Here is a 42,488-nt window from a genome sequence, read left to right as displayed (position 1 = left end):
GGCCCCATTGCGGACGACAGGGGTCGCAATGTCCCAATTCGAGATCCAAATCTCGGCCAAATCGGCTGCCTCCAACCAAATCGGCCGTACAGCTCACCTACCGTGAAACATGCGGGCTAGCGGCGCATGCACGCCGCGCAGCCGGTCGACCACCTGCTTCGCCCAGTCGAAATAGGCCTGACGCCGTTGCAGTGGCCAATCGGCCGCCAGCGCCAGCGGATGGTTGATGTACGGCGACGCGTCGACATCCTTGCGCCGCTGGTTGCGGTGTTGTGCGCGGCGACGGCGGCGGCGCGCAGCACGGTCGCCAGGGCGGAGGCGGGCGGGTGGTCCATCGGGTATCCGATTCGGCAAATCGGTCGGAGTTGGCATGGTATCGACCATCTCCGGCGCCAGGGGCCCTGCCGGCCCCTCTAAGATGCCGCCCCGGGGAGGGAACCACCATGAAGACGACGGCCTCGCGCCTGGCGTTGCTGGGTGCGCTCGGCGTGTTGCCTGCGCTGCTGCAAGCCCAGGTCAGTACCTACGACGCCGCAACCGGCGTGCTGACGATTCCATCGGTCAGCGTCGGCGCGGCGAGCTACGAGAAGGTGACGCTCAAGAGCGATGCGCGGCTCGCGTTCACGCTGCAAGCGGCCACCCCCCAGTACCCGCCAGCGCCGGGCATCGCCACGTACGACGCCGCCACGCGTCTCCTGACCTTGCCGGCGGTGAAAGTCGGCGCGACCACCTATCTGAACGTGACGCTGCGCGACAACGGGCAGTACCGCTTTGCGCTGCAGTCCGCGACGCCGCTCAATGCGGACACGCTCGCCGGCGTCAAGGCGCTGCTGGCGGCGGTCGATGGCCAGTTTGCCCGGCAGGTACCTGCATCCGGGGTGGCAAGCCTGCAGTACGCCGACGCGTGTTACCTGCACGATGGACGCAGCCGCGACTGGTTGATCGCGGAGACCGATGCCGACCCGGCCGCCGTCCAGGCTCGCGATGCCTACCGCATCGGCCAGGAGACCACGAATGTCCAGGTGCTCGCCGAGCGCCGCGTCGTCAATGGCGACGGCAGCACACGCACCGAAGTCGACGTGCAGTACGAGCAGCGCTTCAAGGACGGCTCGACCGACAGGAACGTCCGGCAGACGCTGGTCACCGGCAGCACCTACGGGACGCCGCGTTGCACGACGCCGCAAAGCGATCCGTCCTGGCGCATGCTCGGCGACCAGCGCCTGGTGTCGGTCGCGGTACGCGCACGCAACCTGCGGACCGAGACCTACGACGGCACGCGCACGCCAGCGCAAACGTCGGTCAGCCATCGGCGCGAAGTGCGCTGGATGATCACCGATCCGATGGGCCATGCCAGCTATGTGATCGTCACCGGCCCCCGCGTCATCTTCGCCGGCGCGCCCACCCGGCAGACCTTCAAGTTCCTGTCGCCACGCATCCTGCGCAGCGCGCCTGAGTTGGCCGGCAAGCGCGGAAACTACCTGAACTGGCGCGACGAGGACACCTTCCGCTTCTGCGACGTCCCGACCGAGTCGACGCCCACGCCGGCGGCCACCGTGGATTGCGCAGCAACCGGTGCGTCGATCGACAACTGGGGCTGGACTACCGCGACGCCCGACGTGCAGGCGGACGCCAAGTTCGCGAATCTGGGCCTGGTGGCCGGAGCGACCTACCTCTTTGAGGTCTATGACGACGACGGTTGGAAGACAGTGAACGGCCACGCGGGTCGCGCGCCGATCGCCACCTACACTGCGGTGCTGGACAAGTTGCCGTACAAGTTCGTCGAGATGGTGAGCAGCGGACCGCAAGGCGACCGCTACCCACGCCTCGGCATCAGCGGATCGTCGCTGGCGCAGGCGCGCGCCAACGCGATGAGCGCGGCGCCAGCGCCGATCAACCTGGTCTGGACCATGCCGTCAAGCCCGGACAACGCGGTATTTCGCGTGGCGCGGCTTCATGAGTTCTTCGCCGGACCGAAGCGGGGCAATGCCGCGGGTGTCCTCTCCCCGGGCTACCGTTACCTGAAGGCCTCATACCCCGGCAGCATGGCGTCATCATTCAGCGGCCTGCCGGTCACGGCCCAACTGCCCGACATGGCCAGCAAATCGAACGTCGAGTTTGCGCTGCACTACATCGATCGCAACGACAACGAGATCTTCGACAACATCATTCTGCGCTGAAGCGCTCACCCAGCCACCTCGAACGCTTCGCCGGTGGCGAAGAACGCGCCGCCGGCGATGTAGTGCAGGCTCGGCGGCGCTTCGGCGCGCCAGTGGCCTTTCGTGAACGCACGGGGGTCGGCCCAGGCGGCGATCACTTCGCCGATGAAGAGGTCGTAGGCCTGCTGGTTGTGCGGCTCGGGGATCACGCGGCATTCCAGCCAGCCGAGGCAGCCGGCCAGCAGCGGCGCAGCGACCTTCGCCGCCGGCAGCGTCGGCAGGTCCAGCGCGTCGAACTTGTCGCCGTCGCGGCCTGAAACGCGGCCCATCGCCAGCACCTGCGCGGCCTGCGCCCGCGCCGGCACGTTGAGCACGAACTCGCCGGAGGCTTCGATCAGGCCGCGGCTGAAGGTGGTCTTGTCGATCACCACGCAGACCTTGGCGGGCGTGAAGTCGAGCGCCATGTTCCAGGCCGCGGCCATCACGTTGCGGCGGCCGCCGTGCGCGCTGCTGACGAGCACGGTCGGGCCGTGGTTGATCAGGCGGTAGGCTTTCGCGAGTTCAACCGGTTCCGGGGTCATGCTGACGTCCTCGGCTGACGCCCGGTGACCGGATACAGCGGGTCGGTGTAGCCGTGCGTCGACGCGTGGCCGGCCGGGACCAGGCCACTGATGAAGGCCTCGTCTTCATCACTCAAAGTGAGCGTCCGCGCGGCGAGGTAATCGTTCCACTGTTCGAGCGTGCGCGGCCCGCCGATCACGCCGTTGACCAGCCGGTTGTTCAGCACCCAGGCGATCGCCAGGTGGCTGGCGGCCACGCCGCGCTGCTCGGCGTAGGCGGCGAAGCGTTGCGACAAGGCCAGCGATTCGGCGCGGAACTCCGTCTGCATCAGGCGCTTGTCGGCACGCGCCGCGCGCGTGCCGGCGTCGGGCGCTGCATCGGGCTTGTACTTGCCGGTCAGCACGCCGCGCGCCAGCGGGCTGTAGGCGACGACGCCCAGCCCATAGTGGTTGCAGGCCGGCAGCAGCTCGGTCTCGATGCCGCGGCTCATCGCGTTGTACGGCGGCTGGCAGACGATCGGCGGCGGCACGCCCATCGCGCGCGCCAGCTCGGCGATGCGCACGATGCGCCAGGCGCGGAAGTTCGAGACGCCCCAGTGCAGGATCTTGCCGTCGGCGATCAGCTTCGCGAGCGCCGAGAGCGTCTCCTCCATCGGCGTCGACTCGTCGTCGCGGTGCAGGTAATAGACGTCGATCCTGTCGGTGCCCAGGCGCTTCAGGCTCGCTTCGCAGGCCTGCATCAACCAGCGCCGCGAGAGGCCGCGGTCGTTCGGCTCGGCGCTCATCGGATTCGCGAGCTTGCTCGCCAGCACCCAGCGCGAGCGGTCGGTCTTGATCAGCTCGCCGACGATCCGCTCCGATTGGCCGTTGGCATAGATGTCGGCGGTGTCGATCGCGTTCAGGCCGGCGTCGCGCGTGGCGCCGACGATGCGCGCGGCTTCGGTGTGATCGGTCTGGTCGCCGAACATCATCGTGCCGAGCCACAGCGGCGAAGTCTTCAGGCCCGAGCGGCCCAAGTTGCGGTAGGTCTCTTGCATCGCGGGATGCTAGCCGCTGTGCTCAAACCCCCGCCTTCGCAAGGACGACGACCGACACGCCGCGTGCGCGCTGCAGCGCATCGGCGTTCTGGTACGAATGCGGCAGGTTGCCGGGAAAGGCCAGCACCTCGCCGGGCGCCAGCTCGTAGCGGTCGCCGGCGACCATCAGGATCACGCGGCCGTCGAGGCAGGTGAAGAACTCGCGCGTGCCCGGCAGGTGCGGCGTGCCGCCCATCACCGCGCCGGGCTCGAAGTCCATCAGCTCCATCATCTCGTCGGGCACCGGCTCGGGCACCAGGTCGCGCACCTGCACGCCGCGGCCCTTGTGGCGCGGCGCGATCGCGTCCGCTGGCCAGTGCCGCACCAGCGCGCGCGGTGCAGCGAGCAGCTCGTCGATCGGTACCGACAGCGCGCCGGCCACCTTCACCAGCACGGCCAGCGACGGGTTGCCTTCACCCGATTCGAGGTTCGCGATCGTCGAGCGCGGCACCGCGGCGGCGCGCGCCAGCTCCTGCTGCGTCAAGGTCCGTGCATGGCGCAGCGCAGCGAGGTTGCGCGCCAGGTGCGAAGCCGTGCGGTCGGAGGACATCGGCGGCGATTGTCCAGCGGATCGATCTTCCGCCAACGCAGCGGACATCCGGCTCGCCGCGCGCGACGGCGCCGCCTACCTTTGCGCCACAGACATCAGGAGCATTCAATGACGACCCCGACTTCTCCCCTCACCGGTACCCGCGTCGTGCTGAGTGGCGGCACCTCGGGCCTCGGCCTGGCGCTGCTGCGCGGCCTGCGCCAGCGCGGCGCGCAGGTCGCCTTCATCGCCCGCAACGCCGAGCGCGTGCGCGCGGTCGCCGCCGCGCACCCGGGCAGCCATGGCATCGCTGGCGATGTCGCCGACAAGCGCCAGACGCATCCGCTCGCGCTGCAGCTGGCCGGCATCCTCGGCGGCGTCGACCTGGTGATCCACAACGCGTCGAGCCTGGGGCCCGTGCCGCTGGCGCCGCTGGCCGACACCGAGTGCGAGCAGTTCGAAGAAGCGCTGACGACCAATGTGCTCGGCCCGTTCCGGCTGACGCGCGCGCTGCTCGGCAGCCTGGCGGCGTCGGCGCGCGAAAGCCGGCCGGCGCGCGTGCTGTTCATCGGCAGCGATGCCGGTGTCAATGCCTACGCCGGCTGGGGCGCGTATGGCGCCAGCAAGGCCGCGGCGCGGCAGCTGGCGGCGGTGTGGGATGCGGAGCTGCAGCCGCTGGGCATCCGCGTGCTCGAACACGACCCGGGCGACATGGACACGCCGCTGCATGCGCTGGCGCTGCCCGATGCCGATCCGGCGACGCTGAAGCGGCCGCAGCAGGCGGCCGACGAAGTCATCGCGCGGCTCGAAGCATCGATCACCGGCGCGCTGCTGGCCGTCGATGAGGAGGCTGTGCGATGAAACCGGCGGCCCTTGCGGTGCAGCGACCGGCCGACGCGCGGCTGCTCACCGTCGATCCACAAGGACGGCTCGAGCACCATGCCCGCCACACGCTGCCCGCCCTGCTGCAACCCGGCGACCTGCTGGTGGCCAACGATGCCGCGACGCTGCCAGCCAGCCTGCACGGCGTGCACGGCCGCAGCGGCCGGCCGATTGAGATCCGCCTGGCCGGCCGGCCGACCCTGGCCGTCGATGCGGTGAAGGAATTCGCCGCCGTGGTCTTCGGCGAAGGTGACCATCGCCTGCGCACCGAAGACCGTCCGCTGCCGCCGCCGCTCGCGCCCGACGACCTGCTGCTGCTCGGCTGCGGCGATGGCGCGCTGCGCGCCGAGGATGACGAGCGGCCGCTGCGCGCCCGCGTGCGCCGGCTGCTCGGCCATCCGCGGCTGGTGCTGATCCGCTTCGAAGGCAGGCCCGAGGCGATCTGGCGCGGCCTGGCGCGCCATGGCAAGCCGGTGCAGTACGCCCACCTGCCCGACCCGCTCGCTTTGTGGGACAGCTGGACGCGCATCGCCGCGCTGCCGGTGGCCTTCGAGCCGCCCTCGGCCGGCTTCCTGCTCGACTGGTCGATGCTCGATTCACTGCGCGCGCGCGGCATCGGCTTCGCGACACTGACGCATGCCGCCGGCCTGTCGTCGACCGGCGACGCGGCGCTCGACGCGCGGCTGCCGCTGGACGAGCCCTACCACCTGCCGCCGTCGACGGTCGCGGCCATCGAACGCACGCGCCGCGCCGGCGGCCGCATCGTCGCGCTCGGCACGACAGTGACGCGCGCGCTCGAACACGCCGGGGCCCGCGGCGCCCTGCAGCCCGGCGAGGGCCTGGCCGACAACCGGCTCGGGGCGAGCAGCCCGCTGCGCATCGTCGACGCGCTGGTCAGCGGCGCGCACGAGCCGGGCACCAGCCACCACCGGCTGCTCGGCGCCTTCGCCGGCGCAGCAACGCTCGCCCGACTCGATGCGGCGCTCGACACCGGCGGCTACCGCGCGCACGAATTCGGCGACTCGGTGCTGCTGTGGCGAAGCCACGGTGCCGAAGGTCACACGGCCGATCTTCGACGGCTGCAAGAGTGCAAAACGCACAGCATTTCGGCGAGCGGCGAACTACAAACGAAACCAGGGGCGGACGCTGGCGTAGCGCCGCTGAAACCCCGTCCGGCCACAGTGGCCGACACCGCTTGAACAGGGAGTGCCACCATGATCCCGCACGTGCTGACCGACCTGCCGCCCGGCATGCTGGGCCAGCTTCACCACACCATCGTTTCCGAGCCCGGCACGCCGGCCGGCGGCATGCTGCCCGGCGAGCGCAGCCTGGTGTGGGCGGTCGTGCTGGTGGCCGCCTGCGCGGCGGTGGTGTTGTGCTTGCACGGCTGAATCGTCGGCCCCTGTTTGCCGCGCTGCTCGCGCTGTTCTGTGCCGGCACGGCGCAGGCGCAGGCAAGTGCGCCGCTGCTGTTCCCGATTCGCCACGGCGACCTGCATGGGCTGATCGACGCCGAAGGCCGCCAGGTGCTGGCGCCCGAGTACACCGAGGTGCGCATCGGCGCGCCGCTGGTGATGGTGCGCAAAGGCCACCGCACCGCCTACGTCGACCCGGCGGGCCGCTTCGTCATCGAGCCGCAGGACGAGTTGTCGCAACCCTTCGCCGAAGGCCTGGTGCCGAAACGCGGCAAGGATGCGCAGGGCAAGCCGCGCTGGGGGTACGTGGGTGCGCAGCGGCAATGGGTCATCGCGCCGGCCTTCGACGAGGCCCAGCCCTTTGCCGACGGGCTGGCGCTGGTCGGCATCGCCGACGCCTGGGGCCAGCTGAAGTACGGCGCGATCGACAAGCGCGGCCAGCTGGTGCTGGCGGCGGCGCACGACAAGCTGCTGCCGCCCGGCGGCGGCCTGGTGCGCGCCGAATCGCGCGAGCGCACGCACCGCGTCTTCGACGCGCAGGGCCGCGACATCACGCCGGCGGGCATCGACTTCGTCGGCCTCGCGAGCGACGGCATGGTGCGGGTCTGGTCCGGCCGGACGCAGGGCTTCATGACGACGGGCGGGCAGCTCGTGGTGCCGCCGCGCTTCCAGCAGGCGAGCGACTTCAAGGAAGGCTTCGCCCGCGTCTGGATCGACGGCAAGTACGGCTACATCGACAAGCGCGGCACGCTGGTGATCCCGGCGCGCTACGACACGGCGGAAGACTTCTCCGACGGCCTCGCGCTGGTCAAGGCCGACGGCAAGGCGCTGTACCTCGACGCTGCCGGCCGCACGGTGCTGCAGCCGGAGGCCGAGCGCGCCTGGCCGTTCTCGCAGGGGCTCGCGGTGGTCAAGGTCGGCGGCAAGCACGGCTACATCGACAAGCGCGGCCGGGTGGCGATCGAGCCGCAGTTCAGCTTCGCGCGCCCCTTCCACAGCGGCCTGGCCTATGTCGGCCAGGGGCGTACCAGCGGCTACATCCGCGCCGACGGCCGCTTCGTCTGGCAGAGCGAGCGCTGAGCGTTCACTTGTGCTTCGTCACGACGCGGTCGAACACGCCGCCGTCGGCGAAGTGGGTCTTCTGCGCCGCGGCCCAGCTGCCGAACACGCTGTCGAGCGTGAACAACGTCAGCTTCGGGAACTGCTTGTCGACCTTCGCCGCCGCCTTCGGATCGGCCGGCCGGTAGTAGTTCTGTCCCGCGATGTCCTGGCCCTCGGGGGAATACAGGAACTCGAGGTAGGCCTGCGCCACCGCGCGCGTGCCTTTCTTGTCGACCACCTTGTCGACCAGCGCGACCGGCGGCTCGGCCAGGATCGACACCGACGGCGCGACGATGTCGAACTTGCCCGGCCCGAGCTCCTTCAGCGCCAGCAGCGCCTCGTTCTCCCAGGCCAGCAGCACATCGCCGATGTTGCGTTCGACGAAGGTCACCGTCGAGCCCCGGGCGCCGGAATCGAGCACCGGCACGTTGGCGAACAGCTTCTGCACGAACTCCTGCGCCTTGTCGTCGCTGCCGAACTTCTTTTTCGCGTAGCCCCAGGCGGCCAGGTAGTTCCAGCGTGCGCCGCCGGAGGTCTTCGGGTTCGGCGTGATCACGCCGATGCCCGGCTTGGCCAGGTCGTCCCAGTCCTTGATGCCCTTCGGATTGCCCTTGCGCACCAGGAACACGATCGTCGACGTGTACGGCGCGCTGTTGTGCGGCAGGCGTTTCTGCCAGTCGGCCGGCAGCAGCTTGCCCAGGCGGGCGATCTCGTCGATGTCGTAGGCCAGCGCCAGCGTGACGACGTCGGCATCGAGCCCGTCGATCACCGTGCGGGCCTGCTTGCCCGAGCCGCCGTGCGACTGCTTGACCGCGACGTTGTCGCCGGTCTTGGCCTTCCAGTGCGCGGCGAAGGCCTTGTTGAAATCCTGGTACAGCTCGCGCGTCGGGTCGTAGGAGACGTTCAGCAGCGTCAGGTCCTTGGCCGCGGCGCCGAAGGCGGCCGCGGTCAACGCGAGCGCCAGCACCGAGCGGCGCAGCAATGCGAGAGAAGTCATCGTTGGGTGTCCGGGTCGTGAATGCTGGCGATGCTAGGAAGTGCCGCTCATTCGGAGAACGAAGCATTGCTTCGTTGTACATGCGAGAAACGAGTGAGCGCCCCGGAATCAGACGGCGAATGACCACTCCGCGCCGGCCCGCGCGGGCCGCTGCTCGCGCGCGAGGCGCTGCGCCATCGAGAGCACCCAGCGCCGCGCCAGCGGCAGCGGGCCGAATCCCGCCTCGGCGTTGATGTGGCCGGCGTCGCCCAGGTTGATCCACTGGCAGCCCCAGCGCTCGGCCCAGCGGCGGGCGCTGCCGGCGCTCATCCACGGGTCGTTCTGGCTGCCGATCAGCAGGCCCGGCCGCGGCAGCGCAGTCTGCGGCAGGGCCTCGGCGAGGCCGAATCGATCGGGTTCGGCCGGCGCCACCAGCAGCAACGAACGCAGCGGCGAGTCCGGCGTGCGGGCCAGGTGGTGCACCAGCGCCAGGCAGCCGAAGCTGTGCGCCGCGGCGATCCACGGGCCCGGCCCGGCGCGCTCCAGCGTCGCGCCGATGCGCGCGCTCCAGCGCTCGAGGTCGGGCGCCTGCCAGTCGCGCTGCACCACGCGCAGGCTGTGGCGGTAGTGCGACTGCAGCCAGCTCTGCCAGTGCGCCGGGCCGCTGTCGTGCAGGCCCGGCACGATCAGCAGGCGCGGCGCGCGCGCGTCAACGGTCATAGCGTCGCGATCGACACCTCGGTCGACTTGACCAGGGCGATCACCTCCTTGCCGACCTCCAGCCCCAGCTCCTTGACCGAGCGGGTCGTGATGACCGACGTGACGATCAGCCCGCCGGCGGTCTCGACGTCGACCTCGCTGACGACCGGTCCTTCGACGATCTCGCGGACCTGGCCGCGGAACTGGTTGCGAACGTTGATTGCGGTGATGCTCATGTCGGATGTCCTCTCTGGGTGGCGGTGAGGACAGTGTTGACCCGCAGCGGCGACAAGGAAAACGAATGCTTGCTTCGATGCACATGCGCCGAACGAGCAAGCCGCGCCTATCATCCGGCGAACCTCCACCGCCGCCGTCCCTGCAAATGACGCGTCCATCGACCCGCCCCCGCCGCATCGCGATCGTCGGCGCCGGTTTCAGCGGCGCGGTCACCGCGGTTCAGCTGTTGCGCCACGCACCGGCCGAGGGGCTGCAGGTGGTGCTGATCAACGAATCGGGCCGCATGGCACGCGGCCTGGCCTACGGCACATCCAGCCGCGAGCACGTGCTGAACGTGCCGGCCGCCAACATGAGTGCGCTGGCGCAGGATGCCGAGGATTTTCTGCGTTATTGCCGCTGGTCCGATCCGCAGGTCGAGCCGACCTCCTTCGTCTCGCGCCGCCTGTATGGCGCCTACCTCGATGCCCTGCTGTCGGCGGCCGAGCTGACCGCCGCGCCGGCGATCGCGCTGGAACGCATCGTCGGCCGCGTGATCGGGCTCGACATCGATGCCGACGCCGGCGTCGCGATCCGGCTGGCGCAGGGCGGCCTGATCGCGGCCGATCATGTCGTGCTGGCCTTCGGGCACTTCGCGCCGCTCGATCCGCTGCCGCCCGCGGCGATCGCGGCCGCCGGCGCACGCTACATCCGCGATCCGTGGGCCAGGGGCGCGCTGCAAGGCATCGGTGCGAACGACGACGTGCTGCTGGTCGGGGCCGGGTTGACGGCGGTCGACGTCGCGCTGGCGCTGGCGCGTGATGCGCGGCGCGGACGGCTGATCAGCATCTCGCGGCGTGGATTGGCGCCCAACCCGCACCGCCGCAGCGGCGCTGCGCCGGGTGCGCTGGATGCCGGCGCGCTGGTCGCGGCGATGGGCGATTCGCTGCGCCAGCAGTGGCGCGTGCTGCGGCGGGATATCGCGGCACGCATCGCGAACGGCGAGGACTGGCGCGACGTGATCGGCGCCCTGCGCGCGCACACGCCGGCGCTGTGGCAACGACTGTCGGCCGTTGACCGCGCACGCTTTCTGCGCCATGCGCGGCCGCACTGGGAAGTGCTGCGCCATCGCTGCGCGCCGGCGGCGCACGAGGCGTACCAAGGGCTCGTCGAGCAGGGCGCGCTCGATGTGCGGGCGGCGCGCATGGTCTCGGTCGAACCCGGCGACGCGGGTCTCGTCGTGCAGCTGCAGCGGCGTGGTGCGGCGGGCACCGAGCGGCTGACGGTCCAGCACATCGTCAACTGCACCGGTCCGAGCTCGGACCTGCGCCGCTGCCCATCGCCGCTGGTGCGCGACCTGCTCGAAGCCGGCTGGATCTGCCCGGACCCGCTCGGCCTGGGCCTGCAGGTCGATCCGCACTACGCCGTGGTCGGTCGCGACGGCGTGGCCTCGCCGCGGCTGTCGTACATCGGCCCGCTGCTGAAGGCGCGCGACTGGGAGGCCACTGCCGTGCCCGAGCTGCGCACGCATGCCTGGCAGCTGGCGCAGCGGCTGCTGGGGCTCTGAAAAGCAAAAGCCCCGCGATGCGGGGCTTTTCTGGGGAAGCGGAAGGCGCTGGTGGGTTCAGCCGCGCACGTCCCGCTTGCCGACGATCACGACCTGCTGCACCGGCGTGCTGTCGGCGCGCGCCATCTCGGTCGCCACGCTGTGGTTCGCCAACGCGCTCATGCTGCCCAGCGTGGCCAGCGTCACCAGCGCGGCGAGGCCGAAGGCGGTGGCTTGGGTGCTGATCTGCTTGAACATGTTGGGCTCCGTGTCTTTCAGGTGGCAACGCGTTGGTGCGTTGAGATGGACTGTAGGAACCCAGGGTCCGCGCGAACAGCGCATTGCGACGAAGTGCAGCGGTGCGAGCCTGGAGCGTTCGCGCGGCCGATGGGCCGTGCGAGCGCCGGGCGCTCGCAGGCAGCATCCGGCCTGCTGGCCTGGCTCGCGCCCCGGTCAGGACAGGCCCTTGTAGTCGGCCTCGACCTTCTCGACCTGCGTCTTCCCCTTGTTCCAGTCGCTCACCTTGTGCACCTTGTAGGCGAACGTCGTGCCGGACGAGAGCTGCACGGTCTGCGTGCCATGCTTGCCGCCGCTGACGACGACGCCCGCTGTGCTGCCGAAGGCCTTGACCGCCACGCCCGCCGCTCCGCTGGTGGCGAAGTGCTCGCCCAGCTCCGCATCGACGACGATCCAGACCTCGGAGACGATGCGTCCGTCGCTGCCCTCTTCGGCGAGGAAGTTACGCGCGATGTTGGCATCGTTGTTCAGCATGCGAATCAACGGGCTCTCGTCGATGCTGAGATTGACGAGTTCGAGCTTGGCGGACCTGGCCTTCGAGAGGTCGAAACTCAGCATGCCGCTCTTGCCGAGGCCCAGATAGTTGAGATCCGCCTCGGCCTCGAGGTCGCCCTTCGCGACCGTGTTCCAGTCGATCCTGACGCGCGTATTGAACTTCAGACGCCCGTCCAGGTGCTCGGGCTTGACCTTGCCGGCCGGTTCGAGCCAGGCCTTGATGCCAACGGGGTCGTTCATCTCGCCGTAGGTCGCGGGCTCGATGGCATGGGCGCTGCCGCGAAAGTACTTGTGCACGCCGAACTCGAAATAGTGCGTGGTGATCTTGGTAGCCATGGTGAGAGTGCTCCGTGTGACGGCAGCGGAACCATTCCGATGCCTTGTGGAGTAAGGACGCGATCCGCGGCACCGCGCGGACATGCCACGCCACCCTGAAGTTAGGGGCCTGGGGCGCCCAGAATGCAGAAAGCCCCGCGATGCGGGGCTTCGTGAGGGAGCGGGGGCGCTGGAGCTCAGCCGCGCACGTCCCGCTTGCCGACGATCACGACCTGCTGCACCGGCGTGCTGTCGGCACGCGCCATCTCGGTCGCCACGCTGTGGTTCGCCAGCGCGCTCATGCTGCCCAGCGTGGCCAGCGTCACCAGCGCGGCGAGGCCGAAGGCGGTGGCTTGGGTGCTGATCTGCTTGAACATGATGGGCTCCGGTCTTTCTCAGTGGCAACGCGTTGGTGCGTTGGAATGAACTGTAGAAAGCCGAGGGCCGCGCGAACAGCGCATTGCGACGAAGCGCAGCCGCACGCCGACGAATCGACTGCCGGCGGCGACGGACGGATCAGAAGATCGAGCGCCCGGTCAGCGTCGTGAAGGTCTCCAGCGCCAGCGAGCCGGCGAGTGAGTTGCCCGATGGCTCCAGCCCCGGCGACCAGACGCAGACGCCGCACTCCCCCGGCACCAGCGCCAGGATGCCGCCGCCGACGCCGCTCTTGGCCGGCAGGCCGACGCGGAACGCGAAGTCGCCCGCCGCGTCGTAGGTGCCGCAGGTCAGCATCAGCGCGTTCAGGCGCTTCGCGGCGCTGGCAGTCAGCAGGCGCTCGCCGCTGCGCGGCAGCACGCCGTGGTTGGCGAGGAAGGTCACCGCACGCGCCAGGTCGATGCAGCTCATCTCGATCGCGCAGTGGCGGCAGTAGGCATCGAGCACCTGGCCGACCGGGTTCTTCAGGTTGCCGAAGCTCTTCATGAAATAGGCCATCGCCGCGTTGCGATGCGCGGTGTCGCGCTCGGACTTGGCGACGCGGCGGTCGTAGTGGATGTTCTCGTGGCCGGCCAGCTTGCGCAGGAACTCGACGACCGCGGTCTCCGGCACCGCGTAGCGCGTGCACAGAATGTCCGACAGCACCAGCGCGCCGGCATTGATGAACGGATTGCGCGGCTTGCCGTGCTCGTGCTCCAGCTGCACCAGCGAGTTGAACGGGTTGCCCGAGGGTTCGCGGCCGATGCGCTGCCACAGCGCATCGCCCTCGCACTGCAGCGCCATCACCAGCGTGAACAGCTTGCTGATGCTCTGGATCGAGAACGGCACGTCGGCATCGCCGATCGAGTGCACCGTGCCGTCGATGCACACCACGGCCATGCCGAAGTGCTGCGGCGAGACCGTGGCCAGCTCGGGGATGTAGCTGGCCACGCGCCCCTGACCGATGACTGGCGCGAGGCGCTCGCGGATCTCGTGAAGGATGGCGGAATAGTCCATGCGGCGGGCACCCGTTGGCGTGACAGGCGCGAAGTGTGCCAAGACTCACCTGCCCGCGACGACCGACAATCGCGCGATGAACAGTCCCCAGCGCAGGCACTGATGACCGAGTTGATCGTGATCCGCCACGGCGAGACCGACTGGAATCGCCAGCACCGCTTCCAGGGCCAGATCGACGTGCCGCTGAACACGCTCGGCCTCGAACAGGCGACGCGGCTCGGCGAGCGGCTGACCGGCGAGCGCATCGACGTGCTGATCGCCAGCGACCTGCAGCGCGCGCAGGCCACCGCCGCGCCGATCGCCCGCAGCCATGGTCTGGCCGTGCACACCGAGCCGCTGTGGCGCGAACAGGCCTTCGGCATCCTCGAAGGCCTGGACGTGACGACGATCCGCCGCCAGCACCGCGACCTGTGGGAACGCTGGGTGCAGCACGACGCCGACTACGCGCTGCCCGCGGGCGGCGAAAGCAACCTGCACTTCTATGCCCGCGTGCAGCGTGCGCTGGCCGCGGCGATCGAGACCCATGCCGGGCGGCGCATCGTGGTCGTCACGCATGGCGGCGTGCTCGACATGCTGTGGCGCGCCGCGAACACGCTGCCGCTGCACGGCGCGCGCGCCTGCGCGATCCCCAACACGGGCATCAACCGGCTGCGCTGGAGCGAAGGCGGCCTGACCGTTACCCAATGGGCCGACGATGCGCACCTGCTCGGGCTGCCGGAGCAGCCGAGCACGGTGCCCGCCTCGCGCGACTGAGCCTGGCCGCCGCGAACGCCTACGTCGCAATACCCATCGGCGCCGACAGACGCGCGCCGCCGCGCCTGCGCTCGACGCGCCGATAAGCGGCCAGGTGTCGCGCTGCAATCTCCGCGACGCTCGGCCAGGCCGCCTGGCGCGCGCGTGCGGCGGCAGCGGCACGCTCCAGGCCGGCATCGTCGCCGAGGAATTCGGCGAGGCCCTGCGCGTAGGCGTGTTTCTCGGGCGCGAGCAGGCATGCCGCGCTGCCGACGACCTCGGGCACGCCGCCGACGGCGGTGCAGGCGATCGGCAAGCCGGCGACCATGGCCTCCAGGTGCGCCATTCCGAACGACTCGATGGCCGACGCGCTGGTGAAGGCATCGGCGGCGCAGTAGTAGGGGCCGGGCACGTCGGTGACCGCGAAATGCGGCGCGCGCACGCCCAGGCGCGCGGCGAGGTCCTGCAACGACGTGGCATCCCCTTCGCCGAGCAGCACCAGATCCCAGCGATCGTCGAGGCCGCACATCGCCTCCACGACCCAGTCGAAGCGCTTGTTCGCAACCAGCTGGCCGACAGCGAGCAGCACCCGCCGGGGTGTTGTCCAGCCGAGCTGCTGGCGCGCCGCGGACCGCTCGATGTGCTCCAGGGCCGGTTTGCCGTGCGGCACCACATGCCAGTTCGCACGCGACTCGGGCGGGCCGAGATCGAGCTCGGCCGCCATCCTCTTCGCGCCGGCCTGCGACAGAAACACCGCCCAGTCCGATTCGATGAGCACCTGCCGCTCGATGCTGTCGAGGCCTTCGGCCAGCGCCGGGGGAATGTCGGCAACGTAGTTGCGCAGCGAGAACGCCATGCTGTCGAAGGCATGCAGCGTCAGGCCCATCGGAACATCGAGACCGTCGGCTGCACTCAGATAGCCGTGCGCGACCACGGCATCGTGGCAATGAACGTGCGTGAATGCGCCGCTTTTCACCTGCCGCGCCGCTTCCTGCCCGGCCTGCCAGGCCCGACTCACGATCTCCAGCAACGGCGCCTGCTCGGCACCGATCGCGTCCGCCCAGCGCGACGCCCGCAGCTGCGCGGTCGACAGCGCGGCGGCCGACAGATCGCCGGCGACGAAACAATCGGACGCCACGCCGTGCCCGGCCAGCCCCTGCATCAGCTGGCGGATCGAGCGGCCCATGCCATAGCGCCTGTCCTCGTGGCTCTCCCGCGTGACGTGGAGCACTTTCATCGTTCTCGCCCCCCGCTCAGGACGCCGCGCCGGCCTCGACCCGCGCCCGCGCCAGCCGGCAGATGCTGTCGGCGAAGGCATCGACCGGCACCTTCAGCTGCCGGTACTTCCAGCGCTTGACGTACCAGTCCTGGCTCAAGGCGAGGAAGTGGCCGGCGAGCACCTGGGCTTCGAGCGCATCGTCGATGCCGGCCTCGGCGAACAGGCGCGTCAGGCCCTGCTGCACATCCATCTCCGAGGCCTTGGCAACCTGGCGCTGGCCTTCGGAGAGCGTGCGCGACTCGAGGAACACGAAGTAGAACCAGGGCTGCAGGATCTCGGTGATGTAGACGTGGCCGCGCAGCATCGCTTCCAGCCGCTCCAGCGCCGGCCACGGCCCGTCGAACCAGCCCGGGATCTCCGCGGCGAGGAAGCGGATCATGTCCTCGATCATCGCGGCGAGGTCGTCCTTGCTGGCGATGTAGCCGTACAGCCCGCCCATCGACAGGCCGCAGGCGCCGCTCAGGTCGCGCAGCGTCATCGCGCCGAAGCCGACCTTGTTGGCGAGGCGAAACGTCGTCTCGACGATGGTGCGCAGGTTCTCCAGCGCCGCCGGGCGCTTGACCGTCAGCCGGTGCGCGTTGCGCTCGAGCAGCTTGTCCCACACCGTGCTCGCGTCGACCGGTGCGACGCGCTTGAAATCGGCGATCAGGAAGTGCGGCGGCAGGTCCAGTGGCATGCGGGGATGGGGAGAAAAGCCCCGCGTTGACCCCAGGGCGCGCGGATTGTAGACTCCACGAAACCGAGCGAGCGCTCGGTATTTTTTCGGGGATTCACACGATGTCCGCACAGCCGCTGGCCAGCCCCTCCGGGCAGAGCGCGAATCCCTTGATCGACCCGTTGCGCAGCGCCTCGCCGCCGGTGGTTGCCCTGGCAGCCGTCGCCGGCCACGCCAAGCTGACACAGCCTGAGCTGCAGGCGTTGCGTGGCGACGCCTGGTTCGCCAGCCTGTCGAGCGAGCTGCAGCATGCGATCCTGGCCCGCGCCACGGTGCGGCGGCTGCGCGCCGGCACGGTGCTGGTACGCGGCGGCTCCGGCGCCGGCGAGGCCTGGTTCGGCGTTGCCGCCGGCGCGGTGCGGCTGTCGACCAGCCTGGCCTCGGGCCGGCAGGTGAACTTCCAGCTCGTCGAGCCGGGCGCCTGGTTCGGCGACATCCCGCTGATCGACGGCCTGGCGGCGCCCTGCGATGCCGAGACCTGCGCCGATTCGACGCTGCTGGTGCTGCGCAAGGAGGACCTGCTGCAGCTGCTGTCACGTCACCCGGACTTCGGCATCGCGCTGGCGCGGCTGAACGGCCGGCGCACGCGACAGCTGATGAGCCTGTTCGCCGACGCCTTGTCGCTGCCGCTGGAGAACCGCCTCGCGCGCCAGCTGCTGCAGCTGGCACGTCGTTTCGGCAGCCGCGCCGCCGGCGATGCCGTGCGCATCGGCCTGAAGTTGTCGCAGCAGGACCTGGCCGACCTGCTCGGCGCCAGCCGGCAGCGCGTCAACGCCGGGCTGAAGAAGCTCGAACGCGACGGGCTGCTGTGGCTGGCGACCGGGCGCTGGGAGGTGCTGGACCTCGAAGCGTTGGAAGCGCTGGCCGATCAGGCGGGCTGAGCGCTACCCGGGTATCGGCAGACCCAGCGCGGCGCAGCTGCCGCGCAGCTGGCGCTTCAGGCGCATCGATTGCGGCTGCGCGCGGGCCCGCGGCTGCAGCGCATTCAGCACGCCGGCGTGCTGGCCCGAGCGCTGCAGCGCATCGATGTGGATCTGCTCGAAGAGCTCGCGCTGCGCATGACTGCCGCCGATGGCGGTGAGCCGCGGCAGCGCCTGCTCCAGCGCGTCGGCCGCATCGACCCAGCGGCCTTGCGCATGCGCCAGCAGCCCGCGCGCCGCCGGCAGCGCCACCCGCTGCCAGGCCGCGAGCGTCGCCGTCGGCGCGTTCGGCGCATCGGCCTCGATGCGCGCCAGCAGCGCCGCCGCCTGCGGCCGGCCGGCGCGCGCCAGGCCGTACAGGTACTGCAGATCGAGGAAGGGCTGCACGCGGTCGTCGAGCCGGCGCTCGAGCCAGCTGGCCAGCTCCTGCCAGCGCGGCCCGACGTCGAGCCCGGCCAGCTCCAGCCGCGCCAGCAGCGAGACCGCGCCGACCTGGTCCTGCGAATACGACTTGTCGATGCCCCAGACCTCCTGGTCGTACAGCGCCAGCGCGCCGGCCGCGTCGCCGAGCTCGATCAGGAACAACGCCAGGTGCCACCAGTTGTGCGTGCGCATGAACGAGGTCAGCCCGCGCCACTGGCCGCTGGCCGCGCGCAGGAAGGCCGCACCCTCGGCGAGGCGACCGTCGGACAGCATCACGTGCGCCAGCGCGTGCTGCGCCCACGGTTCGGCCGGGCGCAGCGCCAGCGCCAGCCGCGCGGCATGCTCGGCCTCGTCGAGCCGGTGGCACTGCTCCCAGCCGAAGGCCAGCATGCCGTGCAGCCAGGCGACGTCGTGCGCCGCCGGCAGCGCGCGCAGTGCCAGCCGCAGCAGCGCCGGCGAGTCGCCGAGGTTGAAGGCGTGGTACTGCGCGAGCTTCAGCGTGCACAGGTCGCGCGGCCAGCGCGCCAGCGCCGCTTCGTGCGCCACCAAGGCCGCGGCGGCGTCGCCGTCGACCCACAGCTTCACCGCTGCCGCGAACTGACGCTCTCTTTCGGTACTAGGTCGCGCAGCCCGTGCGGCACGTTCAAGGTGGGGTCTCGCCGCGGCCGGCGCGCCGCCGCTCTCGGCGAACATCTGCAGCGCCGCGGCGCAGGCCTGCACGATCAGGCTGTGATCGGCCTCGGCGACCGCCAGCACCTCCAGGATGCGCGGCGTGTAGCCGAGGAAACCCTCGACGAAACCGGCGACCGCGACCGCGCTGCCGGGTTGCTGCACCCGGATCGGCAGGCCGAACGGGTCCCTCGCGTCGATCATGCCCAGTGCAGCGCGGACAGGTCGTTGGCGAAGATCGGCATGTCCTTCCACAGCCCCTGCAGCTTCGCGTTGGCGACCGTGATGTAGGTCGGCTGGTAGAGGTAGGCGGCGACCGCATCGTCGGCGACCAGGCGCTGCGCTTCGGCCAGGAACTGGTGGCGCTGCTTCGGATCGGCGGTGGCGTTGACCTTGGCCCACAGCTCGTTGAACCTGGCCGACTCGTAGTTCCAGTAGTAGCCCGGCCGCGCGAAGTTGCCGAAGTCCAGCGGCTCGACGTGCGCGATGATCGTCAGGTCATAGGCCTTCTGGCCGTAGACCGCCGACAGCCACTGCGCCCACTCGACGTTCTCCTGCTTGGCGATGATGCCGACCTTGGCCAGCATTGCGGCGACCACCTCGCCGCCCTGGCGCGAATACGGCGTCGGCGGCAGCTTCATGGACAGCTCCAGCGGCGTGATCACGCCGGCTTCCTTCAGCAGCGCCTTCGCACGCTCGGGGTTGTAGGCGTTGACGCCGGTCAGGTCGATATAACCCGGCGCACCGGGCACGTAGAAGCTGCCGATCGGCGTGCCGAAACCATCGGCCGCACCTTCGATGACCTGCTTGCGGTCGATGGCCATCGCGATCGCGCGGCGCACGCGCACGTCGTCGAGCGGCTTCTTCTTGTTGTTCATCGCGACGATGGTCTTCGCGCGCGAGCCGCTGATGACGATCTGGAAGCGCTTGTCGCGCTTGAACTGCTCCAGCGTCTTGGCCGCCGAGATACGCGGGAAGTAGTCGACGTCGCCGGCCAGCATCGCCGCCACCTGCGCCGCGGCATCGCTGATGAAGCGCATCGTCACGCGGCGTATCCGGATCGACTTCGCGTCGCGCCAGCCGTCCCAGCGCGCCAGCACCACCGACGAGCCCTTGGCCCAGGTGTCGAGCCTGTACGGCCCGGTGCCGACCGGCTGCGTGTTGTTGCTCGCTACGCTCTTCGGCTCGACGATCGAGGCGGTCGCCTGGCCGAGCTGGAACAGGAAGTCGGGGTTCGGGTTCTTCAGCGTCAGCACGACGGTGTAGTCGTCGGTCAACGCGATGTTGACGATGTTGGCGAAAGTCGCCTTGTCCTTGTTGGCGCTGCCCGCCTCGGCAGCGCGCTCGAAGGCGAACTTGACCGTCTTGGCGTTGAACGGCTCGCCGTTGTGAAACGTGACGCCCGTCCGAAGCTTGAAGGCCCAGGTCTTGTTGTCCGGCGTGACGGTCCAGCTCTCGGCCAGCAGCGGCGTGATCGACGAGTCGCCGAGGATCTTGGTCAGCGTCTCGAAGATGTTGTAGTGCACCACTTCGCTGATCGCCGCGGCGGCGCCGGCGGTGGGATCGAGCCCCGGCGGCTCCAGCGTCATCGCCAGCACCAGCGTCTCCTTCTTCGGCTGGGCCGCGGCCCACAGCGGTGTCAGGCCGACGGCGGCGGCGGGCAGGCTCAAGGCGGTGCGGCGGCGAATCATGGCGGGCTCCTGGAAAGGGACGCGGTCACATCGGCGTCGGCGATGCTAGCCGCTGCAGTCACGGGCTTCGGCGGGCGCGGGTTAACACCGCCCGCACCGGCGCGGTGCGCAACCTAATATCCTTGTGTGCTTATATTTGAATTTTCGTGAGCGACCGCCCCCTTGCCCCCCCGGGCCGCCTGTTGAAGGCGCCGGAGAACTTCATCGATCCGGCCGGTGCGCGCACGGTGTTCGCCGAGGCGCGCCGCGGCCGCCGCGACTTCCTGCGTGGCGCGCTGGCCGGTGCCGCCAGCGCCGCCGGCGCGGCGCGGGCGCAGACGCCCGCCGACGGCGAGCCGCAGATCCTGCAACTGCCGGCGCACAGCACCGGGCTCGGCAAGCCGGTGGCCAGCGACGGCTACGGCAAACCCTCGTTGCACGAGGCCAACGTGCAGCGCCGGCCCAGCCCCGGGCTGACGCAGACGCCGCAGGCCTCGGTGTCCTTCGCGCCGCTGCAGTCACTGTTCGGCATCGTCACGCCGAGCGGGCTGCACTTCGAGCGCCATCACCAGGGTTGGTGGGACATCGATCCGGCGCAGCACCGGCTGATGGTCAATGGCTCGGACGACAAGCTGCTGAAGCGGCCGATGGTCTTCACGCTCGACGAGCTGATGCGCCTTCCCTCGGTGTCGCGCTTCCACTTCATCGAGTGCGGCGCCAACACCGGCATGGAGTGGGGCAACGTCGCGGTGCCGACGGTGCAGTACACGCACGGCATGCTGAGCTGCAGCGAGTTCACCGGCGTGCCGCTGCGCACGCTGCTCGAGCTCTGCGGCGTCGATTTCAAGCGCGCACGCTTCGTGCTCGGCGAAGGCGCCGACGGCTCGGGCATGACGCGCACGCTGCCGATGGCGCTGGTCGAGTCCGGCGAGGTGCTCGTGGCCTACGGCCAGAACGGCGAGATGCTGCGGCCCGAGAACGGCTATCCGCTGCGGCTGGTGGTGCCGGGCGTGCAGGGCGTCAGCTGGATCAAGTACCTGCGCCGCATCGAGGTCGGCGATCAGCCCTGGGGCACCAAGGACGAGGCGATCCACTACATCGACCTGCTGCCCGATGGCACGCATCGGCAGTATTCGAGCACGCAGGAGTGCAAGAGCGTGGTCACGACGCCCTCGGGCGGCCAGGTGCTGCTGCAGAAGGGATTTCACAGCATCAGCGGCCTGGCGTGGTCGGGCCGCGGCGCCGTGCAGCGGGTCGACGTCTCGGTCGATGGCGGCCGGCAATGGCGCCAAGCCCGGCTGCAGACGCCGGTGCTGTCGAAGTGCCTGACGCGCTTCTCGCTCGATTGGGTGTGGGACGGCCAGCCGGCGCTGATCCAGAGCCGGGCGACCGATTCGACGGGGCATGTGCAGCCGGGTTACCGCGCGCTGCGTGCGGCGCGCGGCACGCGCTCGATCTATCACAACAACGCGATCCAGACCTGGTGGGTGCAGGAGAGCGGCGAGGTGCGCAATGTTCAGCTGGCGTAAGGCAACGCTGGCCGTGCCGCTGCTCGCCATCGCGGGCAGCGCCGCAGCCGCCGACTTCCCTGGCATCGGCCGCAGCGCCACGCCGAAAGAGGTCGCCGCCTGGGACATCGACGTGCGGCCCGACTTCAAGGGCCTGCCGGCCGGCCGCGGCTCGGTCGCCGCCGGCGAGAAGCTGTGGGAGGCGCAGTGCGCGTCGTGCCATGGCGTGTTCGGCGAGTCGAACCAGGTCTTCCACCCGCTGATCGGCGGCACGACGCCCACCGACATCCAGCGCGGCCGCACCGCAACGCTGGCCGACCCCGCCTACCCGGCGCGCACGACGATGATGAAGCTGCCGACGGTGGCGTCGCTGTGGGACTACATCCGCCGCGCGATGCCGTGGACCGCACCGAAGACGCTGTCGACCGACGAGGTCTATGCCGTGACGGCCTACATGCTGCACCTGGGCGGCGTGGTTGCCGAGGACTTCGTGCTCGATCAACGCACGATCCGCGCCGTGCAGGCGAAGCTGCCGAACCGCGACGGCATGACGACCCGGCACGCGATGTGGCCCGGCAGCGACCCGGGCGCGCGCGCGAAGCCCGACGTGCAGGGCAGCGCCTGCATGCGCGACTGCGCGCCGACCGCGCCGCGCATCACCTCCGCGATCCCGGACCACGCGCGCAATGCACACGGGAACCTGGCCGACCAGAACCGGCTCGTCGGCCCGCAGCGCGGCATGCAGACCGCAGGACAAGCCCAGGCAGCGGCAGCGACCGGCGGCGCACCGGCCGCGGCAGCGGCCGTCGGTCGATCCGCCGGCGCCGGCACACCGGTGCTCGCGCTGCTGCAGGCCCAGGGTTGCATCGCCTGTCACGGCATCGAGCAGAAAATAGTCGGCCCGGCCTTCCGCGAGATCGCCCATCGCCAGGCCGGGCGCGGCGACGCGGTGGCCTACCTGGCCGGGCGCATCCAGGCCGGCGGCAGCGGTGTGTGGGGCTCGATCCCGATGCCGCCGCAGAGCCTGGCCGCGGGTGATGCCGAAACGATTGCCCGGTGGTTGGCGGGTGGTGCGCGGCCGTGATACGGTCGCGGCCGCCCATTGGTTGGACGAGAAGCAAGGAGTTGACGATGCAAACCCGCCGCGAGATGCTGCAACGCAGCGCCGGCGTTGCCGGCCTGTTGGCCGGCCTGGGCCTGCTGCCCGGCGTGGCGCAGGCCGCCTATCCGCAGGCCGCGTTCGACGCGAAGAACCTGGCCGATACGCTGAAGGCGCTCGGCGCCGGCGCGCCGGTCGAGAGCAAGGACGTCGTGCTGACCGGCCCCGACATCGCCGAGAACGGCGCCGTCGTGCAGGTCGGCTGCGCGACCGCGTTGCCCGGCGTCAAGCGCATGCTGCTGCTGGTCGAGAAAAATCCGAACGCGCTGTCGGCGATCTTCGAATGCAACGACGCGATCGAATCGGCCTTCACCACGCGCGTCAAGATGGGCCAGTCGTCGAACGTCTACGCGGTGGCGCTGATGGGCGACGGCCGGACGCTGTTCTCCCAGAAGGAGATCAAGGTCACGTTGGGCGGCTGCGGCGGCTAAGGAGAGACGAACATGGCAGCAGATCCGATGCGCATCCGCGCCCAGGCCGCTGGCGACAAGGCCACCGTGCGCGTGCTGATGCAACACGAGATGGAGACCGGCCAGCGCAAGGACGCGGCCGGCAAGATCATTCCGGCCTGGTTCATCCAGGAAGTCAGCGCGACGCACAACGGCAAGCCGGTGTTCAGCGCGCAATGGGGCCCGGCGATCTCGAAGAACCCGTTCCTGCAGTTCACGATCAAGGGCGCGAAGGCCGGCGACAAGGTGGCCGTGACTTGGCTCGACAATCGCGGCGAGAAGCGCACCGACGAAGCCGTGATTGCCTGACCAAGGACCCAAGACGCCGATGAAGCCGACGCCAAGACCCCTGCACGCCGCCGCCTGGACGATTGCCGCCTTGACCGCCGCGCTGGCGGTCAAGGCGCAGACGCCGGCACCGGCTGCGAAACCGAAGACCTCCGCCGAAGCGATCGCCGAATACCGCGCGATGCTCGCCGAAGGCAACCCGGCCGAGCTGTTCGAGGCCAAGGGCGAGGCGCTGTGGAAGACGCCGCGCGGGCCGAAGAACGCGACGCTCGAGCGCTGCGACTTGGGGCAAGGCCCCGGCGTCGTCAAGGGCGCGTGGGTGCAGCTGCCGCGCTGGTTCCCGGACACGCAGAAGGTGCAGGACCTCGAGTCGCGCCTGTTGACCTGCATGCAGCAGCTGCAGGGCTTCGACCCGGCGGAGATCGCCAAGACGGCGTTCGGCCGCGGCGAGCAGGCGACCCTGGAAGCCTATGCCGCATGGATCTCGGCCGAATCGCGCGGCCGCAAGATCAATCTGCCGCAGGCGCATCCCGAAGAGCAGCGCATGTACGAGCTCGGCAAGCGCGCCTTCTTCTTCCGCGGCGGCCCGATGGACTTCTCGTGCGCAGCCTGCCATGACTCGGACGGCAAGCGCATCCGCATGCAGGACCTGCCGAACCTGACGAAGAACCCGGGCGACGGCATCGGCTTCGCCGCCTGGCCCGCCTACCGCGTCTCCAGCGGCGAGTTGTGGACGATGCAGCGGCGGCTCAACGACTGCTACCGCCAGCAGCGCTTTCCGTACCCCGGTTTCGCGTCCGACGTGACCGTCGCGCTCGGCGTCTACATGGGCGTCAATGCCAAGGGCGCGGAGTCGATCGCGCCGTCGATCAAGCGCTGAAAGGTGGACCGCCGCATGAACCGCACCCACCGTCTCCTTGCAATCACCGCCGGCGCTGCAGCCACCGTGCTGGTCGGCTGCGCGACGCTGCCGTCGCCGGCCGAGCTCGACACGCAAACCACCGCGATGCACAAGGCCGACTTCCGCGCCCAGGGCATCGCCGGCGTCGACCGGCTCGACCAGGACCTCGGCCAGCGCGCCTGCTCGTCGGACCAGCCGCCCGCGCCGGCGATCGCCAAGCAGATCGAGACCGAGTCGCTCGCCGCCGTCAAGTGGCCCTCCGACGGCAAGTACATCGGCAACTGGCGCGATGGCGAAAGGCTGGCGCAGAACGGCCGTGGCATGACCTGGTCCGACGCCAAGGCCGAGCCCACGGCAAACGGGGGCATGTGCTACAACTGCCACCAGATCGGCCCCGCCGAAATCTCCTTCGGCAACATCGGGCCCAGCCTGCACCAGTACGGCAAGATCCGCGGCGTCAAGGACCCGGCCGCCCCGGCCAGCGCCGAGATCGTCAAGTACACCTGGGGCAAGCTGTGGAACAGCAAGGCCTATTCGGCCTGCTCCAACATGCCGCGCTTCGGCCACGCGAAGCTGCTCGATGAAGACCAGATCCGCCACTTGATGGCGTTGCTGCTCGATCCGAAGTCCCCGGTCAATCAGTGAGCGTCCGGTGAGCCTGGCGCGCCGCGAATTCCTGCAGGTGCTGGGCGCGGCCGCGGCGGCCGGCATGGCGCTCGGCCAGCACGCCGAGGCCGACGCTGCGACTGCGCAGGCCGCGCTGTACGACCTGCCGCGCTTCGGCCAGGTCTCGCTGCTGCACATGACCGACTGCCATGCGCAGTTGCTGCCGCTGCACTTCCGCGAGCCCGGCGTCAACCTCGGCGTCGGCGCGATGCGCGGCCAGTGGCCGCACCTGGTCGGCAACGCGGCGCTGAAGGCCGCGGGCTTGCGGCCCGGCAGCGCCGAAGCCCATGCCTTCACGATGCTCGACTTCGAGCGCGCCGCGCGCCGCTACGGCCGCGTCGGCGGCTTCGCGCACCTGGCGACGCTGGTCAAGCGCCTGAAGGCCAGCCGCCCCGGCGCGCTGCTGCTCGACGGCGGCGACACCTGGCAGGGCTCGGCCACCGCGCTGTGGACGCAAGGCCAGGACATGGTCGACGCGGCGCTCGCACTCGGTGTCGATGTGATGACCGGCCACTGGGAATTCACCTACGGCATGGAGCGCGTCAAGCAGATCGTCGACAAGGATCTGAAGGGCCGCATCGAGTTCATCGCGCAGAACGTGCAGACCGCCGACTTCGGCGACCCGGTATTCCCGTCGCACACCTGGCGCGAGATCAACGGCGTGCCGGTGGCGATCATCGGCCAGGCTTTCCCGTACACGCCGATTGCCAACCCGCGCTACTTCGTCGCCGACTGGCGCTTCGGCATCGAGGAAGCCAACCTGCAGAAGACCGTCGACGAGGTCCGCGGCAAGGGCGCGCAATTGGTCGTGCTGCTGTCGCACAACGGCATGGACGTGGACTTGAAGCTCGCCAGCCGCGTGCGCGGCATCGATGCGATCCTCGGCGGCCACACACACGACGCGGTGCCGCTCGCTTTGCCCGTCAGCAACCCCGGCGGCACGACGCTGGTGACGAATGCCGGCAGCAACGGCAAGTTCCTCGGCGTGATGGACTTCGAGGTGCGCAACGGCAAGCTCGCCGACTGGCGCTACAAGCTGCTGCCGGTGTTCTCGAACCAGCTCGAGCCGGATGCGGCGATGCAGGCGCTGATCGACAAAGGTCGCGGCCCGTTCGCGGCGATGCTGGCCGAGCCGCTGGCCGTCACCGAGGGCCTGCTGTACCGGCGCGGCAACTTCAACGGCAGCTGGGACCAGCTGATCTGCGATGCGCTGATCGACGTGCAAGGGGCCGACATCGCACTGTCGCCCGGCTTCCGCTGGGGCACGACGCTGCTGCCCGGCGAAACCATCACGCGCGAGCGGCTGATGGACCAGCTGGCGATCACCTATCCGTACGCCACCGTCACCGAGATGCGCGGCGAGATGCTGAAGACGGTGCTGGAGGACGTCGCCGACAACCTCTTCAACGCCGACCCGTACTACCAGCAGGGCGGCGACATGGTGCGCACCGGCGGCCTGGCCTACAGCTGCACGCCGGGCGCGGCGATGGGCCAGCGCATCGCCGATCTGCGGCTGGCCAGCGGCAAGTTGATCGAGGCCGACAAGACCTACCGCGTCGCCGGCTGGGCACCGGTGGCCGAGGCCGCGCGTTCGGCGGGTTGGAAGCCGGTGTGGGAGGTCGTCGAGACCTGGCTGAAGCAGCAGAAGCCGCGCGTGAAGCCGCGCCGCATCAGCGTGCCGAAGTTGATCGGCGTCGCGGGTGATCCCGGTTTGGCAGGATGAAATCCACGTCGCGCATCATGATGCCTCACGCTGTGGCATCATGATGCTCAGCAAGTGGGGGTTACAGATGCGCACGACGATCACGCTCGACCCGGATGTGAAGGCGTTGCTGGCCGAAGCGGCCTACCGCAGCGGCAAGCCGTTCAAGGTCACGCTGAATGACGCGGTGCGTGCCGGCCTGGCGCCGCGTTACGGCAAGGCACCTGCGCCGGATTGGCCCTGCCATGACCTGGGCTCGGCACGTGTCGACTTGACCAAGGCGCTTGCGCTGGCGGACGAGTTGGAGGACCAGGAGCAAGCGGCCAAGCTCGCGCGCGGCGCATGAAGCTGCCCGACGTCAACGTCCTGCTCTACGCCGTCAACTCCGCGTCGCCTCAGCATGCGGTCGCGAAGCAGGCGTTGCGCGAAGCCTTCGAGCAAGGCGAAGTCGGCCTGCCCTGGGCCGTGCTGCTCGGCTTCCTGCGTCTGAGCACGCGCACGGGCATCCTCAGCCGGCCGCTGCCGGTCGAACAGGGGCTGCTGGTGCTGCACAGCTGGCTCGATCATCCGGCAGCGGTGGCGCTGGCGCCGAGCGACCGGCACGCAGCCATCCTCGGCCGGCTGCTCATCGGCGCCGGCCAGGGGGGACCGCTGGTGTCGGATGCGCACCTCGCCGCGCTGGCGATCGAGCACAACGCCGAGCTGCTGAGTTTCGACCGCGACTTCGCGCGCTTCGCCGGACTGCGCTGGACCTGTCTCGCCTAGAATCGCGGCTCGAACCAGGAGAGCGCGGCCTTCCACGAAGACCGCCGCCGAAGGCGCAACCTCCCATACACGCTCAGGCCCGGTACTGGTTCGAGTCACAGCCGACACTGGAGAGTGATGCCCGTTTCGATGGGTGTCCACCGAAGGAGCAAGGCCCGAAGCGTTCGCTGAACGCCGGCGCCGAATCTCTCAGGTACCGAGGACAGCGGGAGCGGCGCGAGAGGACCTCAAGGTCCGTCTCGTTCCCCTTGCTGCCATTTCCTCGGAGACCCCCTCCATGAAAACCATCGTCCTCGGCGCCGGCGTCACCGGCATCACCACCGCCTGGTTCCTGCGCCAGGCCGGCCACGACGTCACCGTGATCGAGCGTCAGCCCGCGGCCGGCCTCGAGACCAGCTTCGCCAACGGCGGCCAGATCTCCGTCTCGCATGCCGAGCCCTGGGCCAACCCCGGTGCACCGCTGAAGGTGCTGAAGTGGCTGGCCAAGGAAGACGCGCCGCTGCTGTTCCGCCTGCGCGCCGACTGGCGCCAATGGCGCTGGGGCATGAGCTTCCTGCGCGAATGCACGCCCGGCCGCACGCGCCACAACATCCGGCAGATCGTCAACCTCGGCCTCTACAGCCGCGCGACCTTGCAGCAGCTGCGCCGCGACCTGGGTCTCGACTACGACCAGCTGACGCGCGGCATCCTGCACTTCTACACCAGCGCCGCCGAATTCGACGCCGCGCAAGAGCCCGCACGCGTGATGCGCGAACACGGCTGCGAGCTCGACATGAAGACGCCCGACGAGTGCGTCGCGATCGAGCCGGCGCTGGCGCAATGCCGCGCGCAGATCGTCGGCGGCAGCATGACGCCGAGCGACGAATCGGGCGACGCGCACCGCTTCACGCAGGCGCTGGCCGCTGCGTGCGTGGCGGCGGGCGTCGAATTCCGCTACGACACGCGCATCGTCGGCCTGCAATCCGAAGGTGACCGGCTCGCCGCCGTGCAGGTCGCCGATGCGCGCGGCATCGTCTCGACGCTCGCGGCCGACCGCTACGTGCTGTGTCTCGGCTCCTTCTCGGCCGCGTTCGCGCGCGAGCTGGGCATCGAGCTGAACATCTACCCGGCCAAGGGCTACTCGGTGACGCTGCCGGTGCAGGACCCGGCGAAGGCCTATTCGGTCTCGCTGACCGACGACGAATACAAGCTCGTGTTCTCGCGCCTCGGCGACCGGTTGCGCATCGCCGGCACCGCCGAGCTGAACGGCTACGACACGGCGCTGAACCTGGCGCGCTGCGAAGCCATCGTGCGTCGCGTGCGCGCGCTGTTCCCCGAGATGAGCGATGGCCGCGACGCGCAGTACTGGACCGGCCTGCGGCCCGCGACGCCGTCGAACGTGCCCTACATCGGCCGCTCGAAGATTCACAACCTGTACCTGAACACGGGCCACGGCACGCTCGGCTGGACGCACTCGGCGGGCTCGGGCAAGGCGATCGCCGAGATCGTCAGCGGCCGCCTGCCGGAGCTGGACTTCGCTTTCACCGGCCTCGCGCGCGAGGACCGGCGCAGCGCGGGCGCCTTGCGCACGGCCTGAGCGAGGCGCCGCGGCGCGGGGGCGGCGTCCATCGGTGGCTGCGCATAAAATTGCGCACTCATCGCCAGGCCCGCCGCATGGAAACCGACCCCGCCGCCGACGCTGTCTTCGAATCCGTCGCCGAGCTGTTCGCGCTGCTGTCGACGCCGATCCGGCTGAAGATCATCGGCGCGCTGTGCACCAGCGAAAAGAACGTCTCGCAGCTGCTCGGCGAAATCGACACCACGCAGCCGAACATGAGCCAGCACCTGTCGACGCTGTACCGCGCCGGCGTGCTCGGCAAGCGCCGCGACGGCACGCAGATCTACTACCGGCTGCAGAGTGAACGCGTCGCGACGCTGTGCCGCGCCGTCTGCACGCAGGTGGCGATCGAGCTCGATCCGGGGACCGAAGTGCAGCCGGAGGACCGGCTGCTGCCGCTGGGCGGGCGCTGACGCCGGCTCACACCGCCGAGCGAAAGTACACGATCACCTGCGTCAACCGCACCGACAAGACGACGTAGACGAAGATCGCCAGCGCGCGCAGCAGCAGCGGGTGCCGCCGCTTGGCGAGGCGGCGCAGGCCGTCGAGCAGGTTCAGCCCGAGCATCGCGACGCCGAAGCCGGCGACGATGTAGCCGGCGATGTGCGCATTCGGCAGGCTCAATGCCGCTTGCGGACCCATGTGATGCGCGGCATACAGCCCGGCGGCGATGATCGCCGCGCAGGTCAGCATGTTGCGGGCATGCGAGAACAGCGTGTCCAGGCCTTCGTTGTCGAACAGCTCGCTCGAGACGTCACGCCACATCCGCTTGCCCCAGGGCTCCATTGCGCCGCTCCTCGTTCAGTCAGGGTGCGAGCATCGCGGCCCGACGCCGCGCGCCGATGTCGGCGCGGTGCACGGCGGTTTCAACTGCAATGCGAATGCGCACGGCATGCCGATTGCCCCCTCGCGCACATGACACACCATCGACTGGCGCCCTTGCTCGCGGGCGTCCTGGCAGCTCTGGTCGCGGGCAGCCCCTTGGCAGCGCCTGTCGCGCAGGAGAACGGCGCCGTGCGCAGCCTGAGCGGCGGCGTCGATGCCGACGAAGCGCGTGCGATGCGCGAGGCGGCGCCGGGCTACCGGCTCGGGCTGACCTTCGCGCAGCCCGGCGGCGCGTTCGTCGCCGGCGTCGACCTGCGCATCCGCGACCGCGCGGGCCGCGTCGTCTACGAAGGCGGCGGGCTGGGGCCCATCGTGCTGCTCGACCTGCCGGCCGGGACCTACATGGTCGAGGCTCGGCACGACGGCCGGACCCAGCAGCGCAGCGTGGCGATCGACGGCCGCAAGCACCTGGCCGTCGCGCTGACCTGGCCGGGATAGGTTTTCAGTCGAAGCCGCGCAGCGGCAAGCGCCCGCGCTGCAGCCAGTTGCGCGGCGAGTAGGCGCTGGCGGCGTCGGTCGCGTGGAGCGTGTACGCATGGCGCGACACGCTGGAGCGGTTCGGCGCGCTCCAGTGCGGCAGCAGGCCGTGGAAGCAGACCAGCGTGCCGGCTTCCACCTCCACCGGCACGGCGACCGCATCGTCCGGCCAGGGCGTCGAGTCCAGCGTTTCCATCTGCACCGCGTCGCCGTCGCGCACGAAGCGCTCGCGCAGCGGGCCGCGCTGGCCGCCCGGCTCGACCCACAGGCAGCCGTTGTCGCGCGTCGCGTCTTCCAGCGCGAACCAGAACGCCGTCACCGTGCACGGCGTGGTGTCGAAGAAGGTGGCGTCCTGGTGCCACTTCACCTCGCCGCCGATGCCGGGTTGCTTGAAGATGTACATCGATTGCCAGAGCTTCGCCTCGGCCAGGCCCAGATTGCGCGCCAGCGCGGCCATGCGCGGCCCGCGCGAGAAGCGCTCGAAGACCGGGTCGAGGTCGTGCATCGCGTGGCCGATCTTGTTGATCGACAAGGCCTTGGCCTGGCGCAGTCGCCCAAGCTCGTCGAAGGCCTCTTCCTCGAAGAAGCAGTGGATGCCTTCGGCCGAGTCGAGGAACTCGCGGCCCGTGCCGCGCGCCTGGTCGGTCGTGCTGAAGATCGCGCGCCGCGGGCCGGGATCGAACTCCTCGACGATCTGCTGCGCGCGTTCGCGCAGCGCCGCCACTTCGGCCGCCGTCTTGAAGCCCGGCAGCACCAGGTAACCGTCGTCGTGATAACGGCGAATCTGTGCGTCCGCGAGCATCTTACGAATCCGCCTTGATGCCGCGCATCATGATGATGCCGCCCAACTGCGCGGTATCGGCCTTCATCCGGTTGGCCAGCCCTTCGGGCGCGGTGCCCACCGCCTGCCAGCCGACATTCAGCAGCTTCTGGCGCGACTCGGGCGCGCGGATCGCGTCGACCAGCGCGGCGCTCAAGCGCGCGACCACCGCCTTGGGCATCGTGGCCGGCGCGGCGGCAGCGGTCCAGATCTCGAGGTCGGCGCCGGTGACGTCGGCATCCCGCAAGGTCGGCTGGTCGGTGACGAGCGCGCTGCGGCCGGGCGAGGTCAGGCCGATCGCCTTCAGCTTGCCGCTGCGCACGTGCGGCAGCGCCAGGCCCGGCGGCAGCAGCGCCAGCTGGACCTGACCCGACAGCATCGCATTGATCACCTGCGGATTGCCCGGATACGGCACATGCACCGCGGTGATGCCGGTCTTGCTCTTGATCAGCTCCATGCCGAGGTGGCCGACGGTGCCGTTGCCCGGCGTGCCGTAGTTGGCCTTGCCCTCGAGCCCGCGCACCCAGTGCAGCAGCTCGGCGGGCCGGGTGCCGGGCGCGCTGCCGGTGACCGTCAGCAGCAGCGGCGCGGTGCCGATCAGCGACAACGGCGCGAAGTCCTTCGCCGGATCGAAGGGCAGCTTCGGATTCAGCAGCCGGGCGACCGTCAGGTTGCCGTTGATCAGCACGCCGATGGTGTGGTCGTCGCGCGCCTTGGCGACCAGGTCGGCGGCGATGTTGCCCGACGCGCCGGGCCGGTTCTCGACCACCACCGGCTGGCCGAGGTTCTTCGCCAGCGCCTCGGAGATCGCGCGCGCCGCGAGGTCCGGCGTCGAGCCGGCGGGGAAGCCGACCAGCACTTTCAGCGGCTGCGTCGGCCAGGCCAGCGGTTTCGCCGCGGCCTCGGTGCGCGGTGCGGCGGTCTGTGCCCAGCCGGGCAGCGCGATTGCCGCGGGGCCGGCGGCAAGCAGGGACAGCACACGACGTCGTTGCGGGGTCATCAGGACTCCTCGTTGTTGTAGGTCTCGAATTTCACTCGCCGAGAAATACGCCGTGCTGCTGCAACAAACGCTGCAGCTCGGCGGGCGCCAGTTCGCGTGCGCTGTGTGCGTGCTGAAGGGCCAGCGCAGCAGTGGTGCCGGCGGCTTCACCCATCACGAAGCAGGCGCCGCTGACACGCGCGGCGGACTGGCCACGGTGCGTCATCGATGCGCAGCGACCGGCGACCAGCAGATTGTCCACGACACGCGGCACGATCATGCGCAGCGGCAGCTGGTTGTAGCCGCGGTGCGTGCCCAGCCCGGGCGGGAATTCAAAGTGCACGTCGCCGGCCACGTGCGCCTCGATCGGCCAGCCGTTGACGCCGATGCTGTCGGCAAAACTCGCGCAGCCGAGCACGTGCTGATCGCTCAATTGCAGCTCGCCGACGATGCGCCGCGTTTCGCGGATGCCCAGCTGCGGCGCGATCTCGAGCAGGTAGGCGTGCTCGAAGCCGGGTGCGGCGCTGCGCAGGAAATCCATGAAATCGACGCTCTGGCGCCGGCCTTCGACCTCGGCGGCGCTCAGCTGCCAGGCGTCGGTGCCATCGACCGCGCTGCCGTCGGGATTGGCCAGCTGCGTGACGTTGGCGCGCCACTCGCCGGCATGCTTCTGCGGCCGCACGATCGGGGTCTTGCGCGCAAAGCGGCGGCCTCGGCGCTCCGCCTCGGCCATCAGCGCATCGAGCTGGTTCCACACCGCGCCGGCGCGCTGATCGTTCACGCCGTGGATGCGGAACATCGTCGACGGGTAGAGCAGCTCGTCCTTCTCGAACGGCACGCCGGCGGCGGCGGCCAGGTCGGCGTCACCGGAACAATCGATGAAGACCTCGGCAGTGATCGCGCCGCGGCCGGACTTGGTTTCGACCAGCAGCGCATCGATGTCTTGCGGCGTGCGCATCATCACGCCGACGGCGAGCGCATGGAACAGCAGCTGCGCGCCGCGCGCCAGCAGCAGCTCGTCGGCGGCCACCTTGAACGCCGCGTTGTCGTAGGCCTGCGCGGCGATCTTGCCGCCGAACAGGGCGTGCGGCTCGCCCAGGCCGTCCATGCGCCGCATGCGGTCGAGCAGCTCGTCGACGACGCCGTGCACCACCTGCTCGATGTGGCCGAAGACGTTGGCATGCAGGCCGCAGAAGTTGGTCACGCCGGCCGCCGTGCCCATGCCGCCGAGAAAGCCGTAGCGCTCGACCAGCAGCGTGCGCCGGCCGGCCTGCGCGGCCGCAGCCGCCGCGGCGATGCCGGCCGGCCCGCCGCCGAGCACGAGGACCTCGGTCTCGGCGATCACCGGCGTCGAGCGGGCCGGCTCGGTCAGCGTGCGTGCAGGTTTCATCGTCAGCCGCAAAGCCGGTAGCCTATGCCACCGCTTCGCTCACTGCCTGCAGGAGAACCCACCCCATGCTGATCCGCAACGCCACGCTGCCCGATGGCCGCAGCGGCATTGACCTGCTGGTGCGCGACGGCCGCTTCGCCGCGATCGGCCCCGGCCTGCACGGCGCCGAGAACGAACCCGAGCTCGATGCCGGCGGCTGGCTCTTGAGCCCGCCCTTCGTCGACGCGCACTTCCACATGGACGCGACGCTGTCCTATGGGCTGCCGCGCATCAACGCCAGCGGCACGCTGCTCGAAGGCATCGCGCTGTGGGGCGAGCTGAAGCCGCTGCTGACGCAGGAGGCGCTGGTCGACCGCGCGCTGCAGTACTGCGACTGGGCCGTCGCCCGCGGGCTGCTGGCAATCCGCACGCACGTCGATGTCTGCGATCAGCGGCTGCTGGCCGTCGAGGCACTGCTGCAGGTGCGCGAACGCATCAAGCCCTGGCTCGACCTGCAGCTGGTGGCGTTTCCGCAGGACGGCGTGCTGCGCACGCCGCATGCACTGGCCACGCTGGAGCGCGCGCTCGACCGGGGGGTCGACGTCGTCGGCGGCATCCCGCATTTCGAGCGCACGATGGCGGATGGCGCGGAGAGCGTGCGGCTGCTGTGCGAGATCGCCGCGCGCCGCGCGCTGCCGGTCGACATGCACTGCGACGAGAGCGACGACCCGCTGTCGCGGCACATCGAGACGCTGGCCTTCCACACGCAGCGCCTCGGGCTGCAGGGCCGCGTCACCGGCTCGCACCTGACCTCGATGCATTCGATGGACAACTACTACGCGTCCAAGCTGATCCCGCTGATCGCCGAGGCGCGGGTGCACGCCGTCGCCAACCCGCTGATCAACATCACGCTGCAGGGCCGCCACGACAGCTACCCGAAGCGCCGCGGCATGACCCGCGTGCCCGAGCTGATGGCCGCCGGGGTCAACGTCGCGTTCGGCCACGACTGCGTGATGGACCCGTGGTATGCGCTCGGCTCGGGCGACATGCTCGAGGTCGCGCAGATGGGGCTGCACGTCGCGCAAATGACGTCGCAGGCGCAGATGCGGGCCTGCTTCGACGCGGTGACGGTGAATGCCGCGCGGGTGCTCGGGCTCGAGGGCTACGGGCTCGAGGTCGGCTGCCATGCCGATGCGGTGCTGCTGCAGGCGCGCTCGCCGGTCGAGGCGATCCGGCTGCGCGCGGCGCGGCTGGCAGTGCTGCGCCGCGGCGAGGTGATCGCGCGGCAGGCGCCGGCATGTGCCGAGCTGCGCGTGACCGGCCGGCCGGCGCAGGTCGACTGGACGCTGGCGCGCTGACGCGCCGCCGTGCTCTCAAGCAAATGTGGCTCTGCCACTTTGCTTGACCCCCTCGGGGGGCCTGACGCGAAGCGGCAGGTTTGGGGGTGCTCAGTTGACCGGGCAATCGGTGGCGCGGCTCGGGTTGCTGTTCGGGTTGCTGCCGCGGCAGTTCTGGTGCTCGACCGTTGCCAGCGAGCTGATCGTCGGGCAATCGCCGTGGCTGGTCGACAGCACGTAGTTCTGGTTGTCCAGCGACTCGGCGACTTGCCCGTACGGCTGCATGTTGCGTTGGTTGTTCGTCGCACCATTGCCACCCGGGTACTCGAAGCGGCAGACCTTGTACCCCGTCGCGCCCGAGTTCAGCCCCGAACCGCCGAGCCGCACCGTGCCCGCCCAGGCCGCGCCCGGCGAAGGCACGCTGACCACGCAGAGGTAGTACTTGTAGCCGGAGATCGCGGTGCCGGTGTTCTGGTCGACCGCGTTCGCCAGCGTGCAGGTCACGCCGCTGGTGCCGCTGAGCTGCGCGGTGCTGACCAGCAGCCCGCTCGGGAAGCTCGTCGTGCCGCTCAGCGAGATGTAGCCGGCGATGATGTAGGCGCTGGTCTCGGTGCAGTTGCTCAGGTCGTCGATGCTGTCGACGACGAAGTTGCAGGTCAGCACGACGTAGCCCGAATCGTTCGAGAACACCACCGCGAAATTGCTGGCCAACTGCACGACGCTCTTGCCGCCGCCCAGGTCGACCGCCGGCACGGGGATGTTCAGGTTGCGGTTCTTCGGCCGCTTCAATGTCGTGTTACCAGGCAGCGGGAAGGCGAGCGAACCGCTGTCGAACGGATCGGTCTTCGAGATGATCGTGCTGAACGACAGCGTGTTCGGTACCGTCGCTCCGCCGACCCGATCGGCCCAGTTGACGGTGACGCGCACGCGGCGCCACGGGTCGTCGGCGCTGTCGAGCACCTGCCAGCTGCGGTTGAATTGCGTGTTGGCGTGGTAGTCGGCACCGTTGGCGATCACGTCGCTGCTGCCGCCACTGCCCATGCTCTCCCACGCATTGACGCCGGCGGCGGTGTCGATCTGCGTGAAGGAGCGGAATTCCTCGATCTTCTCCTGCGCCAGCCGTGCCGCTTCGCCGCGCTGGCGCGCGACGTCCTCGCTGGTGGCGAGCTTCAGGCCGATGCCGGCGATCGCCAGCAGCCCGAAGGCCATGACCACCAGCGCGATCAGTGATTCGAGCAGCGAGAAGCCCCGCTGCGAGTGAGTCAGGCGGCGGTTCATGGCAGCGTGTCCGTGGTGGTGCGGAAGTCGCGCCAGCTGCCCGGCACGCGCACGAGCGGTGCGCTCATGCGGCGGGCGTTCTTCAGCGCATCGGGGTCGTAGGTCACCGTGCCGTTTCCGTTGGTCTTGTAGGCCGCGCAGGTGATCTGGGCCCCGTTGATGACCGCCGAGCCGGTGCCGATGTCGTTCCAGTCGGCGCTGTTCGAGAAGATCAGGCCGTAGAAGGTGTTGTTGCCGTTGATCTTCAGCGCGTTCGGCGTGACGAAGATGATCGGGTCGGCCTGCGTGCCGTAGGTGTTGTTGCCGCTGAGCTGCAGGTCGGAGTTGAAGTAGAACGAGCGCCAGCCCTGGCTGTAGGCGGTGTCGATCTGGCTCTTGCAGTCCGATGCGCTGCCGCAGCTGATGATCTTGGTGGTCGGCGAGTCGCGGAAGCGCTCGATCGTCATGCCGAAGTAGGTCTTGAACATCGCCGAGTTCTCGCAGGTCGGGTCGGCGCTGGCCAGCGAGTACAGCGACTGGTCGTTCTCGATCTGCGAGTTGGCCACCGGCTGGCCGGCCAGCGTCGTGACCGTGGTGCCGGGCGAGGTGTCGATCGTCGTGCCGGCGTTGATCGTGATGCCGTTGGTCGCGACGTCGTTGTTGGCGACGTTGAAGGAGCCGCCGATGTCACACGACGTGCCGCAGGTCAGCGGCGCCGCCGGCGGACGCGGCGACAGGCCGAGCTTGAGCGTGACCGTCGTGCGCGCATTGCCATCGGCATTGCCGTAGGTCGTCGACGCGCAGCTCGCCGCTTGCGCGCTGCAGGCCCAGGCGGTGATCTTCACCGCGTCGGTGTCACCGGGCACGGCTTCGAAGGCCACCGTGAAGCCCGGCTGCACGCTGCTGCCCAGGCTGGCCACCGCGGTGCCGCTGGCCGGCGCGTTCGGGCAGCTGCAGGTCAACGCGCCGTTGCTCGGATCCATCTTGCAGCCCGGGAAGACGGTCGTCGCCGGCACGACGTTGGTCGTCGGCGTCGCGGCGTTCCAGCTCGACATCACGTAGCGCTTGCGGAACGAGGTGTTGCCGGCGGTGTTGTCGTAGGTGCAGTTGGCGCCGATGTCGTAGGGCGCGTTCAGCATGCCGGTGGCCCATTCGAGCGCCGCCTCGGCAACCTCGTGGCTCAAGGTGGCCTGCATCTGGTTGGCCGAGGTGCGCTGTTCGACCAGCACGCCGCGGTTGACGTACAGCGCGCCGAGCGAAGCGGCGAACAGCAGCACCAGCGCGATGACGAGCGTGCCGAGGCCGCGCTGGCTGCGGCGCGGAGGACGGTTGAACCGGGTGGACATCGTGCGTTCCTTCAGGCCGGGCAGGCGCCGCTGACCTGGTCGTTGCGCACGCGCACCGTCGAGCGCAGGCTGCGCTGGACGTTGGCGTCGCGAACCGATTGACCGTGCAGCACGACGGCAAAGCTGCGCACGGTGGTGGTGGGACAGTTGGGCGTGCCGATGCCGCAGACGGTCGGGCAGGTGTCGCCGAGGCTGATCTGCGTCACCGTCGGCGTCACGCTCAGCTCGGTGATCGTCACCGAGCTCTTGTCGGTGACGTCGGTCCAGCTGCTGCCGACCTGCATCTGCAAGGCGCCGTCGACGATCCGGAAGCCGAACTGCTCGTTGTTGTCGAGCGTGTTGTTGTCGGTGGCCGCGTCGCGCGAGAAGCGGTAGCTGACCTCGTCGGCGGCCGGGCTGGTGACCTGGCTGTACGGGTTCTGCGTGGTCACCGAGCCGACGCCGATCGCGGTCGTGCCGAGAATCGCATTGCCCCAGTAGCCGGCGCGGCGCAGGTCGCGCGTCAGCAGGTCGGTGGCGTTGCGCAGGTCCTGGTTCAGCCGCGTTTCGGCGAGCAGCATGCGCGAGCCCGAGACGTTCTTGGCGAACAGCAGCACCGCGCCGCTCATCACGATCATGCCGACGGTCGCACCGATCATCAGCTCCATGATCGACAGGCCGCGCTGGCGCGCGCGCGCAGGCGCACCGCGGCGACGAGGGCGCAGACTCAACATGCGGTGTACCCGTGCAGGCTGGACCCCGGCGAGCAGGTCGAGATGCGGCCGAAGGCGTTGGTGGTGACGCGCAGCTGCGCGCCGGTCTGGCTGCTGCTGCCGGTGATGGTCTCCGCGGCGGTGGTGCCGCGCAGGCCTTCGAAGACGATCGGCCCGGCCGCCGACAGGCTCACCCCCGAGGGCAGCGCGACGGTCTTCAGCACGACGTCGGCGCCGCTGGTCGGCGTGTAGCCGATGGTGTACGAAGCGCCGCCGGACAGGATCGTCAGCGTCGCGTTGGTGCGGCGGCGGATCGCTTCGCTGCGCGCGTACTGCACGTCGATGCCGAGCGTGCTGACCGCGCCTTCGAGCCGCGTGCGGGCGATGCTCTCGACGAAGGACGGCGCGGCAAGGCCGAGCATGATGGCCGCGATGGCGATCGCCACCACCACTTCGATCAGCGTCAGTCCGCGGACGCGGCGGCAGGGCATCATCGGCTCCAGCACGCGGCGGGCGCGTAGGCCGGATTGCCGGACGTGACCGTGACCGACAGCGCGGTGCAGCCGGTGTCGTGGTTCTGGCCCTTGGCGGCCACCGGCGTGAACGACAGCGTGTAACCGGTGCCGCTGGCCGCCGACAGCGCCATCGTGTAGTAGCCGTTGCCGGTCGTGCTGCTGGCGATGTTCAGGCTCGCCAGCGTGGTCGTGTAGAGGGCGTTGTTCGCGCGCCAGCGTTCCTGTGCCTGCATCACGCCGGCGGCGGCATCGCTGGCATCGGCGCGGCGACCCTTGCGGATGCTGCCCATGAAGCTCGGGTAGGCGATCGAGCTGAGGATCGCGACGATGGCCACGGTGATCATCAGTTCGACGAGCGTGAAGCCCTTCACGGGGCGGCGGGGCGAGGGCACTTTCCGACACATATCGAGGTCTTCGGCTTACGCGCGATTCGACTTGAGACGGATCAGCCACCGTTCACCGGCGCAATTCGACCGTTCGTCGACTTGCATCGCGCCGCGGGTCGACGCACCGCGCTGGTGCACCCAGCGTCGGTTGCTTGCCACACTGCCGGCAGTGCCGGCGGTCGAAACCATTTGCGCGGGGTCGCCTCGCTAGAATCGATCGCACTCCCGCCACCGGCTCATCGACCCTTCGCCCGCCCATGAAACTGATCGGATCGCTGACCAGCCCTTATGTACGCAAGGTGCGAGTCGTGATGGCGGAGAAGCGGCTCGACTACCAGCTGGTGCTGGAGGACGTCTGGGCGCAGGACGCGATCCTGAAGTCCAATCCGCTGGGCAAGGTGCCCTGCCTGGTGATGGAAGGCGGCGAGGCGGTCTTCGATTCGCGCGTCATCGTCGAGTACGTCGACACGCTGTCGCCGGTCGGCAAGCTGATCCCGCCGTCGGGCCGCGAACGGGTCGAGGTGCGTACCTGGGAAGCGCTGGGTGACGGCGTCTGCGACGCGGCGTTGCTGGCGCGCCTGGAAGAGACCTGGGCGCCGCGCGGCGCGGCGCGCAGCCAGGCCTGGATCGACCGGCAGCTGAGCCGCATCACCTCGTCGTTGAAGGCGATGAGCCAGGGCCTGGGCGACAAGCCCTGGTGCAACGGCAACCACTTCACGCTGGCCGACGTGGCCGTCGGCGTCGCGCTCGGCTACCTCGATTTCCGCTTTCCGACGATCGACTGGCGCGGCGACCATCCGAACCTGGCGCGCCTGGCCGAGAAGCTGGCGGCGCGGCCGAGCTTCGTCGACACGGCGCCGCCGGCGGCCTGACCGCCGCGTCTTTCGGGGGCTAGGATCAGGCCTCGCCGGGCCGCCCCAAGAGGCCTGATCCCCCTTGGGGGGACCACGCCGCAGGCGTGTAGGGGGCCTGGTCCTTCAAGCGGCCTGCAGGCTCAGGCTGCCGGCGCGCAGGTCCCACTGCATCTTGCGATAGATCGCCCGCACCCGGGCCGAGATGGCGCGCGGGCTGACGCTTTCGTAGCGGGCGATGTCGGCGACGCGGCGGCCGATCGCCAGCCGGCGCAGCAGCAGCAGGTCCTCGTGGCCGAGCGCCAGCGGGCTGATCATCTCGTCGAGCGGCGAGACCGCGACGCTGCGCCGGTCGGCCTCGAAGTGGTCGAGCAGCCGGCTCGCGATCCACGGCGTGATGTCGGCGCCGCCGTCGAGCGTGTCGCGCGCATGCGAGTGCAACGGCTCGCTGCGCAGGTCTTGGGCGTCGTAGAAACTGTCGGCGCCTTCCTGCAGCGCATCGAGCAGCAGCCGGTCTTCGCCATGGGCGACGACCAGCACCTGCGCGCGCAGCGGGCTGACGCCGACACGCAGCACGCGGATCATGTCGAGCACGGTGCCATCGATCAGCCGCAGGTCCGAGATCAGCAGGTGCGGATCGTGGCGGTGCATCAGCACGCGGGCCGAGGCGAAGCTCTGCACCGGACCCAGCACATCCCATTCGCCCGTGGCCAGCAATTCCTCACGCCACGACTGACTCCGCGCCGGGGTGTGCCCGGCGAGCAAGGCGGTCTTCATGGTCCCAACGACTATCGGTATCTTGATGTAACCGATTCTGTCGACTGCGCGCGCGTAATCGCATCCCCGAGGCGCGGGGGATAGCGGGTTGTTGTGGATGGCGGGTGGCTGAAGGCGTGACGGGCTTCACGCTCCGGCTTTGACGCCGTCGCTGCGCGCTGCCTTGAAGCTGTCGCTGCGCGCCAGGGGCCAGTACAGCGCGAACACCTGGTGCGGCCACGCCGCCTCGCCGCGTTCGGCGGCCAGCAGCTCGCCGGGCCGCAGCGTCGGCAGCAGGCGCGACAACAGCCGCACCTGGTGGTCGCTGGTGCGGCGCACGATGTGCGCCGGCGTGATCCGGTTCGGATGCTCGAGGCCGGCGGCCTGCACCAGCTCCTTCAGCGCTTCGAGCGTGTACTCGTGGAAGCGGCGCACGCGCTCGATCTTGTCGGGCACCACCAGCGCCTGCTGGCGCAGCGGGTCCTGCGTCGTCACGCCGGTCGGGCAATGGCCCGTGTGGCAGCTCTGCGCCTGGATGCAGCCGAGGGCGAACATGAAGCCGCGCGCCGAGTTGCACCAGTCGGCGCCGAGCGCCAGCGCGCGGGCGATGTCGAAGGCACTGATGATCTTGCCGGCGGCCCCGAGCCTGATGCGATCACGCAAGGCCACGCCGACCAGCGTGTTGTGCACCAGGCGCAGCCCTTCCTGCAGCGGCGCGCCGACGTGGTCGGTGAATTCCAGCGGCGCGGCACCGGTGCCGCCCTCGGCGCCGTCGATGACGATGAAGTCCGGCAGCAGGTCGCTCTCCAGCATCGCCTTGACGATGGCGAACCACTCCCACGGGTGGCCGATGCACAGCTTGAAGCCGACCGGCTTGCCGCCCGACAGCGTGCGCAGCCGGTCGATGAACGCCAGCATCTGCAGCGGCGTATCGAACGCGCTGTGCACGGCCGGCGAGATGCAGTCGACGCCGACCGGCACGCCGCGCGTCGCGGCGATCTCGGCCGTCACCTTCGGCCCCGGCAGGACGCCGCCATGACCGGGCTTGGCGCCCTGGCTGAGCTTCAGCTCGATCATCCGCACTTGGCAGTCGCGCGCGTTGGCCTCGAACTGCGCTTCGTCGAACGAGCCGTCGGCGTTGCGGCAGCCGAAGTAGCCCGAGCCGATCTCCCAGATCAGGTCGCCGCCGTGCACGCGGTGGTGGCGGCTGATCGAGCCCTCGCCGGTGTCGTGTGCGAAGCCGCCGAGCTTCGCGCCGCCGTTGAGCGCCATGATGGCGTTGGCGCTTAAAGCGCCGAAGCTCAGCGCCGAGATGTTGAACAGGCTCGCCGAATACGGCTGCGTGCAGCGACTGCCGGCCTGGGCGCCGATGTCGACGCGGAAGTCGTGCGTGGCCAGCCGCGTCGGCTGCAGCGAATGGTTGATCCACTCGTAGCCCGGGGCGCCGACATCGAGCTGGGTGCCGAACGGCCGCTTGTCCGATTCGCCCTTGCTGCGCTGGTAGACCAGCGAGCGCTGCTGGCGTGAGAACGGAATCGCCTCGCGCTCGCTCTCGATGAAGTACTAGCCCGGAAATTTCACGCTACCCCCGTGAAAGCGAGGACGGCATTGCCCCTGGAATGCCCGTTTGTCGAGGTGCTGAATCTTGACGAAGGGCGGAGGCAATGCCGAATCCAGAATGTACC

General features: G+C 69.8%; 46 protein-coding genes, 1 pseudogene and 1 riboswitch. Of the genes and pseudogenes, 22 read left to right on the top strand and 25 right to left on the bottom strand.

The annotated features are described in order from the left end of the window. Positions 1-272: 272 nt before the first annotated feature. Positions 273-2,177, top strand: a complete 1,905-nt coding sequence (locus HLB44_RS35840) for a hypothetical protein (RefSeq protein WP_173135330.1) — start codon at positions 273-275, stop codon at positions 2,175-2,177. A 5-nt stretch (positions 2,178-2,182) separates the two neighbouring features. Here the strand turns inward: HLB44_RS35840 and HLB44_RS35835 are convergent, their stop codons facing one another. From HLB44_RS35835 to HLB44_RS35825, 3 genes are read right to left on the bottom strand one after another with little or no spacing between them, the layout of a single operon-like run. Continuing rightward, positions 2,183-2,737 carry a flavin reductase family protein gene (locus HLB44_RS35835; RefSeq protein ID WP_173135457.1) on the bottom strand — a complete coding sequence of 185 codons (555 nt, stop codon included), beginning with the start codon at positions 2,735-2,737 and terminating at the stop codon, positions 2,183-2,185. Next, the gene (locus tag HLB44_RS35830; protein WP_173135454.1) at positions 2,734-3,753 is read right to left on the bottom strand and encodes an aldo/keto reductase; all 1,020 of its coding nucleotides are present in this window, start codon (positions 3,751-3,753) and stop codon (positions 2,734-2,736) included. Before HLB44_RS35830 ends, HLB44_RS35835 begins: the two co-directional genes overlap by 4 nt. Positions 3,754-3,775: 22 nt before the next feature. Further along, positions 3,776-4,342, bottom strand: coding sequence for a helix-turn-helix domain-containing protein (locus HLB44_RS35825; protein WP_173135452.1), 567 nt, complete (start codon positions 4,340-4,342; stop codon positions 3,776-3,778). Between the two features lie 108 nt (positions 4,343-4,450). Between HLB44_RS35825 and HLB44_RS35820 the strand changes: the two genes are divergently transcribed. Genes HLB44_RS35820 through HLB44_RS38090 form a run of 4 tightly spaced genes read left to right on the top strand, consistent with a single transcriptional unit; the run spans position 4,451 to position 7,697 of the window. Further along, positions 4,451-5,182: an SDR family oxidoreductase gene (locus HLB44_RS35820; RefSeq protein ID WP_173135449.1), complete on the top strand. Its 732-nt coding sequence runs from the start codon at positions 4,451-4,453 to the stop codon at positions 5,180-5,182. Then, positions 5,179-6,402, top strand: coding sequence for an S-adenosylmethionine:tRNA ribosyltransferase-isomerase (locus HLB44_RS35815; RefSeq protein ID WP_173135446.1), 1,224 nt, complete (start codon positions 5,179-5,181; stop codon positions 6,400-6,402). The genes HLB44_RS35820 and HLB44_RS35815 overlap by 4 nt, the downstream gene beginning before the upstream one ends. A 15-nt stretch (positions 6,403-6,417) precedes the next feature. Then, complete coding sequence (locus tag HLB44_RS35810) at positions 6,418-6,594, top strand: hypothetical protein (protein ID WP_173135443.1); 177 nt, start codon at positions 6,418-6,420, stop codon at positions 6,592-6,594. After that, positions 6,579-7,697 (top strand): WG repeat-containing protein, encoded by a 1,119-nt coding sequence (locus HLB44_RS38090; RefSeq protein ID WP_173135440.1) that lies wholly within the window; start codon positions 6,579-6,581, stop codon positions 7,695-7,697. Before HLB44_RS35810 ends, HLB44_RS38090 begins: the two co-directional genes overlap by 16 nt. Positions 7,698-7,701: 4 nt before the next feature. Here HLB44_RS38090 and HLB44_RS35800 read toward each other — a convergent pair whose 3' ends face one another. The 3 genes from HLB44_RS35800 to HLB44_RS35790 all read right to left on the bottom strand — a co-directional run bounded on the left by HLB44_RS35800 (position 7,702) and on the right by HLB44_RS35790 (position 9,629). Then, complete coding sequence (locus HLB44_RS35800; protein ID WP_173135437.1) at positions 7,702-8,715, bottom strand: sulfate ABC transporter substrate-binding protein; 1,014 nt, start codon at positions 8,713-8,715, stop codon at positions 7,702-7,704. 108 nt (positions 8,716-8,823) lie between these two features. Next, on the bottom strand, positions 8,824-9,414 hold the full coding sequence (locus tag HLB44_RS35795; RefSeq protein WP_173135434.1) for an RBBP9/YdeN family alpha/beta hydrolase: 591 nt from the start codon (positions 9,412-9,414) through the stop codon (positions 8,824-8,826). Next, a complete protein-coding gene (locus tag HLB44_RS35790) occupies positions 9,411-9,629 on the bottom strand; it encodes a TOBE domain-containing protein (protein WP_173135431.1) in 219 nt (72 codons plus the stop codon). The genes HLB44_RS35795 and HLB44_RS35790 overlap by 4 nt, the downstream gene beginning before the upstream one ends. Positions 9,630-9,775: 146 nt before the next feature. Between HLB44_RS35790 and HLB44_RS35785 the strand changes: the two genes are divergently transcribed. Further along, positions 9,776-11,173: an FAD/NAD(P)-binding protein gene (locus HLB44_RS35785; RefSeq protein ID WP_173135427.1), complete on the top strand. Its 1,398-nt coding sequence runs from the start codon at positions 9,776-9,778 to the stop codon at positions 11,171-11,173. Positions 11,174-11,230: 57 nt separating this feature from the next. Here HLB44_RS35785 and HLB44_RS35780 read toward each other — a convergent pair whose 3' ends face one another. The 4 genes from HLB44_RS35780 to HLB44_RS35765 form a co-directional block, all read right to left on the bottom strand. Next, positions 11,231-11,410, bottom strand: coding sequence for a hypothetical protein (locus tag HLB44_RS35780; RefSeq protein ID WP_173135421.1), 180 nt, complete (start codon positions 11,408-11,410; stop codon positions 11,231-11,233). A 195-nt stretch (positions 11,411-11,605) separates the two neighbouring features. Next, the gene (locus tag HLB44_RS35775; protein ID WP_173135424.1) at positions 11,606-12,280 is read right to left on the bottom strand and encodes a hypothetical protein; all 675 of its coding nucleotides are present in this window, start codon (positions 12,278-12,280) and stop codon (positions 11,606-11,608) included. 176 nt (positions 12,281-12,456) lie between these two features. Beyond that, positions 12,457-12,636, bottom strand: coding sequence for a hypothetical protein (locus HLB44_RS35770; protein WP_173135421.1), 180 nt, complete (start codon positions 12,634-12,636; stop codon positions 12,457-12,459). A gap of 139 nt (positions 12,637-12,775) precedes the next feature. Further along, positions 12,776-13,690: a glutaminase gene (locus HLB44_RS35765; RefSeq protein ID WP_173135418.1), complete on the bottom strand. Its 915-nt coding sequence runs from the start codon at positions 13,688-13,690 to the stop codon at positions 12,776-12,778. 102 nt (positions 13,691-13,792) lie between these two features. On the opposite strand from HLB44_RS35765, the gene HLB44_RS35760 reads away from it, so the two are divergent. After that, positions 13,793-14,443 carry a histidine phosphatase family protein gene (locus HLB44_RS35760; RefSeq protein ID WP_173135415.1) on the top strand — a complete coding sequence of 217 codons (651 nt, stop codon included), beginning with the start codon at positions 13,793-13,795 and terminating at the stop codon, positions 14,441-14,443. A gap of 19 nt (positions 14,444-14,462) precedes the next feature. Here HLB44_RS35760 and HLB44_RS35755 read toward each other — a convergent pair whose 3' ends face one another. Both HLB44_RS35755 and HLB44_RS35750 read right to left on the bottom strand, forming a co-directional pair. Then, positions 14,463-15,659: a glycosyltransferase family 4 protein gene (locus HLB44_RS35755; RefSeq protein WP_173135412.1), complete on the bottom strand. Its 1,197-nt coding sequence runs from the start codon at positions 15,657-15,659 to the stop codon at positions 14,463-14,465. A 16-nt stretch (positions 15,660-15,675) separates the two neighbouring features. Beyond that, on the bottom strand, positions 15,676-16,377 hold the full coding sequence (locus tag HLB44_RS35750; protein WP_173135409.1) for a TetR/AcrR family transcriptional regulator: 702 nt from the start codon (positions 16,375-16,377) through the stop codon (positions 15,676-15,678). A 101-nt stretch (positions 16,378-16,478) separates the two neighbouring features. Between HLB44_RS35750 and HLB44_RS35745 the strand changes: the two genes are divergently transcribed. Continuing rightward, complete coding sequence (locus HLB44_RS35745) at positions 16,479-17,297, top strand: Crp/Fnr family transcriptional regulator (RefSeq protein WP_173135406.1); 819 nt, start codon at positions 16,479-16,481, stop codon at positions 17,295-17,297. Between the two features lie 3 nt (positions 17,298-17,300). On the opposite strand, the gene HLB44_RS35740 is transcribed toward HLB44_RS35745, so the two are convergent. Then, positions 17,301-18,632: a tetratricopeptide repeat protein gene (locus HLB44_RS35740; RefSeq protein ID WP_173135403.1), complete on the bottom strand. Its 1,332-nt coding sequence runs from the start codon at positions 18,630-18,632 to the stop codon at positions 17,301-17,303. Continuing rightward, positions 18,629-20,119, bottom strand: coding sequence for an ABC transporter substrate-binding protein (locus HLB44_RS35735; protein WP_173135400.1), 1,491 nt, complete (start codon positions 20,117-20,119; stop codon positions 18,629-18,631). Before HLB44_RS35735 ends, HLB44_RS35740 begins: the two co-directional genes overlap by 4 nt. A 146-nt stretch (positions 20,120-20,265) precedes the next feature. Here HLB44_RS35735 and soxC point away from each other — a divergent pair, with 146 nt between their 5' ends. The 11 genes from soxC to HLB44_RS35680 all read left to right on the top strand — a co-directional run bounded on the left by soxC (position 20,266) and on the right by HLB44_RS35680 (position 29,546). Continuing rightward, the gene (soxC, locus tag HLB44_RS35730; protein ID WP_343051779.1) at positions 20,266-21,627 is read left to right on the top strand and encodes a sulfite dehydrogenase; all 1,362 of its coding nucleotides are present in this window, start codon (positions 20,266-20,268) and stop codon (positions 21,625-21,627) included. After that, complete coding sequence (locus HLB44_RS35725) at positions 21,611-22,690, top strand: c-type cytochrome (protein ID WP_173135397.1); 1,080 nt, start codon at positions 21,611-21,613, stop codon at positions 22,688-22,690. The genes soxC and HLB44_RS35725 overlap by 17 nt, the downstream gene beginning before the upstream one ends. Before the next feature lie 47 nt (positions 22,691-22,737). Then, positions 22,738-23,196, top strand: coding sequence for a thiosulfate oxidation carrier protein SoxY (gene soxY / locus HLB44_RS35720; RefSeq protein ID WP_173135394.1), 459 nt, complete (start codon positions 22,738-22,740; stop codon positions 23,194-23,196). A gap of 27 nt (positions 23,197-23,223) precedes the next feature. Then, positions 23,224-23,523 (top strand): thiosulfate oxidation carrier complex protein SoxZ, encoded by a 300-nt coding sequence (soxZ, locus tag HLB44_RS35715; protein WP_173135460.1) that lies wholly within the window; start codon positions 23,224-23,226, stop codon positions 23,521-23,523. Positions 23,524-23,542: 19 nt separating this feature from the next. Next, entirely contained in the window at positions 23,543-24,382 is an 840-nt protein-coding gene (soxA, locus tag HLB44_RS35710; protein WP_173135391.1) for a sulfur oxidation c-type cytochrome SoxA, read from the top strand. A gap of 15 nt (positions 24,383-24,397) precedes the next feature. Continuing rightward, positions 24,398-25,048, top strand: coding sequence for a sulfur oxidation c-type cytochrome SoxX (soxX, locus tag HLB44_RS35705; RefSeq protein ID WP_173135388.1), 651 nt, complete (start codon positions 24,398-24,400; stop codon positions 25,046-25,048). 7 nt (positions 25,049-25,055) lie between these two features. Next, on the top strand, positions 25,056-26,792 hold the full coding sequence (gene soxB, locus HLB44_RS35700; RefSeq protein WP_173135385.1) for a thiosulfohydrolase SoxB: 1,737 nt from the start codon (positions 25,056-25,058) through the stop codon (positions 26,790-26,792). After that, positions 26,770-27,117: an antitoxin gene (locus HLB44_RS35695; protein ID WP_173135382.1), complete on the top strand. Its 348-nt coding sequence runs from the start codon at positions 26,770-26,772 to the stop codon at positions 27,115-27,117. Before soxB ends, HLB44_RS35695 begins: the two co-directional genes overlap by 23 nt. After that, positions 27,114-27,536, top strand: a complete 423-nt coding sequence (locus HLB44_RS35690) for a TA system VapC family ribonuclease toxin (RefSeq protein WP_173135379.1) — start codon at positions 27,114-27,116, stop codon at positions 27,534-27,536. The genes HLB44_RS35695 and HLB44_RS35690 overlap by 4 nt, the downstream gene beginning before the upstream one ends. A 5-nt stretch (positions 27,537-27,541) precedes the next feature. After that, positions 27,542-27,634, top strand: a riboswitch (glycine riboswitch). Positions 27,635-27,813: 179 nt separating this feature from the next. Continuing rightward, positions 27,814-29,112 carry a D-amino acid dehydrogenase gene (locus HLB44_RS35685; RefSeq protein ID WP_173135376.1) on the top strand — a complete coding sequence of 433 codons (1,299 nt, stop codon included), beginning with the start codon at positions 27,814-27,816 and terminating at the stop codon, positions 29,110-29,112. A 77-nt stretch (positions 29,113-29,189) separates the two neighbouring features. Continuing rightward, positions 29,190-29,546 (top strand): ArsR/SmtB family transcription factor, encoded by a 357-nt coding sequence (locus HLB44_RS35680; protein ID WP_173135373.1) that lies wholly within the window; start codon positions 29,190-29,192, stop codon positions 29,544-29,546. Between the two features lie 7 nt (positions 29,547-29,553). Here the strand turns inward: HLB44_RS35680 and HLB44_RS35675 are convergent, their stop codons facing one another. Then, positions 29,554-29,919, bottom strand: a complete 366-nt coding sequence (locus tag HLB44_RS35675; RefSeq protein WP_173135370.1) for a hypothetical protein — start codon at positions 29,917-29,919, stop codon at positions 29,554-29,556. A 129-nt stretch (positions 29,920-30,048) separates the two neighbouring features. Here HLB44_RS35675 and HLB44_RS35670 point away from each other — a divergent pair, with 129 nt between their 5' ends. After that, entirely contained in the window at positions 30,049-30,456 is a 408-nt protein-coding gene (locus HLB44_RS35670) for a carboxypeptidase regulatory-like domain-containing protein (protein WP_173135367.1), read from the top strand. Positions 30,457-30,460: 4 nt separating this feature from the next. On the opposite strand, the gene HLB44_RS35665 is transcribed toward HLB44_RS35670, so the two are convergent. Genes HLB44_RS35665 through HLB44_RS35655 form a run of 3 tightly spaced genes read right to left on the bottom strand, consistent with a single transcriptional unit; the run spans position 30,461 to position 33,684 of the window. After that, complete coding sequence (locus HLB44_RS35665) at positions 30,461-31,297, bottom strand: phytanoyl-CoA dioxygenase family protein (RefSeq protein ID WP_173135363.1); 837 nt, start codon at positions 31,295-31,297, stop codon at positions 30,461-30,463. Position 31,298: 1 nt separating this feature from the next. Continuing rightward, positions 31,299-32,315, bottom strand: a complete 1,017-nt coding sequence (locus HLB44_RS35660) for a Bug family tripartite tricarboxylate transporter substrate binding protein (protein ID WP_173135360.1) — start codon at positions 32,313-32,315, stop codon at positions 31,299-31,301. A 31-nt stretch (positions 32,316-32,346) separates the two neighbouring features. Beyond that, positions 32,347-33,684 (bottom strand): FAD-dependent oxidoreductase, encoded by a 1,338-nt coding sequence (locus HLB44_RS35655; RefSeq protein WP_173135357.1) that lies wholly within the window; start codon positions 33,682-33,684, stop codon positions 32,347-32,349. 65 nt (positions 33,685-33,749) lie between these two features. Between HLB44_RS35655 and HLB44_RS35650 the strand changes: the two genes are divergently transcribed. Further along, positions 33,750-35,021, top strand: a complete 1,272-nt coding sequence (locus HLB44_RS35650; protein ID WP_173135354.1) for an amidohydrolase family protein — start codon at positions 33,750-33,752, stop codon at positions 35,019-35,021. Positions 35,022-35,111: 90 nt separating this feature from the next. Here HLB44_RS35650 and HLB44_RS35645 read toward each other — a convergent pair whose 3' ends face one another. From HLB44_RS35645 to HLB44_RS35625, 5 genes are read right to left on the bottom strand one after another with little or no spacing between them, the layout of a single operon-like run. Then, complete coding sequence (locus tag HLB44_RS35645; protein ID WP_173135351.1) at positions 35,112-36,278, bottom strand: type IV pilus modification PilV family protein; 1,167 nt, start codon at positions 36,276-36,278, stop codon at positions 35,112-35,114. Further along, positions 36,275-37,603: a pilus assembly PilX family protein gene (locus HLB44_RS35640; protein WP_173135348.1), complete on the bottom strand. Its 1,329-nt coding sequence runs from the start codon at positions 37,601-37,603 to the stop codon at positions 36,275-36,277. Before HLB44_RS35640 ends, HLB44_RS35645 begins: the two co-directional genes overlap by 4 nt. Positions 37,604-37,614: 11 nt before the next feature. Continuing rightward, positions 37,615-38,316, bottom strand: coding sequence for a PilW family protein (locus HLB44_RS35635; protein ID WP_173135345.1), 702 nt, complete (start codon positions 38,314-38,316; stop codon positions 37,615-37,617). Then, the gene (locus HLB44_RS35630) at positions 38,310-38,786 is read right to left on the bottom strand and encodes a GspH/FimT family pseudopilin (RefSeq protein WP_173135342.1); all 477 of its coding nucleotides are present in this window, start codon (positions 38,784-38,786) and stop codon (positions 38,310-38,312) included. Before HLB44_RS35630 ends, HLB44_RS35635 begins: the two co-directional genes overlap by 7 nt. Next, a complete protein-coding gene (locus tag HLB44_RS35625) occupies positions 38,786-39,181 on the bottom strand; it encodes a type IV pilin protein (RefSeq protein ID WP_217283945.1) in 396 nt (131 codons plus the stop codon). Before HLB44_RS35625 ends, HLB44_RS35630 begins: the two co-directional genes overlap by 1 nt. A gap of 272 nt (positions 39,182-39,453) precedes the next feature. Here HLB44_RS35625 and HLB44_RS35620 point away from each other — a divergent pair, with 272 nt between their 5' ends. Next, positions 39,454-40,068, top strand: a complete 615-nt coding sequence (locus tag HLB44_RS35620; protein ID WP_173135336.1) for a glutathione S-transferase C-terminal domain-containing protein — start codon at positions 39,454-39,456, stop codon at positions 40,066-40,068. 105 nt (positions 40,069-40,173) lie between these two features. Here HLB44_RS35620 and HLB44_RS35615 read toward each other — a convergent pair whose 3' ends face one another. Then, on the bottom strand, positions 40,174-40,824 hold the full coding sequence (locus tag HLB44_RS35615; protein ID WP_173135333.1) for a response regulator transcription factor: 651 nt from the start codon (positions 40,822-40,824) through the stop codon (positions 40,174-40,176). Positions 40,825-40,950: 126 nt separating this feature from the next. Next, positions 40,951-42,366: pseudogene (locus tag HLB44_RS35610) on the bottom strand (FMN-binding glutamate synthase family protein); the annotation flags it as partial. Positions 42,367-42,488: the final 122 nt, after the last annotated feature.

It is taken from the genome of Pseudaquabacterium terrae (assembly GCF_013266755.1).
Classification (GTDB): Bacteria; Pseudomonadota; Gammaproteobacteria; order Burkholderiales; family Burkholderiaceae_C; genus Pseudaquabacterium; species Pseudaquabacterium terrae.
This window is presented reverse-complemented; position numbering and strand designations above follow the sequence as displayed.

Excerpts from the sequence above, each read along its gene's own strand:
- HLB44_RS35835 (WP_173135457.1), bottom strand. The coding sequence starts at position 2,737 with ATGACCCCGGAACCGGTTGAACTCGCGAAAGCCTACCGCCTGATCAAC.
- HLB44_RS35830 (WP_173135454.1), bottom strand. The coding sequence starts at position 3,753 with ATGCAAGAGACCTACCGCAACTTGGGCCGCTCGGGCCTGAAGACTTCG.
- HLB44_RS35825 (WP_173135452.1), bottom strand. The coding sequence starts at position 4,342 with ATGTCCTCCGACCGCACGGCTTCGCACCTGGCGCGCAACCTCGCTGCG.
- HLB44_RS35820 (WP_173135449.1), top strand. The coding sequence starts at position 4,451 with ATGACGACCCCGACTTCTCCCCTCACCGGTACCCGCGTCGTGCTGAGT.
- HLB44_RS35815 (WP_173135446.1), top strand. The coding sequence starts at position 5,179 with ATGAAACCGGCGGCCCTTGCGGTGCAGCGACCGGCCGACGCGCGGCTG.
- HLB44_RS35810 (WP_173135443.1), top strand. The coding sequence starts at position 6,418 with ATGATCCCGCACGTGCTGACCGACCTGCCGCCCGGCATGCTGGGCCAG.
- HLB44_RS35800 (WP_173135437.1), bottom strand. The coding sequence starts at position 8,715 with ATGACTTCTCTCGCATTGCTGCGCCGCTCGGTGCTGGCGCTCGCGTTG.
- HLB44_RS35795 (WP_173135434.1), bottom strand. The coding sequence starts at position 9,414 with ATGACCGTTGACGCGCGCGCGCCGCGCCTGCTGATCGTGCCGGGCCTG.
- HLB44_RS35790 (WP_173135431.1), bottom strand. The coding sequence starts at position 9,629 with ATGAGCATCACCGCAATCAACGTTCGCAACCAGTTCCGCGGCCAGGTC.
- HLB44_RS35785 (WP_173135427.1), top strand. The coding sequence starts at position 9,776 with ATGACGCGTCCATCGACCCGCCCCCGCCGCATCGCGATCGTCGGCGCC.
- HLB44_RS35780 (WP_173135421.1), bottom strand. The coding sequence starts at position 11,410 with ATGTTCAAGCAGATCAGCACCCAAGCCACCGCCTTCGGCCTCGCCGCG.
- HLB44_RS35775 (WP_173135424.1), bottom strand. The coding sequence starts at position 12,280 with ATGGCTACCAAGATCACCACGCACTATTTCGAGTTCGGCGTGCACAAG.
- HLB44_RS35770 (WP_173135421.1), bottom strand. The coding sequence starts at position 12,636 with ATGTTCAAGCAGATCAGCACCCAAGCCACCGCCTTCGGCCTCGCCGCG.
- HLB44_RS35765 (WP_173135418.1), bottom strand. The coding sequence starts at position 13,690 with ATGGACTATTCCGCCATCCTTCACGAGATCCGCGAGCGCCTCGCGCCA.
- HLB44_RS35760 (WP_173135415.1), top strand. The coding sequence starts at position 13,793 with ATGACCGAGTTGATCGTGATCCGCCACGGCGAGACCGACTGGAATCGC.
- HLB44_RS35755 (WP_173135412.1), bottom strand. The coding sequence starts at position 15,659 with ATGAAAGTGCTCCACGTCACGCGGGAGAGCCACGAGGACAGGCGCTAT.
- HLB44_RS35750 (WP_173135409.1), bottom strand. The coding sequence starts at position 16,377 with ATGCCACTGGACCTGCCGCCGCACTTCCTGATCGCCGATTTCAAGCGC.
- HLB44_RS35745 (WP_173135406.1), top strand. The coding sequence starts at position 16,479 with ATGTCCGCACAGCCGCTGGCCAGCCCCTCCGGGCAGAGCGCGAATCCC.
- HLB44_RS35740 (WP_173135403.1), bottom strand. The coding sequence starts at position 18,632 with ATGATCGACGCGAGGGACCCGTTCGGCCTGCCGATCCGGGTGCAGCAA.
- HLB44_RS35735 (WP_173135400.1), bottom strand. The coding sequence starts at position 20,119 with ATGATTCGCCGCCGCACCGCCTTGAGCCTGCCCGCCGCCGCCGTCGGC.
- HLB44_RS35725 (WP_173135397.1), top strand. The coding sequence starts at position 21,611 with ATGTTCAGCTGGCGTAAGGCAACGCTGGCCGTGCCGCTGCTCGCCATC.
- soxY (WP_173135394.1), top strand. The coding sequence starts at position 22,738 with ATGCAAACCCGCCGCGAGATGCTGCAACGCAGCGCCGGCGTTGCCGGC.
- soxZ (WP_173135460.1), top strand. The coding sequence starts at position 23,224 with ATGCGCATCCGCGCCCAGGCCGCTGGCGACAAGGCCACCGTGCGCGTG.
- soxA (WP_173135391.1), top strand. The coding sequence starts at position 23,543 with ATGAAGCCGACGCCAAGACCCCTGCACGCCGCCGCCTGGACGATTGCC.
- soxX (WP_173135388.1), top strand. The coding sequence starts at position 24,398 with ATGAACCGCACCCACCGTCTCCTTGCAATCACCGCCGGCGCTGCAGCC.
- HLB44_RS35690 (WP_173135379.1), top strand. The coding sequence starts at position 27,114 with ATGAAGCTGCCCGACGTCAACGTCCTGCTCTACGCCGTCAACTCCGCG.
- HLB44_RS35685 (WP_173135376.1), top strand. The coding sequence starts at position 27,814 with ATGAAAACCATCGTCCTCGGCGCCGGCGTCACCGGCATCACCACCGCC.
- HLB44_RS35680 (WP_173135373.1), top strand. The coding sequence starts at position 29,190 with ATGGAAACCGACCCCGCCGCCGACGCTGTCTTCGAATCCGTCGCCGAG.
- HLB44_RS35675 (WP_173135370.1), bottom strand. The coding sequence starts at position 29,919 with ATGGAGCCCTGGGGCAAGCGGATGTGGCGTGACGTCTCGAGCGAGCTG.
- HLB44_RS35670 (WP_173135367.1), top strand. The coding sequence starts at position 30,049 with ATGACACACCATCGACTGGCGCCCTTGCTCGCGGGCGTCCTGGCAGCT.
- HLB44_RS35665 (WP_173135363.1), bottom strand. The coding sequence starts at position 31,297 with ATGCTCGCGGACGCACAGATTCGCCGTTATCACGACGACGGTTACCTG.
- HLB44_RS35660 (WP_173135360.1), bottom strand. The coding sequence starts at position 32,315 with ATGACCCCGCAACGACGTCGTGTGCTGTCCCTGCTTGCCGCCGGCCCC.
- HLB44_RS35655 (WP_173135357.1), bottom strand. The coding sequence starts at position 33,684 with ATGAAACCTGCACGCACGCTGACCGAGCCGGCCCGCTCGACGCCGGTG.
- HLB44_RS35650 (WP_173135354.1), top strand. The coding sequence starts at position 33,750 with ATGCTGATCCGCAACGCCACGCTGCCCGATGGCCGCAGCGGCATTGAC.
- HLB44_RS35645 (WP_173135351.1), bottom strand. The coding sequence starts at position 36,278 with ATGAACCGCCGCCTGACTCACTCGCAGCGGGGCTTCTCGCTGCTCGAA.
- HLB44_RS35640 (WP_173135348.1), bottom strand. The coding sequence starts at position 37,603 with ATGTCCACCCGGTTCAACCGTCCTCCGCGCCGCAGCCAGCGCGGCCTC.
- HLB44_RS35635 (WP_173135345.1), bottom strand. The coding sequence starts at position 38,316 with ATGTTGAGTCTGCGCCCTCGTCGCCGCGGTGCGCCTGCGCGCGCGCGC.
- HLB44_RS35630 (WP_173135342.1), bottom strand. The coding sequence starts at position 38,786 with ATGCCCTGCCGCCGCGTCCGCGGACTGACGCTGATCGAAGTGGTGGTG.
- HLB44_RS35620 (WP_173135336.1), top strand. The coding sequence starts at position 39,454 with ATGAAACTGATCGGATCGCTGACCAGCCCTTATGTACGCAAGGTGCGA.
- HLB44_RS35615 (WP_173135333.1), bottom strand. The coding sequence starts at position 40,824 with ATGAAGACCGCCTTGCTCGCCGGGCACACCCCGGCGCGGAGTCAGTCG.